Source organism: Psychrobacter sp. 16-MNA-CIBAN-0192 (genome assembly GCF_040309565.1).
Lineage (GTDB): Bacteria > Pseudomonadota > Gammaproteobacteria > Pseudomonadales > Moraxellaceae > Psychrobacter.
In genome coordinates this window covers 173,014-230,684 of the sequence record NZ_JBEOOX010000001.1, presented here as the reverse complement: position 1 = coordinate 230,684, position 57,671 = coordinate 173,014, and the positions used below count along the sequence as shown (strand labels likewise).

Genomic DNA, 57,671 nt, shown 5'->3' with positions numbered 1-57,671 from the left:
TTAATCAGGTGCTAGAGCATTTACTGTTTTGGAAACAGGACGAGAACTTTCATGTCGAGCATCATTTTCGCCATGTGGCATTGCCGCAGCCTGCGCGCGTGCGCGAGCTGCTGATGTATATCTCAAAGGAGCACAGCAGGTTACTTGATCGGGCAATGCCATTGTGGGAATGTCACGTTATTGAAGGCATTTGCCCAGAATTTGAAGGCAGTCCGGAACGCTTTGCCTTATATTTTAAAATTCATCATTCTTTAGTGGACGGCATTGCTGCCATGCGCCTGATTCAAAGGTCGCTATCACAGTCGCCCACTGAGCCGATGACGCTGCCAGTATGGTCACTGATGGCACGTCACCGCAATCAGGTCGATGCTATATTACCTGCTGGGCGCTCAATTCTGTCGATTATTAAAGAGCAGCTATTAACTATTAAGCCAGTATGTTCTGAACTGATTGATAATTTTAAAAATCGCCATGATGAAGATTATGTCAGCCCCTTTGATGCGCCTATGAGTGTGCTCAATCAACGCATTTCAGCCTCACGGCGCATTGCCGCGCAGTCCTATGAGATGCAACGCTTTCGAGATATTGCTGACAAACTGCATGTCACCATGAATGATGTAATTCTTGCTGTATGCGCTGGTGCGATTCGCCGTTATCTACAAAGTATTAATGCTTTACCCAAAAAGCCGCTAATTGCCTTTGTACCTATGTCGCTACGCAATGATGAATCAGCATCGGGCAATCAACTTTCATTTTTATTGGCAAATTTGGGTACCCATCTTGATGATCCTATACGCCGATTGCAGCTGATTCATGACAGTATGAATAAGGGTAAGCGCCGTTTTAGACGTATGAATCAAGCGCAAGTGCTCAACTATAGTGCCATTGCTTATGCGTGGGAGGGCATCAATATTTTAACCGGTCTGTTCCCAAAAAAGCAGGCATTTAACCTCATAATCTCGAATGTGCCTGGGGTTGATAAGCCACTCTACTGGAATGGCGCGCCGCTTAAAGCGTTATATCCTGCCTCTATCGTCGTTGATGGGCAAGCTATGAATATCACTTTGACCACCTATTTGGATAAGCTGGAATTTTGTATTACAGCATGTAGTAAGCTATTGCCGCATGTGCAAGATATGTTGGCATTGATTGAAGAAGAACTTGGCGCTTTAGAAACCATTAGTTTAGAAGCTATCAATAATGAAAAATAAGCAGGCTGACTTAAATAGTATTATAAAAACATCATGTTTCAACGCCCATAAAAAAAGCTGACTTCAATATGAAATCAGCTTTTTTATTGCTACTTATTGATGCTCAGTATATGGTTATCAACTGACTATAATACGATTTAGCGATAAGCTTAAAGCGCATCGCCCCAAGCAGGAACAACCACTTGCATTAATGGTTTGAGCATTTTTATATTACAAGCAAAGATAGACCCTGATTCCATAGAGTTATGCGCGCCCGTATGATCAACCACCACGCCACGCGCTTCAGTCACAATCAATTCACCAGCGGCAATATCCCACGGCTTAATGGACATCTCAAAATAACCATCAAAACGACCAGCAGCCACATAACATAAATCTAGCGCAGCGGAGCCTAAACGGCGAATCTGACCACCCGCTTCACTTACTTTTTGTAAACTTTCAAAATGCTCTTTGGCATACGATATGACTTCGCCATTGCGCTTACGCTCAAGCGGATGACCGGTAGTAAATAGACCACCATCAATGGTTTTACGCTCACTGACATTAATACGGCGCTGATTTAAACGCGCACCTTTACCACGGCTGGCTGAAAACATCTCATCACGGACAGGATCATAGACAACGCCATGTTGAGTCACGCCTTTATGCTGTACCGCAATAGATACGCAGAATTGCGGTACACCATGTACGAAATTTTTGGTGCCATCTAACGGATCAATAATCCAGCACCAATCGGCATCTTCGCCGCGACCTTCTTGCATACCAAACTCTTCACCCAAATACGAGTGCGTTGGATAGCTGGCTTTTAGCGTCTCAATGGTCAACTCTTCGCTAAAACGGTCAATACGCGTTACCAAACCATCAAGCCCTTTAGACTCAATATCCAGCTCAATTTTATGACGGTTTTGATGTGCGTATAAAATCTCTTTACCGACTTTTTCAGCAGCGCGCGCTGCGATAACGACCATGGGTTCCATATATAACCTATTTGCTTGATGAATGAATACGAATAACTGCGTACTGTGACTAAAAAACACTGCGCGACAATGGGTTAATTAATAATCTTAAAACCCGCCGTCATGGCAATCATGCACGCCATACCTGATGGTTGCTATCTGCTACTGCCCAAGTTGTCAAATAATTTACACCTACGGCAAGCAGGTGGCACACATGCGCTTTATTTCGCGGTGCTATTTTATCAATTTTTTAGCGCGTGTGGGTATTTATTATTAATTTTTAAAATTTATTAAAAAACTAAGCTATTGATTATCAATATATTAGCGCCTTAAAACGGTTATTTGTCAACGGCGCTGCTGGCTAAGACAGCAGTTGTTGCAATTGACGCGCGACCCCTGCCACATCCAAACCGCAGTCGCTTAGCTGTTCTGCTTGCGAGCCATGGGCGACAAAAGAGTCAGGAATACCAATATTACAAATTGCTGGACGATTTATTTTAAAAGCAGCCGATTCATTTAATAGGTACTCATTAACCGCACTACCCGCGCCGCCCATAAGCACATGCTCTTCTATGGTGGCAATATGAGTTATGCCTTGAGTAATTAAAAGGTCTATCAAGCTGGTATCAAGCGGCTTGACCCAACGCATATTAACAACATGAATTTGGCAATCTCGTTGCTGAATAAGAGTTTGCGCTGCTTGCTCAGCCGTTGCTACCATCGTACCAAATACCAGCAGCGCCAATTGAGCGGGCGCGTTATTAGCACCCAATACTGACTCTACCACCGCTTGTCCAATTCTATAATTCTGGGCAGGACGCTGAATAATCGCGCCCGTTCCTACGCCGCGTGGGTAACGTACGGCGGTGCTACCTTGATAGTCATAGCAAGTATTGAGCAGCTGATAACATTCATTTTCATCTTTTGGCGCTGCGATAAGCATATTGGGAATACAACGTAAAAACGCGTAATCAAATACTCCAGCATGGGTCGCGCCGTCTTCACCAACCAACCCTGCACGGTCAATGGCAAACATCACATCTAAATTTTGCAGCGCCACATCATGAATCAGCTGGTCATAACCGCGTTGTAAAAAAGTCGAGTAGATGGCAACAATTGGCTTTACACCTTGGGTTGCCATGCCAGCGGCAAGTGTCACCGCATGCTGCTCAGCAATAGCCACATCAAAGAAACGCTCGGGAAACTGGCGGGCAAAGTCAATCATGCCTGAGCCTTCTTCCATCGCTGGCGTAATGGCAAGCAACTTATCATCCTGTGCAGCTTTATCACATAAAAACTGCCCAAACACTTGCGAGTATTTTAAAGCCGGAGTAGCTTTTTGTTGGGTATTGATAGCTGTATTACTAGCCGCTCTACTGTCAGTAGCAGTGTCATCCGCAGGTAATTTGCTAATGGCATGATAGCCAACAGGATCTGCCTCTGCTGGCGCAAAACCTTTACCTTTGGTGGTATAAATATGTACCAATACTGGACCCTGAACGTCTTTCGCCCGTGCTAATACACGCAGCAGTTCAGGGATATTATGCCCATCAAAAGGACCAAAATAGGTAAAGCCAATGGCTTTAAATAAGTTGTCTTCTAGTCTCGGAACCGCACGTTGTTCAGTATGGCGCTTACGGCGATCAAAGCCTGCCATCATTGGTCGTGGGCATAAAACAGGCGTGCCTGTTTCTGAGATATCAACCTGATATCCCGACTCCCACAGCATAGCCAGATGCCGAGAGAAACCGCCAGTAGAACAAGAGATTGACATGTCATTATCATTTAAAACCACCAACAAATCAGCGTCTTGTTGTACCGCATCATTCATCGCCTCAAATGCCATACCACCCGTCATTGCGCCATCGCCAATTACGCAAGCAACCGTTTGCGCGCGACCTTGATAGCGCAGTGCTAAGCTCATGCCAAGCCCTGCCGAAATAGCCGTCGATGAATGACCAACGCCAAACGTATCATAGACTGACTCAGCCCGTTCAGGAAAGGCAGTCAGACCGTCTTTTGCGCGAATGGTACTTAGCTTATCGCGGCGACCAGTTAACACCTTATGCGCGTAAGCTTGATGACCCACATCCCAAACAATTTGGTCATTAGGCGCATCTAGCAGATGATGCAGGGCAATGGTTAACTCAATAACGCCTAAATTTGCACCAAAATGCCCGCCACTTTGACCCGCTGAATACAATAAAAACAGGCGCAGCTCATCGGCTAAGGTAATTAGCTGCTCGGGGCTGAGGGATTTTAAGTCGGCTGGGGTCTCAATAGCATCCAATAATGGCGTGACCGGGCGCGCACGCGGTATCACCGAGTACGTCTGCTGCAAACTAGATGCAGGCATAGCAGAATCGGTAGCTGATGACGATGGAGAATGAGACTGTGAGGAATGAGTTGACTGCTGCATATACCGTACAATACCTACCAATCTGCTGACAAGGTGACGCCTTATCATATCCTAATGCGCCACTATCCTTTTGATATGGCGTCATATAATAATCTATAACTTAAGCTAATTGACGTAAATGAGCAACTGCTGTGTATTATAGGGCTGACGATATGTTCCCCATACCCTCATATATTCTAAATATTATGCACTATTGTTGTGCTTCAATATCTGAGAATAGTGACGACACAGTAATGTAAGGACAAAGACTTGTCACTGTATCCGTTAAAATAGTGTGGCATAATAGCATTATTTTCTGACTATCGCTAAAATCATCGTGCAACATCTGTGCACTTTATGTGATTTACGCATCGATACGATAAAGGATAACCCTTTTAGAGCAACGGCTCTACTTGTACAGGGTACCCCTTGTATTCAAAAAGCATAACAGCATAGCTATTCTACTGATAAATAGCTATATTTATACCCTCTACCGCCACGAAACATGGTCTATGTAGGATCTTAATGTCATATCAATTTATTACCAGCGCCACACTGCCCACTCGTCACGGCGAGTTTGACATTCACATGTTTGAAAATGATGCCGGTCAAGAGCAAGTGATGCTTACCGTGGGCCTGCCCGTGGTTAACCCCTTATTAACGCAAAAAATAACCAGTATAGACACGAGCGAAAAAACAACTAATACTTCTGCCAGCAATTCAAATAATAATACCGCTGCTATCGCGCCACTGGTACGCATTCATTCAGAGTGCCTCACGGGCGATGCTTTCAGCTCGCTAAAATGCGACTGTGGACCTCAGCTTAATGCAGCGATGCAAGCCATTCAAGAAGCGGGCTGTGGGGCTATTTTATATTTGCGTCAAGAAGGTCGCGGTATTGGACTGACCAATAAAATTCGCGCTTATGCCTTACAAGACCAAGGGCATGATACGTTAGATGCCAATTTAATGTTAGGATTTCCAGCGGACGCGCGCACCTATGAGATGTGCGGGGCGATGCTTGCGCATGTTGGGGTCACTGAGGTGCGCCTGATTACCAATAATCCAGACAAGGTTGCTTATTTAACTGAAAGCGGCATAAAGGTGGTTGAGCGCGTACCGCTATTGGTCGGGGTTAATTCCGTCAATGCCAGTTATTTAGCGACCAAGCGCGATCGCATGGGGCATCTTTTTGATCAAGAGTTGTAATCACACCCAAAACTCTCAGCAATGTTATAACCGATATCTTTATGAGCACAGCCATTATGAAACCGACAACGATGAATGATAACAATCTAACAGATATTGCCAGTACGGACATGCCAGATACTTTAACGTTAACGGCAGAAACCACGCCAACGGAGCAAGATATCGCGCGCGTTCGGGCATTTTTGGTCGATTTGCAAGCACGTATTTGCCAAGCATTAGAAGGGCAAGAAGCGGATGGCGGTGGCACAGCAACATTCGTGCCTGATGACTGGGAACGTCCAGAAGGTGGCGGCGGTCGCTCATGTATTTTAGCTGACGGCACGGTTATTGAAAAAGCAGGTGTTATGTTTAGTCATATTCATGTCCATGACTTGCCTGCCTCAGCCACCGCGCGCCATCCTGATATCGCTGGACGTAGAGCTCAAGCAATGGGCGTATCGCTGGTCGTACATCCAAAAAATCCTCATGTGCCGACCAGCCACGCTAACGTCCGCTTGTTCGTGGCTGAAGCGGCTAATAAAGAGCCGATTTGGTGGTTTGGTGGCGGCTTTGACTTAACGCCTTTTTATCCGGTATTAGCCGATTGTAAACATTGGCATCAAATCTGTCATGATTTATGCGCGCCGTTTGGTGACAACATTTATCCGGATTTTAAACAGTGGTGTGATGAGTATTTTCATCTGCGTCATCGTAATGAGCAGCGCGGTATTGGCGGATTATTTTATGATGATGTCAATACTGAAAGTCGTGGCTGGGATTTTGACACCTGTTTTGAGTTGATGCAGGCAGTAGGTAATGGCTATCTTGACGCTATTTTGCCGATTTTTGAGCAGCGTAAAAAAACCCCTTATACGGACGAACAGCGCGAATTTCAGCTGTATCGCCGTGGGCGCTATGTGGAATATAATCTAGTTTATGACCGTGGTACCCTTTTTGGCTTACAAAGTAATGGACGTATCGAATCCATCTTGGTCAGCATGCCACCCCTTGCCAGCTGGCACTATCGCTTCGAGCCTGCTGCTGGAACTGCGGAATTTGAATTAACCGATTATTATTTAAAACCACAAGATTGGTTGACATTATAGTCTAGATTGGCATAATGATAGTCTAGGTGTTAAGCAATAAAAGCAAACATCTGTAAAACAATAAAGAAAGGTCAGCTATCAAGGCTGACCTTTCTTTATAATAGAAAAGTGAATTTAGCCTATTATTCTATTTATTAAGTAATAACCTATTTTATAATGATCATTGGTTTTGCGACCTTTATTCATAAAAAAGATAACTAATAGCCACTTAATTTTGGGCATATTGCTTACTTATATGCTCATTAATAGCCAATTATAAAGGAGTCTTCATATGGCACAGGTTCACACCAACAATTCATTAAAATCTCTTATCGGCATGACGCTAATGACTGCGGTACTTGGTCTAGCGGCGTGTACCCCGACCCATCCTGATGTGAAAGCCCGTCAAGATGTCATGAAAAACTATGGCGATGCAGCAAAAATTATGGGTGGCATGGTGAAAGAACCTGATACCTTTGATATTGATGTCTTTAAAGAACAAGCAGCGTTTTTAGACACTGAATCTAAAACACCTTGGAGCCACTTTGAAGATACCGAAGCGGTTGGTAATGCCAAGCCTGACGTATGGAGTAATAATCCAGGTTTTATTAGCGCCTCAGAAGACTTCCAAAAAGCAGCTGCTGACTTGAATACGGTCGCTCAAAACTCAACGACACTTGCAGAAGTCAAACCGGCATTTGGTGCGGTGGGCAAAAGCTGTAAGTCTTGCCATGACGATTATCAAGTTAAAAAAGATGACTAATATCAGCAATCGAAGCTGTGTTTGTTATTAAGTCATATATCAAGAAAGCTGAAACAGTTAAGTATTAGAAAAATAAAAAACCGCCATTTCTATATTGGAATGGCGGTTTTTTATTTTTCTAATTTTTAAGTGTCCATACTTCTAACTATCTTTTTGACTATATTTCTAGCTACAGCTAAACGCTAGCCCATCAGACCAGCTTGCACAATCTCAATCCAGTAGCCATCAACGTCTTTAATAAAAGCAATGTGCTTCATACTACCTTCTTCCGGACGCTTTTTAAAAGTCACATTATTCTTATCAAACCATGCTACCGCGGCAGCTAGATCTGGCACGCTAAAGCAAATATGACCAAAACCTTGTGGCTGCTCATTACCATCATGATAACTAAAGCCGTCTTGCGTCTCGGTGCCATAATTATGGGTCAGCTCTAAAATACCGCGCTGACGAAAGGCATAAATCGCCAAATCATCACCGGCAGGCAGATTTTCACGCTCTTCATCAGTGAGCTTGGCTAAAAAGTACAAGTCAAATTCCATCTCTGGGAATTTTTTCACCGCAAGCAGCGTCATTCCAAGAACACCAGTATAAAACTCAAGTGACTTAACCGGATCTTTTACCCGTAGCATGGTGTGGTTAAAAGTATAGCCAGTGGTGGCAACCGCAATCGGCTGCACGCCTGCTGCCTGAATACTGTTGTTAGGCTGATCAATATGCGTGGCATTAGAGATAGAGTCAGACATATAAAATTACTCCAGATATAAAAATAGTGACCGTAAATTAAGCGCAAACCTACGAAAAATAAGCTGCTATTAGGTCTCTAAAAAGCGTACTTTACCCGTATCAATATCATATTCAGCACCAACAATAAGTAGCTGCCCAGTATTGGTTAGATGCTCTAAAGCTTGTGAGCTGTGTTTTAACTGACTCACTGACATACGTACATTGGCGCGAATGGCACGGTCAATAAGCGCTTCGGCATCAACATCTTGCCCATTGGCAGTCGCCAGTTCATGCAAGTTATAAACGCTCGGACGAATACGGTCGACGATAGATTGCAAGTTGGGTGAATAATATTTTTCAGGGTCGATAAGCGTCTCGACGCACGCTGTTACCGCGCCGCAATGAGAATGTCCGAGCACCACTACCAATTGCGTATCGAATTTTTCTGCCGCGAACTCAATGGAGCCAATTTGCGAAGGTGCAACGATATTACCCGCCACGCGAATGACAAACAAATCACCCAAGCCTTGATCAAAGACAATCTCTACCGGTACGCGCGCGTCCGAACAACCCAAAATAATCGCCAGTGGATACTGGTCATTGGTCAGCTCAGGACGGCGCTTGGTCATAGGGTCTGGATTGGTCAAGCTGTCTACGTAGCGCTCATTGCCTTTTTTAAGCAGTTCCAGCGCTTCTTCGCCAGTTTTTGGACGAGTGTCAATCATGAGTTATCCTTGTTAATGAGGCACGATAATGAAGAGTATAAAGAATAAGGGCGTCATAAAATCTGAATTTTACGCCGTAATTGTAGCGTAAACACATTCCAAACGGATTAAAAAATTTGTTTAAATCCGGCAGTAATAAACCTATTAGCGTATGTTATGACATAAAAGTTGTGCGATAAAAGAGGTGATATCAACATCAGGAATATCATAGTATTGTCATTCCGATACCATAAACTGATACTACAATATTTTTGAGTGAGACAAAGTATTACCCTCGTAAACGCTAACGAACTTGCACTGATTGGCAGGGTGGATTTGTTATAATGCGAGGCATTGACGCATTAACATTATGTCTCATTGACTTAAAGACTACTTGCCTTTGACAACTTGCCTTTATTAAAACACATTTTTTATAAAATACCTGTCTTCAATAGTGATATTAAAATGCTATCAAGTGTTTGGTATTTTAGGAATTTATCCCATGATTAACTTGCCTGCCCCACTACATATGCCCTCCAAGACCTCAAACACAACCAGTACCCATACCGTGCCAGACGATGTGTTATTACAAATCACCCATCTTAAAAAAACGTACGATGACACGGAAGTCTTAAGTGATATCAATCTGAATATTAAACACGGTGAGTTTTTAACGTTATTGGGACCCTCAGGCTGTGGTAAAACCACGTTATTACGTTTAATCGCAGGCTTTGAGCAGCCAACAGCAGGCGCGATATATTTAGATGGCGTACAAATGGCAGGGCTGTCCGCCGATAAGCGTCTTGTAAATACCGTGTTTCAACAATATGCATTATTTCCGCATATGACGGTGGCGCAAAATGTCGCGTATGGTCTTAAGCTTAAAAAAGTCCCAAAAGACGAAATTCAAACTCGTGTGCGCGAGATGTTAGCAATGGTACAGATGGAAAACTTTGCCAACCGTCGCCCGCAAGATTTATCCGGCGGTCAGCAGCAACGAGTCGCCATTGCCCGTGCGGTAATTAATCGTCCCAAACTTTTATTACTCGATGAACCCTTATCAGCGCTTGATTATAAATTGCGTCTGCAAATGCAATCGGAACTGAAACGCTTACAACGCGAGCTTGGCATTACTTTTGTTTTCGTCACCCACGACCAAGAAGAAGCGCTGTCGATGTCCGACCGTATTGCGGTGATGAAAGATGGTAAGTTTCAGCAAATTGGTACACCAATTGAGATTTATGAAAATCCTGCAAATTTATTTACCGCCAAATTTATCGGTGAGACCAATCTGTTTAAAGCCGAAGTCAAAGGCATTTATCTCGACCAGCCCGACCGTGATGGCAAGGTGACCAACGGGCGCATTGAAGTTGCCGTCTGCGAAGCGCAAGAAACTCAGGTATCAGAAAAGCCAGCAATCTTACGTAATTTGCGCCGTCCGACATTTGATAAAGAGGTTCAAGTCGGCGATATTGTTAATTTATTATTACGCCCTGAAGATTTGCGCATTTATGATGTTAATGACTGCACGCGCACGGGTCTGATTGGACGCGTGATTGAGAGTAACTATAAAGGCAGCACCTTAGATTCTATTATCAAGCTGGACAACGGACATATTATTAAAGCGTCTGAGTTTTTTGATGAAGATGATCCCAGCTTTGATTATAAAATAAATGAGCCGGTAAAAGTCACTTGGGTTGATGGTTGGGAATGGGTATTGCCTAATGAAGAATCGCTAGCTATGCACAAGGATAGCTTCTAATGCCGGGCTTTAATTCAGGTAATAAAAGTCCTTTTCGCACGGCAACCTTATGGCTCATATGGGGTTGGCTACTGATTTTTGCTTTATTGCCGAATATTTTAGTGATAGCGGTCAGTTTTTTAACCCGTGATAGCAGCGCGTTTATCAGCTTACCCGTTAGTATCGACAGCTACGTGCGCATGATAGACCCATTATATTTTGATGTGTTTGTGCATTCATTATGGATGGCGGGCATTACTACGGTGATTTGTCTGCTGCTCGGCTATCCATTTGCTTGGCTAGTTTCCAAGGCCAAAGCGCGTTGGCAGCCGCTACTCATGATGCTATTAATCTTACCGTTTTGGACGAATTCTTTAGTGCGTACTTATGCGCTTAAATTACTATTTGCCAATAACGGCTTGATCAATAAAGCGCTACTGGCAGTCGGCATTATCGATACGCCGATTGATATTTTATATACGCAAGGCGCGGTGATTGCCGGACTCACTTATTTATTATTCCCGTTTATGGTGTTGCCGTTATATGCCGTCTTTACTGATTTACGCAATGATATGCTATTGGCATCGCAAGATTTGGGCGCAACAAAAACGCAGACTTTTTGGCATGTGATATTACCATTGACCACACCGGGGATTATCTCAGGTGTGCTGTTAGTCTTATTACCGGCAATGGGTATGTTTTACGTGGCAGATATTTTAGGCGGGTCACGCAATCTATTGGTCGGTAATATCATCAAAAACCAATTCTTAGATGCGCGTGATTGGCCTTTTGGTGCTGCTGCAAGCGTGTTACTAACGCTCGCAATGGCGGTATTGTTACTTGCCTATCGCGCCAGTAGCCGCCGGATTGGCAAAACCGATTTTAATGAGGTGGCATAATGTCTGACAGTCCATTAGACCGCGCATCGTTGCCTAAACAAAAGAATCAAAAACAGGCATTTAAAATGGCAAGTGCTGGCAGTCTCGCCGCTAAAAGCTATCTTGGTCTTATTTATACCTTGCTGTATTTGCCCATTATTGTCTTAGTCGTCATGTCCTTTAACAAGTCTAAAATCGGCTATAACTGGGGCGGCTTTAGCTTAAAGTGGTATGAATCGCTGTTTAATAACCAAGCCATGTTAGACGCTTTTTGGCATTCTATTGTGTTGGGTTTGGTTGCGGCGACGGTTTCGACCTTGATTGGCACGTTAACGGCATTGGCATTGCATCGCTATAATTTTCGCGGTAAAGGTTTATTAAACGGCTTATTATTTGTGCTGATGATGTCGCCTGAGATTGTGTTGGCAATATCGTTACTCGCGCTATTTTTACTTATTGGACTACAGTTGGGCTTTGTGTCGTTACTATTGGCGCACATTACCTTTTGCTTGCCGTTTGTGGTGATTACTGTGTTTGCACGCTTAAGCAGTTTGGATGAGCGCTTGATGGAAGCGGCTCGAGATTTGGGCGCGAGTGAATCTACGATGGTACGCACGGTACTGATTCCGGTTATCTTGCCTGCGGTCTTGGCAGGTTGGCTATTGGCGTTTACTTTATCCCTTGATGATGTGGTGGTTTCGACCTTTGTGACCGGTCCCAGCTATGAGATTTTGCCGCTACGCATTTATTCTATGGTACGCGTGGGCTTAAAACCTGAGGTCAATGCCATTGGTACTTTATTGCTTGCTGCCTCGTTAATATTGGTTATTATCTCGCAGCTGCTATTACGTCGACGCTAGTGCTTTATTGAGTCATTGCCAATCTTTGAGTGAAAATCAGCATAGAATTGCTTATAATGAATTTTATTCACCTCATATTCATGTTTATTGGCAATTTTATTAGCGCTATGGTTATCCTATGTTAGAGCTTCGTCATCTTAATACCTTAACCGCGTTACGGGCGCATGGCTCGCTCGCAGCCGCTGCTGATGAGCTGCACGTCACGGCTTCTGCGGTATCACATCAGCTTAAAGAGCTGGAAAACTACTACGATATCAGCTTGGTCAATCGGCGTACGCGTCCACTTACCTTTACCCCAGCTGGAAAGGCAGTATTGGCGCTTGCCGACAATATCCTGCCGCAAGTGAACCGTACCAAAGCCAATCTCAAACGCTTAGCGCACGGGCAAGCAGGACGATTACGCTTGGCATCTGAATGTCACAGTTGTTTTGATTGGTTGATGCCGATACTCAATCACTATCGTCGCGAGTGGTCAGATGTGGAGCTAGACTTTGCCACAGGTTTTGAGCCGGAACCACATCATCTATTGCTAGAAGGCGATATTGATTTATTGATTACTACCAGTAATTTGCCGATTGACGGGCTTAGCTATCAGCCGTTATTTGAGTATGAAAGTCGCTTGGTACTGTCACCGATGCACGATTTGGCTGAACGAGCTTTTATAACACCGGAAGATTTAATCGCCGAAACCCTTATTGCTTATCCCGTTGAAGCCAAGCGCCTTGATATCATCGCCAACTTTATGACGCCAGCACAGGTTACTTTTAAGCAAATCCGTACCACTGAGTTGACCGCTATGTTGATTCAATTGGTTGCTAGTGAGCGCGGTGTTGCTGCCCTGCCCGATTGGGTAGTAAGCGATTACGAGAAAAAAGGCTGGGTCGTATCCCGTCCGCTTGGTGATGGCGTGCATTGCCAGCTCTATGCCGCGATTCGCACCTCCAGTCAAGATACCGCCTATATGCAAGGCTTTGCCAGTTTATTAGAAGGCATTGTTAAGCCGTTGTAGTAACGGCTGGATTATTACTAACTTTAAAACCATTAATAATTATAAAATCAGCTTAAAAAAGTAAAACCCGAGCGCGGTTGCTAGCAAAGTTAAGCCAACATGCAGCCCAACCAAACCCAATCCTGCCAATAACTTACCGGCATTGATAAAGGTAAATACTTCCGCGCTAAAAGTACTAAAAGTAGTCAGCCCGCCCAAAAATCCGGTGATAACAAACAGCCGAATATTGGGCGAAAGACCTTGTCCCATACGCTCAAACCATACCAGTGCCAGCCCGATTAATAAACCGCCCAATACATTAGCACTAAGCGTACCCAGCGGTATCCAATGATGCAGCAAATTCAAACGCGCCAGCCAGCCACGCAAACACGCGCCAAATGCTGCTCCTAAACCAATGGCAAGCCACTGCATGATTTCATCCTTTTTCTAAAAACTGATAGTAATCAACGTGAATAAATGAGGAACAATAAAAGTGAGCTATTAAATCGCTGGTAATTCTGTCATCGGCCAACGCGGTACACAGCTCACTGCCAAATCATCTGACTGTCCAGCTTGCAAGCGCTCATAACCGGCATAAGCAATCATCGCCCCATTATCAGTACATAACTCGGGCGGTGCATAGTGGACGGTGGCATTTATTTTCGCTAATTCTGTCTCTAAAGTGTCGCGCAAATGTCGGTTGGCACTGACCCCGCCTGCAATGACCAAGCGACTCATATTTGCTTGCTTTAATGCTTTAATCGACTTTCTTACTAAAGTATCAACCATGGCATGCTGAAAACTAGCGGCAATATTTGCGCGCACTTGCGGATTACTCTCAGCGCCATTTCCTGAACCCCCTGAGCCATCGGTATCTTTAATCAAATTATGCACGGCGGTTTTCATACCACTAAAGGAGAAATCCAAACCACGATGTAACATTGGACGCGGTAACTGGTAGGCATTTGGATTACCCGATTCAGCCAATCTGGCAATATTAGGACCACCCGGATATTCTAAGCCCAGCATTTTTGCGGCTTTATCAAAACACTCGCCAGCAGCATCATCAATCGACTCGCCCAATATCTCGTACTGCCCGATACCTTTTGCCGCAATTAGTAAGGTATGACCACCGGATACTAATAGCGAGACGAAAGGAAACGCTGGTGGATTAGCACCCATTAATGGCGCGAGCAAATGCCCTTCCATATGGTGAATACCGATTGCCGGAATTCCTAATCCATAAGCCAAACTGCGCCCAAATAATGCACCGGTCATTAATGCACCAATCAAGCCAGGACCCTTGGTATAAGCAATGGCATCAATATCCTGTTTAGTAATGCCACATTGATCTAACAGCTCATGAAATAACGGTACCAATTTACGAATGTGATCGCGGCTGGCAAGCTCCGGCACGACCCCGCCATAGACGGCATGCAGTTCTATTTGTGAATACAGCACTTGCCCAAGCAGACCCTTATTGTCACTGTCTATCAGCTCACTATCAAAAATCGCTAAGCCTGTTTCATCACAAGACGTTTCTAAACCCAATACTTTCATGCACTCACCTTCATAAAAAAACCGCCATTGTAATCACAATGACGGTCATTTTAACAAATTTCAATCGTTAATATCTTAATGACTGCTATTAGCTAGCAGCGCCAACCATATAATCAACCGCAGCATGAACCTGCGCTGCGCTTACGCCATTAGCGGCTTGGGCTGGCATTTGGTTAAAGCCTTTCTCAGAATGCATATGTAAGGTATCCATACCTTTGGCTATACGCGGTGTCCATGCTTCTTTATCACCAAATTTTGGTGCGTTTAACAAGCCAGTTGCATGACAAGCGGCACATTGAGCGTTATAAAGTTCTTCACCGGCATTGGCTGCCAATTCTTCAGTCCCAGCCGCTTCTACGACAGCAACGTCTTCGACAGGCACTTCTTCTACTGCAGGCTGCTCAGCTTCTACAACCGGCACCTCTTCAACGACTACAGGTTCTTCGACAACTTCAACGGCTGGTACATCTTCTACTACAGGCTCTTCTGCGGTTTTATCACCACTACAAGCACTAAGTGCTAGCATGGCGCTTAGACCTAGTGCTGACCACGTTAATTTTCCTACTACGTTTAGCGATTTTTTATTGCTAAGCTGTTGATTGATTTCCATATTCATTCCTTTGCCGGTTGGGTTAAGTGAGCGTTTTTTGGGTGGTGCGTTTTTTATTCCCTGCTTACTGCGGTTGTTACCATTTGCGAATATAACTAGTTTTGACGTCGTCAATGCGCTGTTGTGCGTGACTTACTGTGAGTGTAACTGTGGTTCTAGCCGCGCCAACTTTATAGTCATCGCGGTCAGGAATAGCTTAGATAATAGGTATAATAATCATACTAATTTTAAGTGATATAGATTTCAAGATAGGTTTTTCACAGACAGCTTAAAGATAGGTATGCTAAGAAGAGTTTTTTGCCGTTTATCATTGAAGAGCAAATTATCGATAGCTATTCAATTAATAGCTATCAATAATTAGTACTTATCTTCAAAATTAATTAACTAGCAGCAGCAACCATATAATCAACGGCAGCATGAATTTGTTCTTCAGTCACACCGTTAGTGGCTTGCGCTGGCATCTGATTAAAGCCTTTTGCTGCATGCGTATATAACGTGTCTTTACCCTGAGCAATACGTGGTTTCCAAGCAGCAGCGTCGCCATATTTAGGCGCATTAAGCAAGCCTGTCGCATGACATGCCATACATTGAGCATTATAAAGCTGCTCGCCTGCATTATCAGTTGCCGCTACTGGTACAGCTGCTGCTGTTTCGGCAGGTGCTGCATCAGCGCTGTCAGGCGTGGCAGCAGCAGTTGCTGTCTCATCGGTAGCCGCAGCAGGTGCTGCTTGTTCAAAAACCATCTCTTCTGCTTTTGGGGCATTTTTGCGGGCAAGATCAGCGGCGGCATCCACACGATCGACTGCCATCACTTGGCCATGTGGAGCGACTTCTTTATCATCGCTACAAGCGCTGACACTGATGCCAAGTGTAACCGCAAACACTGTCCCTAAGACCATACGTAGCGACGTGTTTAATACCGATTTTTTCATCCCAATATCCTTTATAAAACTGACAAAAAAGCGTAAAGATGCCGACTGCTCTGACAAGGAAATTATCATAGCATAAACTGAAACCAAATCGTTATAGACAGTGAGGATTTTTTATCAGTTATTTGGTACTCATTTATTGCCTAGTTATCAATGATATATCGCCTATTTGGGCGCTGTAAGATGTCAGTAGAAGCTTATCAATTTGACATAAAACGGTGTAAAGATAAACCTAAATATACGTTTTATCTAACTTTTTACCTAATAAAGTGTACGGACGATATACATGAAAGGCTTTGACTTTACTGGCATTTTTTATTAGAATGACCACCCTTGTGCTATTGCGCAAGATTATCCTAGTTTGAGCTGATGTGTGCAATCTTGAGATATTGCCGCTATCAACTACTATACAGCCAAGCTAATGCCTTTATATCTCATCCTCATAAGGAGTCTTCATGCCTGCAGTTAAGGTTAAAGAAAACGAACCAGTTGACATCGCTATCCGTCGTTTCAAACGTGCGTGTGAAAAAGCAGGCGTTTTAGCTGACGTACGCAAACGTGAATTTTTTGAAAAACCAACGCAAGAGCGTAAGCGCAAAAAAGCGGCTGCTGTGAAGCGTTATAAGAAAAAACTACAACGCGAAACTATCCGTACCACGCGTATGTACTAATATTAAGGACGTAAGATAAGCGGTTATCTATTTGATTGCTATTATTCTTTTGTCACTTAAGCCAATGAGGGTATTGGTCAATAAATCCTCAGACTAACCAGTTATATAAGCGCCACTGCTATCTATTGATGCCAGTGGCGTTTTTTATGCTACACTTTTTATGGTGGCTTTTTTATTATGGAATTTTTAGCTCAGTTTTTTTAACCTAGTTTTTTAACTTAGTGTTTCAAGCCATTTTATTTAAGCCTAGCGCATTTAAGCCTATTGTGTTTAACCTTATGAGGAAGAGAAGCGATCATGAACCCACTCAAACAAAGCCTAGCTGATGATATTATCAAGTCAATGAAAGCTCATGATATCGAGCGCGTCAAGGTATTGCGCAATGTGCAAGCGGTCATTAAACAAATCGAGATTGATCGCCAAACGCAACTTGACGATAGTGATGTGTTAGATGTGCTGCAAAAACAACTTAAGCAGCGCCAAGAGTCATTAACGATTTTTACTGATAACAATCGTAATGACTTAGCGGAAAAAGAGCAGTTTGAAATTGATATTATCAATCAATTTATGCCAGCTCAGATGGATGATGCGGAAATTGCCGCATTGGTTAATGCTGAAATTACCGCACAAGGCGCAACTTCTATGCGTGATATGGGCGCGGTCATGGGCGTGTTAAAAACCAAAACCGCAGGACGTGCCGATCCAGCTATTATCTCAAAACTGGTCAAGTTAGCGCTGCAATAAAGGTTAATACGTTAGCTTTACGTCATGTGGATGAGTAGCATTACTGACGCTAATAATGATTAACCGCATCATATAACCGCATTGTATAACCGCTTAAGGCTGATAGTCTTTGGCGGTTTTTACGTTTTTGATTTCTTGAGCAATATTTGCTAATAAGGGTCGAGCGCTACTGCTTTGTTCAGCGATTGGCATATTTTTGGTCAATTGCTGGGCTTGGGTCAAGGATATGAGCGCGGCATCATAGCGTCCATTCCACAGCTGGTCTTGGCTGCGATAGCGTAGCGCGTTGATGGTAGCGATACGCGCAAGCGGTGCTGAGGCTGATGTTTTAGCAATTTTTTCATTGGCTAATTGCAAGCTTTGCCACGCGTAACGGTCACTTGGGTACTGCTGAGTTAAAGGTTTGAGAAGTATTTGAGCATCAGTCGGCTGATTATTATTGGTCAATGCTTCAGCCAAGTATAAGCGCAAGTCACGACGTTCAGGATAAAGGCGCTGCTGCGGCGTGAGCACATCGACCGCTTGTTGCCACTTATGTTGTTCGGTTAACACTTGGCTATAAGTGATCGATAATAGCGGCTCTAATGCTTGGCGTTCTTTATTTGGCAAGGCATTGAGTTGCGTCATCATAGTTGCCGCCTCATCAAAGCGTTGCTGCTGGGCGTACCAAAGTAATAAGGCAACTTTGGCAGCAGGATTATTTTTTGCAGCGGTGGTTAGTGCAGTTGGGGAAACACGATTTCCCGTCACTTGCACCCGCCAATAGAGCAAATCAAATAAGGCTTGGTGCCGCTGCTGCTGAGTAAGCGACAACACAGGATAACGCTGGGCACGGCTTTGGGCTTCACTTAAACGCTCATTACTTAAAGGATGCGATCGTACAAAGCTGGGTAAAAATCGATTGGCAACTTGATTGAGCTGACTTTGTTGATTCATCGTTGCAAAAAACCGTGGCATCGCACGTGGGTCATAGCCGGCTTGGTTCATAATCTGCATACCTACTCGGTCTGCCTCACGCTCATTACTCCTGCTAAATGCCATACTGCTATTCATCGCAGCGGTCTGACTACCCATCATAACCGCAGCTGCCGCATCGCCACCACTATCAATAGCGGACGCGGCAATGGCTGCCAGCATTCCGCCCATCTGAATCAATAATGCTTGCCGGCGCTCATCTGCTCCATGTTCATAATGGCGTTGACTGATATGCGCAACCTCATGTGCCACCACACTTGCCAGCTCATCCATACTGCTGGCAGCAAGGATAGTACCCGTATTAATACCAATCACCCCGCCCGGCGCGGCAAACGCATTGATGCTGGGATTATCCATAATCACCTCGCCAAGTGGCGCTTGCTGCCGTGCTTGCGCGTTAAGCCGCCACGTCATCTCTTTGACTGTCTCTTGAATCCATGGGTCGTGCTCCATTTTTGCTTGACCATTGATTTTTTGTAGTGACCACTCGCCCATACGTTTATTTTGATATTGATCGGCAAAACTGAGCCCTTGTCCTTGTAAACTTGGCAGCGCAAGCTCTGCAACTGGCGAATTTTGCCATGAGCTTGCCATCATACTATTAGATGAGCTGGGCGCATTCGTTGCCACCGTTGCCAAGGCTAACGCAGCATGGCTTGTTTGACTAAAGCCTACCGTCCCACTCATAATTGCCGCCATGACAATCCATCTGCTATAACGTCTTGCCTTATCGTTAAATAAAAAAGGGTTAGGCTGCACACCAGCAAACGATGTAAAAGGGGCACTTACGGATGTCATTATTGAATACTTATCGGTTAAGGCACGATTTAACGCAAAATAATTAATAGGGGTCACATGCCCATCCTTTATTAGTAGTCAAATATTAGTAGTCAAATCTCTGGAGGTTCACTCATCATTTTGGATGATACGAGCTTGCAGGTCAGTGGTCAATTTTAACCTGCCATGTACTACCAATATCTAAGTAATGCGTTATCTTTGGGCAACATTCCCTTTCTGAATATTTTTTTATTTATCCTACCTTACGCTTTGCTTTAAGCTTTTTCATATCTATAAGCCTGAACGCGCCTCATTAATTATTTCAATAACAGCGTTGATGACAGGACGTCCAATCGACTGTAATTGCTCAGCTGGGATTTGTTATAATAGACACTTGGCAATAAATATCATTAAAAGCTGCTATAGCGCTGCCACATTAAGCAACACTACATTCAAGATTTTAAGGGTTTTATTATGACTATCACCCAGCAAACCATGCCTACATTACACGCTCCGTATACTATTTATTTTTCGCAGATTCTGGCAGCGCCCATACAGGAAACGGCGGCGGCTTTATTACAGCAATTATCAGTTGAATATATTGCTAATATACAGCCTGCTAACAGACAGCTGACTCAAAAAGGCGCCGTAAATACTACGATGAACGGCGAGTCAGTAATCATTAAAAATATGGTCGATGGTCGTGGACTGGCGTGCCCTATGCCATTATTAAAAACGAAAGTGGCGCTGCGTGATGTTGGTGCAGGCGAATCGCTGTATGTGGTAGCAACTGACCCCAACTCACAAGCGGATATTGTGGCGTTTTGTCAGCAAACCCATAAAACTCAGCAAAGCGGTGCTCCTGCGCTAACATTAATACTTAATCAAGTCAGCACTAGCCAAGTGACCAATAGCGTGGCTGATAACCATCTAGATAGCGCTAAGCCCGATACAATCTTTCACTTCATCATTACCAAAACCGATACCAATTGAGTCGTGCTATCCTTTACAATTAAAGTAATCAGCACCTTAATGTGCCACATGTGACCACAATAACTATATTTAATTGATAAATTTTTTACTTATTCCATTTTAATCAAGGTCAAGAATATGGCTACTGACTCGATGAAAACAGTACAAAGCGACATCCCTGCACCTGAATCCAATCCAGCACGCGACGCGGCGCTCAAGGCAGCAGCTGAACGTCCACCTTATGATGCCACTGCCTTTGAAAATACCAGTACCCGCGATTTGGTACCGGCTATGCCTACGCATTTGTCAGCGCCTGGGGTCAATGTTGGTGCGTATATTAATACCGTACATCAAATCCCAATTTTAACCCCGCAGCAAGAACAAGAGCTTGCCCATCGTTATTATGATGAAGGCGATGTTGAAGCGGCACGTCTACTGGTCATGTCGCATTTGCGCTTTGTGATTCATATTGCCCGTAGCTATTCAGGTTACGGTTTACCGCAAGCAGACTTGATTCAAGAAGGCAACTTAGGTTTGATGAAAGCAGTCAAACGCTTTGACCCTAATAAGGGCGTGCGCTTGGTATCCTTTGCGGTGCATTGGATTAAAGCTGAAATTCATGAATTTGTCATTCGTAACTGGCGTATTGTCAAAGTGGCAACCACCAAAGCCCATCGTAAATTATTCTTTAATTTACGTAGCTTAAAAAAGACCAATAATCAGCTGACTTTAGAAGAAGCTGATGCCATTGCCCAAGATTTAAACGTCACGCGTAAGCAAGTGTTAGAGATGGAATCGCGCCTGACTTCTTATGATGCATCATTTGAAACTCAGTCGAGCGATGATGACGACGGACGTTATGCGCCGCAATTGTTCTTAGAAGATGGTATTGATCCTGCGGAAATGGTTGAAGAAGCGGATTGGGAAGAGAACAACTCCTCTGCCTTGATAGCCGCTATGGATACTTTGGATGAGCGTTCTCGCGATATCGTTGAACAGCGCTGGTTATCCGAGCAAAAATCTACCTTACACGAGCTTGCCGCTGTTTATTCAATATCAGCGGAACGCGTGCGCCAAATTGAGAAAAACGCGATGGATAAAATCCGTGAAGCAATGACCATTGATAGCGTGATTTTGCCAGACGATATTCAGTAAGGATTAATAATGGTCAACTGGATAGGAATTGCCGCGCTTAATCTGGCTATTGCAGTGGCGTTAGGGGCGTTTGGCGCGCACGGTATTAAGAATATGGTCGATGCGCAACAGTTGGAGTGGTGGCACACGGCTACGCTCTATCTGTTTATCCATGCCTTAGGGCTGTTGCTGGTCGGAGTGCTGATACGTCTTAACATTGCTGCTCACACAACGGCATGGTTATTACAAATTGGCGTTATTATCTTTGCAGGCAGCTTATTTGCGATGACCCTTGGCGCACCGCGTTGGTTTGGCGCGATTACCCCTATTGGCGGCGCGCTCATGATAGCAGGTTGGGTCTGGCTAGCGGTGACTGCTTTTCGCTCTACCAATGCCAGCTGATTAATAAAGGCGCTACATTAAGTAAGGATTAATGGTTATACTTTGATTCATAAAGAATAATCACATTAATTAGGTCACGGTTAATCTAGGGAATGATTAATTTAAGGAACAACGATTATGAGTACAATCAGTGTTAATGGACAAACCTTGCAAACTACCCATCAAACGGTACAACTGGTGGTCAACGAGCTAGGCTTAAGTAGCGGACGTTATGCCGTTGAAGTAAATGGTGAGCTGATTCCTAAAAGCGAGCTTGATAATTTACTTATTACTGATGGAATGGTAATCGAGGTGGTACAAGCGGTGGGTGGCGGTTAATCTTTAATGACTATTGTTGAGTTATGAGTATTTGCTATCTAGTGGTTCAATGATTAATCGCTATTACTTTAGTATCATTTAATATCTTATTAAAAATAATATTCTTAGGTGTTTAGCTAACAAAAGGACCGCAAGCGTATGATACGTTTGCGGTCTTTTTTATGCTTTTACTATTCATTTTATAACTGCTGCTTTGCTACTTAATTTCCCTCGATATGTTTAGGTATTCATTAATAGCTGGCTATGAGTTGAATGTTAGCTTTATTTATTATTAATGCTTATAAATTCATCCTAATAACCAGCTACTAAACTTAATTTCAATCATAAAACAATTGGCAATTAGGCGACTGGTTCTGCACCTTCCAGCTCTATATCGCCAAAGCGTGCTTCACGACCTGCCCCTTTAACCTTGTTCCGCTCTAGGCGCGTTTTATATTTGCGTACTTGTCTGTCGAGTTTGTCTGCCATCTCATTAATGGCTTTATACATGTCATCCTCAAGCGCTTGTACAAACATTTCTTGTCCTGAGACTCGTAAGATAGCTTCAGCTTTATGGGTCTTTTGACCACCATCGCTGGCACCACTATTATCAAGTGATAGGATTACTTGAATGCTTTGAATTTGATCAAAGTGACGTTCTATTTTGGTCAACTTATCATGGACAGCAGTATTCATGGCTTCAGTTACGGTGATATGGTGACCACGGATAGTAACATTCATATTATTGTCCTTATAGTTATCGCTGATAGTACAACCGGTAATTAAGAATCCTGTCCTCATTACCTTCCCGTATCAATAATTCTGCTTGATTTATCAGTCCGCTAATTTCGTATCTTGTCACCGTTTCAGGTGACTGTTTTAATAGTAATGTTAGATATTTTTATAGCTATGCTGATTGGCAGTGGTTATTGATATGTCTCTAATTTGTCATGAATCAGCGCAGCTGGCAAGAGCAAATCGTGTAGCGAAATGTATCTAAAGCTTTCGTTATTCACTCAAATCTATATACTCAGGAATTTTTATTTTTTATATAAGATTTTGATAGTAGCTGAGTTACAGTAGGTAAATACGGTTACTGGTATTTAGCATTACTTTGACGTTTTATGAATGCAAACTGAGCGAGAGATAGATAGACGCTAGTACTTTTGTTTACGCTGGGTTGAGGAGCTGATATTCATGGCTTCACGGTATTTAGCAACGGTACGCCGCGCGATATCAATACCTTCGGCTAGCAATTGCGCTTGAATACGACTATCAGACAGTGGCTTTTTAGGGTTCTCATCAGTGATAAGCTGCTTAATCATGGCGCTAATGGCGGTCGATGAGATATCGCCATCGCTACTGCTAACGTGCGATGAAAAGAAATGCTTTAGAGAAAATAGTCCTTGCGGGGTGAGCATGGTTTTGCTGGTGGTCAAGCGCGAGACAGTCGATTCATGCAGCTCTACTTCATCGGCTACTTCTTTTAAAATCAGAGGTTGCATGCTGGTTGCGCCATACTGCAAAAAGGCTTGCTGACGCCGTACAATGCTGGTGGCTACCTTAAGTAAATTTTGGTTGCGCTCTTCAATACTGCGAATAAATAATCGCGCATCCAGCAAATTATCCCGTAAGTATTGATTATCAGGGCTATTATCACCGCGTTTGACGAGGCTGGCGTATTCTTGATTGACACGCAGCTTTGGTAAGGTTTCTGGATTTAGCCTAACATGCCAGCCTTCGGTTTGAGCAGTATTGTTGACTACTTTATCTGCTTTACTACAATTAATAGGAATCACGATGATATCAGGAATATCATAGCTCGCTGGCGGCTGTGTATAATCGGGCTGATTGGTTTGAAAGGATAAGCCGGGCGCAGGATTAAGCGTACGCAGCAACTGTAGCGCTGGCGTTATGTTTTCCGGCAGTAATCCAGTGGCGTCTGTTAATGCTTTGATATTATTACTCACCAAGTGCTCGCTGGCAGATAATAAGGCAACTGCATGCGCTAAATGCTCGGTATCTATATCAAGCTTGCCGAGTTGAATGGCAAGACATTCACTCAGTGTGCGCGCGCCCACGCCTAGAGGATCACAGGACTGGATGACGCGCAGTACTGCCATTATTTCATCGCGCTCAACACGATTGTCCCATTGATAAAAACTCGCCACGGTTGTAAAGCTCTGCAATAACTCATCAATATCAAGCTGGATAAAGCCCATGTCATCCATGGCATCCATCAAATAATTGGCAATCAGCATATCGGTGTCGGATAAATGCTTAAAATTAAGCTGCCAGCGTACATGGTCTTGAATACAGGCGCTGGTGCTGCCTTGATAAGCATCTAATTCGTCAAAAGCTTTGCTTGTTTGCGTTGACGATGCATAGTTTCCGGTGTCAATATTATTAACATCTTGATAGTCATCATTAATATCACCAGTATCTAGCACACTATCGCTAATACCAGACTGCTGTAACTTATCAAAGCTATTGCTACATGTATCATCATTGCTATAACTATCATTATTATAGCTATCATCAGTATCGTTATTATTGGCGTAGCTATCGTCAGAATAGTCGTTATTAGAATAGCCGTCAGCATTATAGTCGGTATCGGCTGCTGACGAACTGCCCGTGTCGCTATTCCACGCATCAAGCGTCAAAGGCGAATCCGCTATAGTCGTGAAATCCTCGTCGTCATCTTCAACACGCTCAAGCAAAGGATTGCTATCCAATTTGAGTTGTACTTCTTGTGCCAGCTCAAGACTCGACAGCTGTAGCAATTTTATCGCTTGCTGCATTTGTGGCGTGAGCCGTTGTGAGGTATTTAGCGTGGCTACTAGCCCAAACGACATACTCATGACTGAGGGTGACACTCCATGATGGTGATAATAATTATTATAAATAAAGTGATTGTTCTGATTTCAACAAATGAGCTGACATATATCCGGACACGACGATAGCATTTTTTGCGGCATTGTTGCTATGATAATACGCATACTAACAAATACGATTGAGAAGATATATGAGTCATCAGTTAACTGTGGCAGCGGTACAAATGAACAGCCAGCAAAATGTTGATGCCAATATGGCAACGATAAAATCGGCGATAAGCGCGGCAAAAGAGCAAGGCGCGCAGCTGGTGGTATTGCCGGAGAACTGCTGTAGCATGGGGGAGCAACGCGCGACGGCTGAGCGATTTGATGAATTATCAGCTATGATTGGCGATGCCGCACGTACGCATGACTTGTATGTGCTTGCCGGCTCGCTACCGTGTTTGTATCGTCCTGATGGCGTGATTGTGCCTGATGGACGGATGCGCCAAGTCAGTCAGCTGTTTGCGCCAGATGGCACGCAGGCAGCGCGCTACGATAAGATTCATTTATTTACCGCGACAGTGGCGGATAAGCAAGGCAGCTATAATGAGGCGGCAACGTTTGAGCCGGGCACGCAGACGGTCGTGACGCCAATTGACGTCGATAATACAGTTTTTAACTTAGGGATGATGGTGTGCTTTGATTTGCGCTTTCCAGCATTGGCTCAGCGGTTGCGCCAAGCAGGTGCGGAGTTGCTTAGTGCGCCATCGGCATTTACCTATTTGACCGGACAGGCAAACTGGTCATTATTATTACAAGCGCGGGCGTTGGATAGTCAATGTATGGTGATTGGTGCAGCGCAAGGCGGTGAACATCATTATAAAACCGGCAGTCCGCGTCAAACGTGGGGACATGCAGCGATTACGCAATTTAATGGCTCAGTCGCTGATAGCTATGAGCATAGCAATCTTGAGGGTGAAGCCTTAGATAAAAGCTATACGTTGGTCATGGCAACATTAGATAAAAATGCACAAGAACAAGGGCGACAACATATGCCTATCTTTAATTGTCATCGCTTAGCATAACTTATTGCAACTTTACTACTCTAGCTTGTCTTTTTTTACCTGCGTCGCACGTGGATGGGCGCGGTCATATACTTGAGTCAGCTTCGCAAAATCAACATGGGTATAAATCTGCGTGGTGCTAACATCACTGTGTCCGAGCATTTCTTGTACTGCCCGTAAATCGCCACTGCCAGACAGTAAGTGCGAAGCAAAGCAATGGCGCAGTAAATGGGGATACATATTTTGGGCGATACCAGCACGCGTGGCGGCAACTTTTAGCCGTTGTTGCACCGCGCGCGTTGATAAGCGCGTACCGAGCTTTTCGCTAATAAACAAAGCATTATCAAGGTGCTCAACCCACAAGTGACGATGTGGCAAATAGCGCGTAATGGCAGTAGCGGCTTTTGTCCCAATAGGTACGATGCGGGTTTTATTGCCTTTACCAGTCACACGCACGCGCAACTCCGAGAGTTCCACATCGTTGACATCAAGCGCCACTAACTCGCCAACCCGCAGACCACTGCTATATAGTAGCTCAAACATTGCCTTATCGCGTAACCACAATCGTGCTTGCGCCGGCGTATCGGGCGTAGGTTGGTCAAGAAGTTGGGTTAATAAATCAATATCCGCAATCGATGGCAAGGGTCTAGGGCTGCGCTTTAGCTGATAACCAGTTGCAGGGTTAATACGAGCAAGCCCTTCCTCAATCAACCAACCATAAAAATGACGAATAGCGGATAGCTCTTGCTGCACACTGGCAAGTGCTAACTTGTCTTCGTCCAAACGTTGACTGATATGCTGCGCCAATTGCCGCTTATCACAGCGCGTCCATGTCAGCTGCCTACCGCGCAAAAATAATGCCAACTGCTGAACCCCAGCAAAATAGGCACTTAAAGTATGCGCTGAATGGTTACGCGTGGCTAAAGTATTTAACCAGCGTTCAACGGGTATTAATAATGAGGTTAACGCCTCATTTGATTCTATTTTTGGCATAATTTAGATAACTTATACGGCATCGCTGCTCTTGCTAGGTTTAATGCCCGCCTGCGCCATTAAGCCATCAGGGCTAAATACTCCCTCATAAACAAATGCCGTCGGTCCAGTCATCATCACTGAATAACCGGGCTGCCAGCGTATCATCATACTGCCGCCATAGAGTTGTGCGCGCACGTCCTCCCCTTCATCAAGCCAGCCTTCACGAATGCCAACCGCCACTGCTGCACATGCACCCGTACCGCAAGCTTGGGTTTCGCCAACGCCGCGCTCATAAACACGCAGACGAATATGACGGTTATTCATCACTTGCATAAAGCCAACATTGACCCGCGCTGGAAATGCCGGATGCGACTCAATTGCCTTGCCCAACTTCTCAACGTCGGCATTGACCACATCATCCACTTTAATAACCGCATGCGGATTACCCATATTGGCAACATATAATTGCACCGGCGTGCCATTAACGTCTAAATGATAGGCGTTTTGAATTTTGGTGGTGGCTTTTGGGGTAAAGGGAATCTCATTGGGTTCAAACTTTGGCTTACCCATATCTACTTCCACCCAACCATAACGGTCGGTGGTTAAAGAGATAATGCCACTTGCCGTTTCAACTCGCAGGCGCTGCTTAAAGGACAGTTTGCGCGCTTGCACAAAACGGGCAAAACAACGGGCGCCATTACCACATTGCTCAACTTCCGTACCATCAGTATTAAAAATACGATAACTAAAATCCACATCTGGACGCATCGGTGGCTCAACGATGAGCAACTGATCAAAGCCGATGCCTAAGTGACGATCGCCCAATAACTGTACCAAATCAGTCGTCAGCTCTAAGCGCTGGGTCACCAAATCGATGACCATAAAATCATTGCCCAGACCATGCATTTTGGTAAACTCTATTAGCATCTCTTTGTTTCCTATTCTATTATTATGTGCCTGATATAGTAGCATGCTGCCTATTACAATGATAATTATCACTACCAATTTAGCGCAGTAACGTTCAGCCTTTTTGCCATAAAAAACCCATTGTCGTGATAACAATGGGTCATTTTTATAGGATTAAATTAAGTAGGAATGATAATTAAGCATGCATAATTATTATCATGAATACTTTTTGAGTATTACTTCTCACTTTGCCACAAGCTTTCACCAGCGTATAAATCAGCAATGGTTTCGCGTTTGCCAATCAATTGATGACGACTGCCAGCGACCATCACTTCAGCAGCGCGTGGGCGCGAGTTATAGTTGCTACTCATCACAAAGCCATACGCGCCAGCACCTGTAATGGCTAACACATCACCAGTAGCTAATGATAATAAACGGTCTTTTGCTAAAAAATCACCCGTTTCACAAATCGCGCCAACAATATCCCATGCTTGTGTGCCTTCAGTATCTAAACCTTCGCTTGGTAATATTTCTGGAATCACCGCCATTTCTGCTTGATACAATGCTGGACGAATCAAATCATTCATCGCCGCATCAACGATAGCAAAGTTTTTGTGCTCAGTGGGTTTTAGTACATCGACACGGGTTAATAACACGCCTGCATTTGCAACCATACTACGACCCGGCTCAAAAAATACCGGTAAGCCAAGCTCAGTTAATTTTGGCAATAACGCTTCGGCAAAATCAGCAATCGTCACTGGCGTCTCATCAATATAGCGCACGCCCAAACCGCCACCCAAATCAACATGACGCAGCTCAATGCCTTTGTCACGTAAGCCATGAATCAGCTCAATCACCTTATCCAAAGCAGCAATAAAAGGTGCCACTTCAGTTAATTGTGAACCAATATGACAATCAATACCAACAATCTCAATATGTGACAGCTTGGCAGCATGCTCATACACTGCCAGCGCTTTATCATGGGCAATGCCAAACTTATTGTCTTTTAATCCGGTAGAAATATACGGATGCGTTTTAGCATCCACATCTGGATTAACCCGTAACGAGATAGGCGCGCGCTTGTCCAATTCTTTCGCGACCATATTGATGAGCGTCAGCTCGCTAATAGACTCAACGTTAAAGCAGCTGATACCTTGGCTTAGGGCAAAGGCAATATCATCACGCGTCTTGCCAACGCCTGAAAATACCACTTGGCTTGCCTGCCCGCCTGCTGCTAAGACGCGCTCAAGCTCGCCACGCGACACAATATCAAAGCCTGCACCTGCCTCTACTAATACGCCTAAGACGGCAATATTTGAGTTTGCCTTGACCGCATAGCAAATCCGATGCTCAACTGAGGCAAAGCTTTCATTATATTCGCGGTACACATCCAAAATCGCCTGCTGCGAGTATACATAACACGGCGTATCGTAGCGCTCGACCAGTTCACTGACGCTGACCCCTTCTACATATAACGCTTCGTCCTGATACTGCAAAGCCGATAAATGCGCGGTTAACGCTTTAGGGTTGATATACAAACCTTGTTCGGTTTTGGTGGTTACTGATTCAGAAATAACAGATTGGCTTACGTCTTGTTGCGGATTGGCATGATTCATAATGGCTTCTCTAATGTGTTCAGCGTTACAAAGTAAACAGGTGAAATGATAAAAGCTAGGAAATGAAAATAAGGATAAGTGCGTTGTGACAGTCTAAAAAGAATATGGTGCTAATAATCAATAATCGTTCGGGTCATCACTGACATAGTTGCCATCTGGCGCTTGCTCATACTCTGCATCATTCAGCCCGGCAAAAGCGGCATCTTGCGGATTACTGGTGCTGTCTAACGCTTCTGAGCTATTAGTGACCATTTGGCTATTGGTATCGACTAGGTATAAATCGCCTTTTTGTCCACATCCTGTGAGCGCTGTCATAAAGGCACCCGTTAACAATAGCGTGCCGATTGTTCTTGAGCTAATAATTCGCGGGTTAATAGTGGCAGTAGTAGTAACAACAGAGGCTGGCAACATAGCGCTTTCCTTAACTGAATTGAGGGAATCATAGCATTATTCCATAATTCTGTGCGCCTATTGCGCGCATTTAGCGATTAATTTCTTTATTCATTCAGTCATCAACTGTGTTGCTAATCTTGCACATAACATAGCAAATAATCTTGCAAATAACGTAGTCAATCACTCTGCTTACCATTTACCTTACTTGACTAATCCCAAATACAGCTTAATCTGACAAATTTTCTTACAATTTGTTTAGACAGCTAAAGTTTAGATTAAAAAACAGTTATGAAATTATCAGATATAAGAAACAGGCACCTTTATGCCTGATTTTATATAGGGTTTAATAAGAATCTGGCAAGCATTACCATAACATAGACTATCTTATTATGAGCCTATCTAGGATAGTGATGGACAACTGTTAAATAAAAATAGCATCACAATTACTAAAATGAGCTGAATAGTCTCATTATGTCTGCTAGTATTATTATCTATTGCAATAAGCACAGGGAATAGTGGCAACGACAGTCACCCGTGATTGCTGATAATACTAGCGTTTTGATAAGGTTTTTGGCGTTTTTTTAGCACATTATTTAGCTAGAGTTTAGTGTTTGTTCAAATCCATCTAATCCGCTATGATTCATTACTTAACCAACCCATCTAAGGATAGAGCATGAGTGACAGCGTCAGCAATACCACTTTTAGTGACCGCAACTCGGATACGTCTACATTAATCAATCCTACTTTGGTTTTAAACTGTGGCTCGTCCTCCATCAAATACGCCCTTATTAGCGAAGATGAATCAACGCGTATCACAGGGCTTGCCGAAAATCTGGGGCTGGATACCGCGCGTATCAAACACACTACTTTAAATGGTGAAAAACTTGAGATTGCGATTCCCGGTGGTCGTCATGAGTTGGCGCTGCAAAAAATCCTCGCGTTATTAGAACAATATCATTTTATCGCAGTAGGTCACCGCGTGGTACATGGCGGTCGTGAGTACTCGAAAGCGGTACGGGTTGATGCGCATGTATTAGAAGAAGTCAAACGCCTAAAAATCCTAGCACCTCTACATAATCCAGCTAATGCGTTGGGTATTGAAGCCGTACAAGCACTGTATCCCGATATCCCCCAAGTGGTGGTGTTCGATACGGCATTCCATCAAACCATGCCGCCGGTTGCCTATCGCTATCCGATTCCAAAAGCCTTATATGAAGACGAAAAAATCCGTCGCTACGGCTTTCATGGCACCAGTCATGCCTATGTGTCAGAGCGCGCCAGTGAATTGACGGATACTACAGGTCCACATGGCTGGCTCACCGCGCATTTGGGTAATGGCTGCTCAGCAACTGCCATTTATGATGGTAAAAGTATGGACACCAGCATGGGGCTTACGCCACTTGAGGGTCTAATGATGGGCACGCGCAGTGGCGATGTTGACCCCGGTTTGCATATTCACCTAAAGCGTCTGCTGGGTCTGAGCTTAGAAGAAATCAACGACATGCTCAATAACGACAGCGGTTTGCTGGGTATTTCTGGCTTATCCAACGATTTGCGTACCATTGAGCAAGCCGCGAATGAAGGTCATAAAGATGCGCAATTAGCTATTGAGATGTTCTGCTACCGCGCTGGGAAATACCTTGCTAGCTTAAGCTGTGCGCTACCTGAATTTACGGGAATAGTCTTTACCGGTGGTATCGGCGAGAACTCATCAACCACGCGCGCGCGTATTTTAGAGGTGATGCGTCACTTCGGTATTAAGTTTAATCAAGATAAAAACCAATCTCTATATGGCGGCGGCGAAGGCAGCTTCCATAATGAAGATAGCAGCATTGAGCTGTGGGTCATTCCAACTGATGAAGAATGCCAAATTGCCAAGGAAACGCGCCAAACGTTGGGATTATCATAGATACATTTGCGCCCTAATTTGTCATTTGAAAGCTGTGATTTATCAACTGCCCTCATGAAAAAACTGCCCTCATAAAAATAGGATATGCCATGCAAACCATTTTACTTGTTCCTATCAGTCGCGGTATTGGCGTGACTTCAGCGGCGCTCGGTTTGATTCACGCGCTGGATTATAATGGTGTTAAAGCGGCATTTATGAAGCCGTTTTTGCAAGATGATTCGCTTGATAAGCAAAGCAGTTTGGACAGCTCAAGTGCGCTGATTATGAGCGCGTTTGGTTTAACGCCGCCCAAATCCATCAGCCGTCAGCGCGTTGAGCGCATGATTGGCGATGACCATTTAGATGAATTGATGGAAGAGGTGGTGGGCAGTTATCAATCGATTGGTGACAATCAGGATGTCATTATTTGTGAAGGGCTGGTGCCGACGACTGAAGCGCCTTATGCCTCACAAGTCAATCGCGCCATTGCCCATGCCCTTGATGCCAATATTATATTTGTGAGTACGGTTGATATTAATAATCCAGCGCATTTAGCGGACAAATTGGACGTCAATGCGCGCTATTTTGGCGGGATGGGTGATGAGCGCGTATTGGGCTGTATTTTAATGCGCGTCCCAACTCAAGATATTACCGCAGAGCATCAGCTGGTTGCCCCTCGTGAAGCGTTATTTAGTTTAGATGATCAGTTTATTGAAGATGTGCGCCGTTTGTCGCCGCATTTTAATAGTGAGCAATTTCGCTTAATCGGGGCGGTTCCGTTTAGTGATTCACTATCCGTACCGCGAACGTGGGATATTGCCACCGAGCTTGACGCCACGTGGCTGCATGTGGGTGACGCCAAAACGCGCCGCATCACACATATTAGCCTGATTGCCCGTTCAGTGGCGCGTGTTGATCAAGTCTTTAAGCGGGGCACGCTTCTTGTTATACCAGGCGACCGGGATGACTTGCTCTTAGCAGCAGCGCTGGCGTGTATCAATGGCATTCCACTTGCCGGACTGGTATTAACTGGCGGTGTGGTACCCAATCCTACCGTCGCTGAGCTGTGGCAATCGGCGCTAAAAACGGGCATTCCTATCATGTGTGTCGAAGCACAAAGCTTTGAGACCGTGCAAAGTCTGATGCACATGAGCTCTGAGATTCCAAGCGATGATACTGAGCGCGCCAAAGACGTCACCCGTTATGTTGCGGCGCATTTAGATTTAAGTTGGATTAAATCCTATTTTAGCAATGAGCATAAAACGCGGTTGTCGCCAGCGGCGTTCCGTTATCAAGTGGTCAAAAAAGCACAACAGGCAAAAAAACGTATCGTACTGCCGGAAGGCTCTGAGCCAAGAACGGTAGAAGCAGCTTGTATTTGTCAAAGCCGAGGTATTGCCAATTGCGTACTGCTTGCCAGACGCGCTGACGTATTACAAGTTGCCAAAAATCGCGATTTGGTCTTGCCTGAAGGCTTAGAGATTATCGACCCTGATAGCTTAGATATGAATAAATATATCGCGGCAGTCGTTGAACGTCGTCAAGGTAAAACTACCGAAACAGTCGCGGCTGAACAGCTTAAAGATACGGTATTCCTAGGCACGATTATGTTGCAGCTGGGCGAAGTCGATGGACTGGTATCCGGCGCTATTCATACCACTGCCAACACGGTACGCCCAGCATTTCAGTTGATTAAAACCGCTCCGCAGTATTCCTTGGTATCCTCTATCTTCTTTATGCTGCTACCAGAACAAGTGGTGGTCTATGGGGATTGCGCCATTAATCCTGACCCAACAGCGGAAGAATTGGCAGAAATTGCCATTCAGTCGGCACAATCAGCAGCTGCATTCGGCATTGAACCCAAAGTTGCCATGATTAGCTACTCAACAGGCGCATCAGGTACGGGCGCGGATGTAGAAAAAGTCACCCGAGCCACCGAAATCGTCCGTGAGCGTGCGCCACATCTTGCCGTTGATGGTCCACTGCAATATGATGCCGCATCGGTCATGAGCGTTGGCAAACAAAAAGCGCCGGACTCGCCGGTTGCCGGACAAGCCAACGTTTTTATTTTTCCTGACCTCAATACGGGTAACACCACTTATAAAGCGGTACAACGTAGTGCCAATGTCATCAGCGTTGGACCCATGCTGCAAGGATTAAATAAGCCCGTCAACGACTTATCGCGTGGCGCATTGGTCGATGATATTATCTATACCATTGCCTTAACCGCCATTCAAGCCGAGAGCGATGCGATTTAAGATGGTGATTTAAAAGGTAAGCTGTTATCTAAAAATAGCTCAATAAAAAAGCCGATGCTTGTCATAAGGGTCGGCTTTTTCGTGCGTTATGTTTAAGTCTTTTTTACGGCTAGTATTAAATGATGAGCAGCTGATGACAAGCGCATCGCTGCCCTCTACAATAGTCAGTATATTTATGCTGTTATGGGTTATTAATTGATGTCTACCGCGCCTGCGATTCGTGCCTATCTTGGCGGCTCCTTTAACCCCGTGCATCAAGGTCATATCCAAATGGCGATGCACGTTTACAATGCGCTTGCCGATATGGCTGCGGAGCAAAATCGCGTGCTTGAAGTGTCATTATTGCCCAATGCGCGCTCGCCGTTTAAAGAAGACACTATCGATCCTGCTCAGCGCTTAGCCATGTTAACCCTTGCTATTCAAGATACGCCCTTACATATTGAACAGCTTGAGCTGTGGCAAACGCCGCCGGTTTATAGTATTGATAGCGTGCGTACTTTGCATGAGCGATATCCTAACGATAGCCTGATATTTATCATGGGCATGGACAGCGCACGCAGTTTGGATAAATGGAAAAATGGTCTACAATTGACCGACTATGTGCATTTATGGATTTTTAATCGCAATGACGATGCTAACTTTTCAGCTATAACGAATCATACACGCTATGCAAACCAACCTTTGTCTGAGCAAGATTTTGCACAGTTATCTTGTCAATTACCCTTAGTCTTGCAAGGACAAGTTACGCATAGACTCACCGATATTACTCAACCCTTAAATCAGCCTTTAAACCAATTATTACAATCAAGAACTGACTTGAAAAACCCAGCTAAAGGACGCATTTATATTGACCCGCGCCCTGTTGCGGCGATATCGAGTACCCGAGTACGTGAACAACTGACAATAAATATCACTTTACCCAATATGCCCCTTCATCCTTACAATCCGCCCAATTTATTAGCTAAATGGCTAAATCCTACGGTTTATCAATATATTATCGCCCATCAGCTATATTCTGCTGCCTAATTCCGTTAAAATCGCTCTATTGATGTCATTTTGCAAATTATTGCTTAACTGACCATTTATTATTTTATGTTTCAATGTTATTAATACGATTAAAGAGATCAAAATATATGTCTAACACCATGACGAACGAACGCTTAGAAGCTTGTCTGACCCTTGTTAAAACTGCCCTAGACGATATGAAAGCCAAAAATATCACCGTGCTGAATGTTGAGCATTTAACTGACGTGATGGAACGTATCGTCATCGCTGACGGTACCTCTAAACGCCATGTGCGCGCGATGGCAGACAGCGTTGGCGCTGAAGCGAAACTTGGCGGCTTTATGCCCCTCGGTCGCGAAGGCGGTAACGACTCTGACTGGACGCTCATCGACTTAGGCGCGGTCGTTGTCCATATGATGACTCCAGCAGCACGTGAGTTCTACGACTTAGAAGGTCTTTGGTCATCAGCTGAAAACTTAGCTGAGCTGGTTGCTGTACCACGTGAGAAAAAAGCCGGTCGCCGTAACTAATAGCAAAGATAAATAGCGTGGCTTATATAAAAAGACTGGATACATTATCTGGTCTTTTTTTATGTTTGATTTTTAACACCTTAATTCTAAGAAATAAACAGTACCTTTAAATAATCTGAAAACAGCCTATGATTGCGCTAAGATAATGTGAGCCATAAAACCCTATTGGCTTACTAAAATAATAACCGTCTAGGACGACTCATGAGCATAGATTGCAGCATACCCTTATCGCAAAAATCTAGTATTGAAACCAAAACCAAAACCGAAGCTGATATTAAGGCTCATATCAATGATTTTAATCAGCCACTGCCGTTGTATATTGCTAATTTAATCGATGTCCGCGCTGGTAAAGCGATGCCATTTACGCGTGAGCAGCTGAGTGCCATTGATAAAAGTCCCATTAAAGCGCCGGTCGCCGTTAACTTTATGGGTTTGACCACCGATGAGCAAGCCGATCGCAAACATCATGGCGGTCCCTTAAAAGCGGTGCATCAATTATCAACTGCGACATATGACAAGATTAATGCAGAGTTTGGTTTACAGGTACGTGTCGGCACGTTGGGTGAAAACTTGACTACTGAAGCAGTAAACGGTTTGCCAGAGATGACGGAAGCGACGGTTTGTATTGGCGATGTCTTTCAATACGGTAAAGATAAAGTTAATGGTAACGACAGCGTGCAATTACGTATCGTCCAACCGCGCAGGCCTTGCTATAAAATCAATGATCAAATTGGACAGTTCACTAAAGTACCTAATATCGCCTCATGGATAACCAAACAAGGCATTTCTGGCTGGTATTTTGAAGTGGTACGCGATGGCATGATTAGCGCGAACTTGCCTGTCTATCTCATCGAGCGCCCGTACCCATTTGCCAACCTTAAGACGCTATGGCAATTAGCAAATACCAAAGAGAAATTTGCCGCAGAAACTATCGAGCCGTGGCTGGCGATTGACTGCTTGGAAGAGAGCTGGAAAACGGTTCTTAAAAAGAAAATTAAAGAGGATTAACTCAGCATAATTGTCGCTATATTCGAATCTGTATCTGCTGATTTGAGCATTGCCATGACCAGTCTTATTCTAAGTCTGAGTTATTGACAGTATTCGTTATTAACAGCATCAATCTGTATAAAACGTAACTAAAAAGTAATGGTAAGCGCTAGGTATAATTCCATATTATGTGCCAGCTCAATCAGATTTATACCCTGCCTTAGCATGGTTCATGCAGCTTTTGCGTGAACTATGCTCATCAATCGCTCCTGCAAGCCATGATAAATAAAGGCTGTATCCGTGTTATCGTCGATTTAAGCGCGAGCATTCACGCTTTTACTTGCTGTCAGTGGTTTTATGACCATTGACAGCGGCAAACCAGTTGTCCCTTTATAGCTATTATCGGTTTGCCTTTAAATATGACTCTATTATGACCAATCATAACGCTTCAACGAAACACCTATCAGCAAGCAAGGCGTCTATTTTCACAATCTTATTCGCAGGCGCACTTGCCACAATTGTCTTTGACTTTTGGGGACCATCCTTATCTCCCATTCTAGGTTTTGCTGAGCTTTCAACCATTAAGCTGCCGACTACTATGATTGAGGTGCTGTTTGGCTCAGCGCCAACGGGCACGCCTGAGCTGATTCATTACATTACAGGCTTAATAATCTATCCGCTGGGCTGGTTTATGGTCGTACGTCCGCTGTGGAAAACCATCATGCCGTCGCTGCATTGGTCGCTCACGGCTGTGGCTTATGGCATCGTGCTGTGGGTATTCGCGCTCTATGTCGTCGCCCACCTGATTACTGGGTTGCCAGCGTTCCTTGGGTTTACGGAAGTAACTTGGATCGCGCTTATCGGTCACGTACTGTATGCCTTGGTCTTTGCATGGGGCGCAGAAACGCGTCGTTTCGGGTGAATATCGCCTTGCCAGCGCCCTTATCTCATTATCTCTACTGTTTTAAAGATATCTAAATAAGCATTATTTTTCTTAAATTCTACCCTGACAAACTGGGTTAAAAAACCTCAATCCATACATTATAAGAATATTCATGGCGGCCTGATATTGACGTATTATCTCGCATTTGCGCAGACGACTCGTTAATATCATGGATATCGCTGTTATTATGGGTATTATGAGCATCACTGACATCCTATCCAAAATCGGAAGCAAGAGTCGGCTTATTATCTGACCGCTTCTCCTTCTAATCCGAGCGCTTCATGACGAAAAACATTACCTCTGTGGCACTAGCCCTATGTATGACCTTGCCATTGGTTGGCTGCCTATCCAGCACCGCGCCGCGCTACGCAATCGACAAGCATACCTACCAAGCCCAAGGTAAAAATGAGCGCATTCATTTTATTGTGCTGCATTACACCGTTGGTAATAATGAGCGCTCTAGCAAAACTTTAACCACGGGCAATGTCAGCGCCCACTATCTGATTCTCAATAATGACGATGATAAAATCTATAATCTAGTACCAGATCATGAACGGGCGTGGCACGCGGGCGCAGGCGGCTTTGCGGGTAGAACGGTATTAAATGATACCTCGATTGGCATTGAGATTGTCAATGATGGGATTGCCCCGCAGTATCGCGATGCGCTCAAAAACGGTGCGCTCGACTACCATCCTGCTGAGCACTATGTCGAATTTAATGAAATTCAAATTAAAAAAGTCGCCCAACTGGTGCAGGATTTAGCCAAAAAATATCATATCGCCTCAACTAATATCATCGGGCACTCTGATATGGCACCCTCGCGTAAAATTGACCCCGGTGCTAAGTTCCCTTGGCAACGACTGTATAATGAATATGGCATTGGGGCATGGTATGACGAATTTGATAAACAGTTCTTTATGAATCAAGATGAATTTGCAGCGGCAACGATACCGGATATTAAGCAAGCGTTTCGCGATTACGGTTATCAAATCAATGATAGTAATGAATGGGATAAAGCCAGTCGCAATGTCATTTATGCCTTTCAATTGCACTTCCGACCGCAGCAGCCAACGGGCGTGATGGATTTGGAAACCTATGCTATTTTAAAGGCGCTCAATAAGAAGTATGGTGGTTAAGATAGACCTTATTTAGCAATACAAAATCTAGGAGACATAAGCCATGAGTCACTCACAACCAAATGAACAAGACGAACTTCAAAAGTATTTAGAAGAAAAAGCAAAACAAGACCACGAGCAAAAAGTGGAAGAAGAATCTAGAACGCTTTCTGCATATGATGCTTGTGTGCTAAAAGAAAGTTCTAAGATTCATGAGTTGATCGCTGAGGCTCAAAAAGAGGGTCAAAAGTAATTCTGTACAATAAAAAATGCTAAATATGAAATAATAAAAAGGACTTAACATGAGTGCAGGCTTAATCAAACATCTAAGAAAGAAGACTGATGAAGATAGCAATACCAGAATATTGATGTCGCAATGGGAATTTGATGAAAAGCTCGTCGGTAAGTCACTTGAAAACGTGGGTAGCTATTATCCTCACTTTAGTAGCCACAACGAATCTCACTCTCAGCAAATACTCGTCAACATCGAGCGTCTGTTAGGTAGCAATATTGAAAAGCTGACAGCGACAGATACATGGTTACTTTTGGAAGCGGCGTACTGGCATGATATCGGTATGCTGTTCAATGCTGATGAGGTTCAAGATGTAGTTAAGAATGAGAAATTTAAAGATTACGTTGAAGAGCTTGCTAACAACAATATTCAAGACTTACATGAGTTTGCGAAGGTTTGGCATAACGATGGTTGGGAAGCTGCCCTTGTTCATTATGATAACCCATATAAAGGTGTTGAAAAATATCGTCAGATGGTTGCCGAATGGTATCGGCGTGACCACCCAGCCAACTCCGAAAGAGTTGTATTAAAACCATTTGAAAAGCTAAATATTAACTCTCCACGTACTGAATTACTCCCAAATCGTATTTATCGCTATCTCGCTCAAATCTGTTTATCTCATGGCAAAAGTTTCAATTACGTCATGAAGGACTTACCTTTTCGCCAAACAGGTATGGGTACGGAAGATTGTCATCCTCGTTTTGTTGCATGCCTACTACGTTTAGGTGATTTATTTGATATCGATGACAACCGCTTTTGTCCTGTTATGGCTAGGCAAGTTGGTAATATGCCGTCGTTTAGTGAAACGCATAAACATAAGCATCAAGCTATTCGTGAGTTTCAGCTAGATAATGAGACTGTTAGTGTTACCGCTGTCTGTAGTACGGAAATGGCTTATATAGAATGTCGTAACTGGTTTGATTGGATCAAGGAAGAAATTCAAAATCAAATGTCACAATGGAAAAATATCGTGCCTAGTCGTGAGTTCGGTTTACTACCAACAATTAACAAGCTTGATGTAGAAATGGATGACTCAAAGGTATTACTAGATGGCAAGCCTATGAAGTTTGCGTTAGATGAAAAGAATATAATTGATTTATTGCAAGGTAATAACTTATATCATGGTGTAGAGGATGTTGTAAGAGAGCTTATACAAAATGCTATAGATGCTACGTTATTAAGAGTGTGGATAGATCCTAGAGATGATAAGATTAAGCGAAACACACTGAAAGAAGGTAACCCTTATGATGTTGATGTTCATAAAATACTTAGTAGCTATTCTATTATTGTGAGTTTAAAATTCATCGAAACCACAGAAAATTACGAGGATATTTGGAAGCTTTGTATAGAAGATTTTGGTATAGGTATTAGCCTAAAAGACCTCAAACATATGCAATATATGGGAGGTTCTGATAAGAACCTTGAGAAAAAGAAAATTATTAGTAATATGCCACAATGGATGAGGCCTTCTGGGGCTTTCGGTATAGGAATGCATAGCGTATTCCTCTTGAGTAGAAAAAACCCAGAGGAATATCAACATTTGAGGTTTTTAACTAAAAGTATAGTTAGTAATGAATCTATAGAGGTCAAACTCAATTCTCCTTTGAGCAAAGATAATGGCTATTGCTTTATTAGTCAGTTAGATCAAAACAGTCAATATATCCCCTATGGTACTCGAACAGAATTATTTCTAAAAACTGAACAAAAATTCTCTTCTAGTATGAGTAATAATACTAAAAACAAAGCCAATGCACTTTTGATAGGACTAAAAAACTCATTGTCCAACGTCTTTACTAGGGATAATCCAAAAATATTTTACGATAATATAGATTATAGCTTAGCAGAAAATATGCCAAATTGGTTGCCAGACCATACATACGAAATGGAAGATTTTTATAGACCTGACGAAAATATAGCATGGTTTGAGTATAAAAATTATAGCTTTGGTTTGCAGATATATATACCAGACACTATATGTAATAATAACTTTAGATACGATCATGCTTATTCTTTTAGAGGACAGGAGATACATGTTTATCGAGATAATATGCATCTCCTGAATGTTTTTGGACATGCTCAAGTCTATATCGACATTTATGGCGACGCTAAAGATTTTCTAAACATTTCTAGAAATGACTGGAAAAATTATGATTTGATAGAGCGATTAATAATTAAGATAAAAGCTATGATCGAAGATATGAGCTTTGTTAATAACAATATATGTAAACTAGTTTATGGATTCGAATATAACAAGGAACTAGGTCTAAATATACTTAGAAATGAAGTAAACGAAAATGAAGTAAAATACGAAGATATAGAAAAATTAAAATTTGACGACAGTATGTATTTAAAAGATATTCTTAAAGAAGATTCATTTTTGCTAGGTATTAATGAAGCATCAGTCAAGGTTATAGAAGCGTTAAATAGAGACAACATACTCCATGAAGTGAAGTTATTTAACTCAGTAAACACTGTATATTATAAAAGAACTATTGAATATTTTCTAAAAAATAAATTTGTAGTATATGAAATTAAGTTTTCTGGAAAGTTAGACAATTATCATAATAGCAACATATTACTTTTTCACAAACCAGGGTTAGTTAAAAGCAAAAAAATGGAAAATGCGTTATACATAGATGATTTTAGCGTTGCTATATTTTCTACTATTACTTTAAGTTCGCTCATCGAAGGTCAAGACCCAATATACTCCAATGAAGATTATAAATTTACTAAAAAAATAAAGGCATTTGATAAATTATCAGAAGAAGATACGATTTATATAAGGTCTAATTATAGTGACTATTACTTATTTTGTGATTTTAAAGACTTGGAAGTCTTAATACCTGACCACTACTCGTATAATCTAGATAGTTTTTACGGAGAAAGGGGAATAATATTCCCTTTTTATTTTGAATCAAACGAAATAATATCTCATGATCTCAAGTTACTATATAAATTTGTTAAAAATAAGGCTATAAACACTCATTTATATATATCTGATATTGAAATGAAATATAAAAGTCTAATAGCTTTAGTAAAAAAACTGACAAGAGAATGTCCTAAATGGAATAACTTTTTTATTAACAATAACTTCTAGCATAAAAAAGGTGAGCCTAAGCCCACCTTTTTTATTATCTAAAACTTCCTATTAACGAACCCAAGCACGAGCGTTACGGAACATACGCATCCACGCGCCGTCCTCATCCCACGCTTCTGGTTTCCAGCTGTGATTGTAGGCACGTAGCGTACGCTCAGGGTGCGGCATCATGATGGTGACGCGACCGTCCGTGCTACACAGACCCGTGACACCGCCGAGCGAACCGTTTGGATTGAGCGGATAAGTCTCAGTAGATTGACCTTGGCTATCGACAAAGCGCATGGCAAGTTGACCGTGTTTTGCCATACCGTCGATCTCAGTAGTATTCAACGTGGCATAGCCTTCACCATGCGCGATAGCAATTGGCAAGATACTGTCTTGCATACCTTTGAACAGGATAGACTTGGTACGCTCAACTTTGACGTTGACCGTGCGCGCTTCAAAGCGAGCCGACTTATTAGCGATAAAGCGTGGGAAGTTTTCCGCGCCTGGGATGAGATCTTTTAGCTGCGCCATCATCTGACAACCGTTACAGACACCGAGTGAGAAGGTATCAGGACGGGCAAAGAAGCGTACAAACTGCATGCGCAATTCGTCATGGAACAAGATAGAGTTTGCCCAACCAGAGCCTGCGCCCAGTACGTCACCATAACTAAAGCCACCACAAGCGACCAGACCATCGAAGTCACGTAGATTGATGCGACCGCTGAGTAAATCACTCATATGGACGTCGACCGCTTCAAAGCCAGCTTGGGTAAAGCCTGCTGCCATTTCTGTCTGACCATTCACGCCTTGCTCACGCAAGATGGCGACTCTTGGTTTGCTTTCGCGGCTATTTAGATACGGCTCTTCAACCTTTTGATTGAGGTCAAAGTTTGGTGCAGCGATAAGACCTTGATGGCTGGCATCGCTAATCAAGTCATATTCTTGCTGCACGCAAGCAGGATTGTCACGGCGGCGCGCGATTTGATAGCTGACCTGACTCCACTCTTGTTGCAACTCGCTACGGCTAAAGATTAAAGTATCATCACCGTTTAGCGTTGGCGTTTGGATAAGTAAGCTATCTTCTTCAATGCTTTGACCAACGAGGCTGAGCATATCGCTGACATTAAATTCTTCTGCCATTTGCATTAAAGCGGCGACGTTTTCTGGTAAGACTTGAATGACTGCGCCTAGCTCTTCACTGAACAGCTGACCGAGCAAGTTATCATCAGTCAATGACAATTTAATACCTTGACGGCTGGTGAATTGCATCTCTGCGATGGTTGCAAGCAAACCACCATCACCGATATCGTGATAGGCACTGATGACGTTTTGTGCGTTGCCAGCTTGGATAAAGTTAAAGAAATCGACCAAATCGCTAGGCTGTGCCAAATCTGGACAGTCATTACCCAATTGGCTCAATGTTTGCGCGAGGATTGAACCGCCTAAACGCAATTGTCCTTTAGACAAGTCAATACGGTAGAAAGCACTATCACCATTAATCAATTCAGGCGTTAGCGTTTTTGCCACATCAACCACAGGGGCAAAAGCGGTAATGACCAAGCTCATTGGTGAAACGACTGATTTATCTTGGCTACCGTTTTCAGCATTGTCGTCTGTCCAGTTGGCACGCATCGATAGCGAATCTTTACCGACTGGAATAGCTATACCAAGCGCTGGACATAGCTCTTCACCAACAGTATAGACAGCATCAAACAGTGCAGCATCTTCGGCATCATCGCCACACGCAGCCATCCAGTTTGCCGACATAGTAATGTCTGATAACTGAGTAATACGTGCGCCAGCGATATTAGTGATTGCTTCACCAACTGCCAATCGTGCAGAAGCTTTTGGACTGATTAGCGCGACAGGCGTACGTTCTCCAACACTCATTGCTTCACCGCTCATGGGCTGACCATCTAGTGCAATCAGACCTGAAGCAGTCACGGCGCAATCTGACACTGGCACTTGGTAGCGACCAACAAACTGATCGCGCACTACCATACCAGTGATAGAGCGGTCACCAATACTAATCAAGAATGATTTGCTAGCGACGGTTGGATGACGTAGCACGTCTTTAATTGATTCGGCTAGATTGACGTCGTCTAGCTCTAATGCTGGTAAGCTAGTCTCTGTGCGATTAAAGCTACGCTTCATCTGCGGTGTGCCACCGAGCAAGACTTGCATCGGCATATCGACTGGCTGTTCTGGTAGCAATTCGTCATTAACGACTAGCTGACGAATATCCGTTGCTGTACCCAAAATCGCATACGGGCAGCGCTCACGAGCACATATGGCATCGAACTGCGCTTCACTCTCAGGACGAATTGCCAACACATAACGCTCTTGTGCTTCGTTTGACCAAATCGCCATTGGCGACATGCCAGCTTCTAGCGACGGAATTTTACGTAGATTTAATACCGCGCCCATTTCGTGGTCATTGACCAATTCTGGCATCGCATTCGATAGACCACCTGCGCCAACGTCATGTAGCGACACGATTGGGTTGCCATCTCTGCCATTATTACTGGCATCAACATCATTACCCGCCAGTGCCCAGCAGCGATCCATCACTTCTTGACAGCGACGTTCCATCTCAGCGTTATCACGCTGTACAGAAGCAAAGTCTAAGCCTTCATCAAGTGAACCACTATCGACCGAAGATGCTGCACCGCCACCTAGACCGATTTGCATCGCAGGACCACCAAGGACGATTAATAAATCGCCTTGTTGAATGCTATTTTTTTCAATGAGGTTGCGTTTGATATTGCCGTAACCACCGGCAAGCATGATTGGCTTATGATAGCCGCGCATTTGGCTGCCATCTTTTGCCGCTGAAGTATCGAGTTGGAAACTACGGAAATAACCGCATAAATTTGGACGACCAAATTCGTTAGAGAAATTAGCTGAACCGAGTGGTGCTTCCGTCATAATCTCAAGGCTGGTTGCCATACGATCAGGCGTACCATAATCCTGCGTACTGACCTGACCTGACTGCTCCCATTTCTCCGCAAGCTCTGGAATATGCAAATGTGATACGTGGAAACCTGTTAGACCTGCTTTTGGCTTACCACCACGACCGGTTGCGCCTTCATCACGAATCTCACCGCCCGCACCTGTTGCAGCACCCGCATAAGGGGCAATTGCCGTTGGATGGTTATGAGTTTCGACTTTCATTAAGATGTCGATTTCTTCTTGATGGAAACCGTAAGGGTGCGCAGAGTTTACATCCTGTGCATCAGTAGGCACTGGATAAAAGCGCCAGCCTTCAGAACCAGCCATTACTGCGGCGTTGTCTTTATAAGCTGACAAAATGCCTTGTGGATTGGCTTTATAGGTATTCTTAATCATTTGGAAAAGTGATTTTGGCTGCACTGCGCCATCAACCGTCCATTCAGCGTTGAAAATCTTATGACGGCAATGCTCAGAGTTGGCTTGCGCAAACATCATTAGCTCAACATCGGTTGGATTGCGCTTTAGCTCATTGACATAAGCATTCATTAAATAATCGATATCTTCGCTCGATAGCGCAAAGCCAAATTCTGTATTTGCCGACTCAAGCGCTGACTGACCTTCGCCAATCACATCAATATGGTTTAATGATGCTGGTTGCTCATCGTCAAACAATTTATTCACATCATTTAAATCATAGACCAAACTTTGAGTCATACGGTCAAACAATAATTGCTCAGCCACTTTTGGTAAGTACTTATCGGCAGTATTATCACCAAGCGTTAGCGTATAAACAATCACACGCTCAACACGATTGATAGTAATTTCACAGTTATTAAAAATATCGGTCGCTTTACTTGCCCATGGCGAAATCGTACCAAAACGTGGACCAACGATGACTTGCAGCTGATTTGACTCGGGTGTCGCAAGCGTTATAGATGGGTCGACAGCAAATAAGTCGAGCGCTTTTTTATGCTCATCACCTTTGAGTTCTCGTGATAATACATACACTTGCTGGGTATGAATTTGGCTGACATTTAGCTCGGTTTTTTGCTGAAACTGACTGATGAGTTGCTGCGTCTGAAAATCGGTAAGAAACGGTTGTCCGGCGATGGTCATCATAAAGGCTTGTTCCATAGGATATAGGCAATAACAGGCATCTTTGCCATGCTAAGTAAATGGTCTGCGTATTATAACAAGAAGACCTCTAATAATCAGGTATAAACCGCGATAAATTCATCGATTGTCCATTGGCTGCTTGCTAACTATGAACGCCTGTTTCATCAAATAATCCTTGAACAGCAGCATTCCATATACAATTTGCCTGAGCTTATACAAGAGTGCTGTCCGTTTTACCTAACCCTCGTAAACCTTACAAACGCTCACATCCCATTACGGGCAACCTATATAACTGAACGCCCAACTTTCGTTATTCTAGCTCCAGTCCAAACGTGATACCCAAAAAACTGATTAAACATACCAAGACTGAGCATACCAAACAGTAACGATGTGATTTACTTGATGTTGTTTACTTAAGAAGCCATCATCAAATCAGTCAGAAAGTATTATTGGAATTTTTTATTCTTATTTTCTTCCTCCCTATAATCAAATTTCTTCCTCACTATAAATAAATAATTAAGGATAAGCCTTATGAGTAGACAAGACCATATCGACAAAATCCAAGAAGTGGTAAAAGACATAAAATTTGCCATGATGAGTACCACCAATAAAAAGGGCGATATTCATGCGTGGCCAATGACCACCAGTGAGACCAGTATTGGTGCCAAAGAGATTTGGTTTATCGGTGATAAAACCTCAGATGTGGTTAAAGACATTCAAGACGATGCAAGAATTGGTCTGACTTATGCTTCTCAAGATGCTAAAAACTATGTCTCTATCAGTGGTAATGCCGAATTGGTTACCGACCAAGATAAACTTGATGAGCTATGGTCGCCTGTTTATAATGCCTTTTTTGCCCATGGTAAAGAAGATGAAAACTTGCAACTGATTAAAGTGGTGCCACATGGCGCAGAATGCTGGATTAGTGGCAATTCACTGGTCAATATGTTTAAGATGGCAACTGCTGCCGTACAAGATGGTAAAACGGCTGAAGACCTAGGCGAGACGTTCTCTGTATCGTTATAATCCGTATCGTTATAGATAGCCTATTTACAGTTGGTGCTTTATAAACCGCGTCTTTAAGACATTAATCGTTATAAGTCTGCTAATAATAATAGAAACAATAATAATAAAAAGTAACTGCAGACGTGATAACGATAGATTGTAATAAAGCCGGTTATAATAAAATTCACCATAAAAAATGCCAGTCGCATCATGTGACTGGCATTTTTTTACGCGAGGTTTTAGCGATATCTTATCGATATTCGGGAAACTTTATCTTTAATTTAATATGGCAAGCTAGCCGCTTTGTTTAAGATACGGCCATGCCGCTTTTAGATAAATAAACATCGACCACAAAGTAAGAATCACGGCGGCTACCATTAACATATAACCAAGCCCTTCTAACGACTCCCAATTTAACAGTAATACCGTGATGGCAATCATCTGAAACGCTGTCTTTAATTTGCCAACATAAGAGACCGCAACGCTAGTACGATTGCCCAGCTCCGCCATCCATTCGCGCAGTGCTGATACCGCAATCTCACGCGAGATAATCACAATCGCCGCTATCGCCATAATAATATTTGGATGCCATTGCACTAAGATAATCAGTGCTGCAGCCACCATCAGCTTATCGGCAACAGGATCTAAAAAGCGTCCAAAAGCGGACATCATATTGAGCTTACGGGCAAAATAACCATCGAGCCAATCTGTAATCGCAGCAATAACAAACACGCCTGTAAGCAACAAATGGCGTAGCAAACTGTCGCTAAATTCACTCATCCCAACCCGTGCGATGACGTTATCGGGAATAGCAGGCATATTAATACCCATTGCAGGCGGCCAATAGGCAATCGCCACAAACAGCGGAATCATCAAGATACGCGCGATGGTTAGATTGTTCGGTAAGTTAAAAATGCTTCTATTATCTGGTACAGGCGGTGTGTGCAGGTGTATGCGCTCGGTCATGGCTAACCCAGTTTAATGTCGACGTAAGTATGGCGACTAGCTTAGCATTTTTCAGCCCTGACGTCATGCCAAGTCTGCCACTTCCTTATTATTACTGCCCTCTTAAGCAATTCACCATGCTAATATAAAGATAAACGTAATGTCATGTAACTTAGCTAGCTTGCTCATACCATTATCAGCTATGATAGACATTGATAAATACAGATGTACACTGGTTTTAATAGAGGCTGTTATTGATATAGTCTGAAATTGTCGTTAAGCACACTTTTCAAATGTCAATTACTTAGATGCTTCTTAACTAGATGGCTTATAAACAGGTTATGATTATCTAATATAAGTTTATTGATAAATAGTAATAATAATTATCATTTGCCCTTGAATTAGCTTTACTAATCCTTATGTATATAAGTAAGAAGAGTAAGTAATTGATAAGAATCTTTAAATAAAAATAATATTTTGATTAAAACGATATAGAATAAAAATAAGCATTACTTTTTAGCGATACATGCGCTTTCCTCGGCCCACAGTCTCCTCCTCTGTGGGCTCTTTTTTTGTCTTAAATTTAGCTGAGCCATAATAATTATTCATAACATAATAACTACCTATAAATAGACGAATATAAAGAGATGAATATAAAGAGATGAATATAAAAATGCCCCTTATCTGAATATCAGATAAGGGGCATTTTTATGTCTGAAATAGACCACTTATGCAGCCGCTTTATTCGCAGTCTGCTTAATGCGCATATCGCCCGTTTCAACAAAACGTTGATGCCATGATAACGCTTCATCCAAGATATGCGGCGTTTGCATACCGGCATTATCCGAGGCGCGATCAAAATAATCTTGCAGCATGGGGCGATAGTCAGGATGGGCGCAGTTATCAATAATCGCTTGCGCACGCTGACGAGGCGATAGACCACGCAAATCTGCCAAGCCTTGCTCAGTGACGATAACCATCACGTCATGCTCAGTATGGTCATGGTGCGAGACCATTGGAGTGATACAAGAGATTGCGCCATCTTTTGCCACCGATGGCGATACAAAGAATGAGGTATAAGCGTTACGCGCAAAGTCACCCGAACCGCCCAAGCCATTCATCATATTGGTGCCCATGACGTGGGTTGAGTTGACGTTACCATACAAATCACACTCAATCATGGCATTGATAGCCAAGACGCCTAAGCGACGTGCCACTTCCGGATGGTTGGTAATCTCTTGTGGGCGCAACACGATACGCGCACGCAGCTCTTCGATATTGGCATTAAAACGCGCTAACGCCTCTGGGCTTAATGACAGTGCAGTTGCCGACGCCATAGTCATTTTGCCAGACATAATCAAATCTAACATCCCGTCTTGTAAGACTTCAGTATAGCCTGTTAAATTCTCAAATGGGCTGTTTTGCAAGCCTGCCAATACTGCGTTGGCAACGTTACCCACACCGGATTGAATCGGTAATAAGTTGGCTGGCATGCGACCTTTTTTCACTTCATCGTGGAAGAAGTCAATAATATGGCTGGCAATTTTATTTGAGCATTCATCAGGGTCGGCAAATTTGCTATTGCGATCGGCAGAATCGGTCAATACGACCGCGACCACTTTATCCAAATCACAATGCAAATACGGCGTGCCAATACGTCCGCCCGGGGTCACAAGTGGAATCGGTGTGCGGTTGGGCGGCATACCAATGTCGTTATAGACATCATGCATACCCTCTAACATCAAGCTTTGCTGCGCATTTACTTCTAGAATGATTTTATCCGCATTGGCTAACCATGCATTGTTGGTACCAATGGAGGTTGATGGAATCAGGCGACCATCGGGCAAAATACCGGCAACTTCAACCACCGCCATATGCATATCGCCATAAAAACCAATGGTGCTCTGCTGCGCCACATGCGATAAATGCATATCAAAATAATGCGCTTTACCAGCGTTGATTTGTTTGCGCAGCGCGGGCTCTGATTGATACGGCGTGCGCCATTTGATGCCGTTGGCTTCTGCCAATACGCCATCACATTCGGTTGCGGTAGAGGCACCGGTTAATAAACCAATTTGGAAGTCTTCACCGCGAGCATGAGCTGCTTGCATATGTTTGGCAAGCGCCGCTGGGATGGCTTTTGGGTAACCAGCACCGGTAAAGCCACTCATACCAACATTCATATCATGAGTGATAAAGCTTGCTGCTTCATCTGCCGACATGATTTTTTTGCTGAGACCGTCGTGCAGAATACGCCCTTCATGGTTTAGTGCTGTCATACCGCTTCTCCTAATAACGTCCATATTAATATCAACCCTCATGATCATGAGGAACATTGAGACCCAACTGACTGCGTAATGACGGTTTTACAATTTCGCTTGTAGCTTGTCGTTTGCAGATTGTCGTGTCTGAGTTTTGCGCCATTCTGTAGTGAATAATCTTAAACCCCAGTCTTAGACCTAGGATTATTCACGCAATGACCATTATAACGATACTATTTGTCTCAACAACTGTTTTTTTTGATATTAAGCAGACATAGGTAATATTTTAATAAGCCGCTAGGATGTTTTTGCAGGTGCAAGTAAGGTGGGTCAAGCATGTTGTGACTATTGAGCTGTTTATAAAATATATTGTTAATTATTGTTTTCTGGATTTTCTTAGGCGCTGTTTTAGGGAGCGTTTTAGGAATCAGTTTTGCCATGATTTTTGATAAATGGGGGAGATAATGGAGTCAAATTCCGCTTATATTTTGCCTATATTTCAGAGATGATTAGCAACTGATACAAGATTATTTGGACAGTCCGCTATACTGGTTGCAACGAATGTCAACCATAACAAGAGAGAAGAATAATGGCGAATATGGTGTTAATAATAATTTTGGTCGTGCTGCTGGCTATCTATGCACTGATGTTTTGGTATTGGATACGCACGTCATTGATTATGCTGCGCCAATCGGTGCTGCTTGGGATACTGGGCTTTTTATTCTCCCCACTTGCCCAGCTTATTTATTACTTTTCCAATAAAAACAAGCTCAGCATGGATGATAAAAAAGAATTTAATCGTTATTGGCTGGTTATCGTTCTGACAATAGTAGTGAGTATTATTGGCGCGATGGTGACGACCTATTTGCCCATTCAGTAGCAAAGTAGAATATGTTTATTTAACGCAAAAAAACGCCATTTACTAACTACTAGTAACTGGCGTTTTTTTAATTAACAATGATGTTTAAAGCTATTGTTTTATAATATAGTTGGAGGAATTTAAAAAGAACTCAGTACTTTTAATATAAAATGTTAAAGCCAGCTACTAACAAGCTTGACGCTCTGCTTTAACCACCTCAATCAATTTATTAATCACCGAGCTGTCTGCTAAAGTCGATAAGTCGCCAAGACCAACATATTGCCCCGCTGCTAAATTACGTAAGATACGGCGCATTATTTTACCGGAGCGCGTTTTGGGTAAGACATCAACGATATAAATGGCATCTAGGCTGGCAATCGGACCAATCTCAGTACGCACATGGCGATTTAATTCTACTTTTAATTCATCACTGACAACCTCGCCCGCTTTAAGGATAATAAAGGCACAAATGCCTTCACCGCGAATGGGATGCGGCATACCGACTACGGCAGCTTCTACCGTTGCTGGATACGAGTCTATCGCACTTTCAATTTCAGCAGTACCCAGTCTGTGCCCTGAGACATTTAACACATCATCAACACGCCCCGTAATCCAGTAGTGACCGTCTTCATCACGCTGCGCGCCATCGCCAGTAAAATAATAACCCGGATATTCAGTAAAGTAAGTCTGCAAAAACCGCTCATGGTCATTATAAATACTGCGCATTTGCCCCGGCCAGCTACTCTTAATTGCCAAATTACCTTCCGCAGGTCCTTCAAGCGCCACGCCATCGGTATCTACTATCTCAGGGATGATACCGTACAAAGGATTCATCGCCGCACCCGGCTTCATATCAACCGTACCGGGAATCGGTGCTAATAAAATCCCGCCCGTTTCAGTTTGCCACCACGTATCAACAATCGGGCAACGGCTACTACCAACGACCTCATAATACCACTCCCATGCTTCAGGGTTAATCGGTTCGCCAACCGTGCCAAGTAGGCGTAAGCTTGAGCGATTAGACTCACGCACAAAAGCATCGCCCTCTTTCATCATGGCACGAATGGCAGTGGGCGCGGTGTATAAAATACTGACGTCATGCTTATCAACAATATGCCCAACGCGCGCCCAAGTTGGATAGTCTGGCACGCCTTCAAACATGACGGTTGTGGTGCCATTGGCAAGCGGCGCATAAGTCGTATAGGTATGCCCAGTGACCCAGCCGACGTCCGCAGTACACCAAAATACATCGTCGTCTTTGACATCGAAGACATCACGGAACGTCGATAAGGCATAAGTGATATAACCGCCAGTAGTATGCAGCACGCCTTTTGGCTTACCTGTTGAGCCGGAGGTATACAGTAAGAACAGCGGATCTTCTGCTTTCATAACTTCCGGCTCACAGTGCTCACTTTCACTCTCAACCAAAGTATGATACCAAATATCACGCTCATCACGCATAGCGACAGGATTGCCCGTACGATGAACCACGATGACATTGGTAACGTTGTCCGTCCCTTCCATATCAAGGGCGCGATCAACGTTGGCTTTGAGTGGCGTACACTTACTACCGCGCAAACCTTCATCAGCGGTAATCACCAATTTGGACTGACTGTCGACAATACGATTGCCCAAACTTTCTGCTGAAAAACCACCAAACACCACCGAATGTACCGCACCAATACGCGCACACGCCAGCATTCCGACTATCGCCTCTGGAATCATCGGCATATACAGCGACACGCGATCGCCTTTTTTAATGCCCAGTTTGCGCATGGCATTACCTAGGCGGCAAACTTCGCTATGCAGCTCTTTAAAGGAGATGATTTTATGCAATGAAGGATGATCGCCTTCCCAAATAATCGCGGGCTTATAAGGGTTGGTTGCCAAATGTCTATCGAGACAATTAACCGAAATATTCAGCTCACCATCTTCAAACCACTTAATTTGAAAATCGTCCAAGTCATAATTTACGTTGCTAATGATGCTAGGCTTTTTTATCCAATCAATCAGCTCAGCACGAGATGCCCAAAAAGCATCGGTAGCTTCTGGAGTTGCGATGGAACGCTGATAGGTTTTTTTATAATGCTCGGCGGTGGTGTTGGCGGTAGTCACGAAGTCAGGGTTAACGGGGTATATTTTTTGGGTCATTATCTTATCCTTTTTTTAATTATTATTACCTAAACCTATTAGGTTAATAACCGCTGGCAGGCAGAGGCTGTAACCGCTACGAGGAATGCGGTGTCATTGTCCATAATGAGTGACGACCTCGTTCTAGTTTGACAAATAAGCCCTTGTGATGCAAGACATCAACCACTAATGACAACAATTTCACCTATCTTATATTTTATGGTCATTGACACGGGCGATAGTTGGTACTAGTAATAGTTTTACGTCGGGCTGCTATTTAATCCTTGTAACCCGCCCTCAAATATGGACAATAGCTCCTCTAAATAGCAGATTGCTCAAGCTATTTTTCTGATGATTTATCATAATTTTTACGATGCAGCCATGCTATGCAACGTCACGCTTTTTGGAAATAACCGCAATGGATACCCAACGCAGTACACCCTTCTCTAGCCAACCTGCTAGTCCGTCTTCTAGCCCGACTTTCAGCAAGTCTGCGAGTCAGTCTGCTAACCATTATGACGTCATTGTTATTGGTGCGGGTGCATCAGGGCTATATTGTGCGCTCACTGCGGGTCGCCGAGGTCGGCGCGTATTGGTGCTCGATCATGCTAATAAAGCCGGCAAAAAAATCCTTATGTCGGGCGGTGGGCGCTGTAATTTTACCAATTATTTTGTGGAGCCTGAGCACTTTATCAGTGCCAATCCCCACTTTTGCAAATCTGCGCTTAGCCGTTATCCCAGCTGGGAATTTATTGGCATGGTTGAGGCGCATAACATTGCTTATCATGAGCGCGAGCATGGGCAACTGTTTTGCGATGATTCCGCGCAAGATATTCTAACCATGTTACTGGATGAATGTGCTGCCGTTGGGGTACAAATACGCCTCAATACTGAAATAAAGCAAGTGCAAGCTGTCAACGATGATAGTAACAATAGTGATAACGATAATGGCGATAACAATAATGGCAAAAATAATAAAGCACGCTTTAAGCTCGTAACGGCTAAAAAACTAGGTAAAAAAGACGTCGCAAGTGCAGCAAATACTTCAAAAACCAACTATAGCTGTACATCGTTAGTCGTTGCTACTGGTGGCTTATCCATTCCTACGATGGGCGCAAGTGGGCTTGGCTACGAGCTGGCGCAGCAGTTTGGGCATAGCTTAATTGCCACTGACCCAAGCTTAGTGCCGTTTACCTTTACCGATAAAACTGGCGAGCTCATTCGCACCCTCGCTGGTATCAGCCTGCCGGTGATTGCCAGTAATGCGCGTACCTCCTTTAAGCTGCCGCTACTCTTTACCCACCGCGGTTTGTCGGGTCCTGCTATGTTGCAGTTGTCCAATTATTGGCAGACGGGCGAGCACATCAGCATTAATCTATTGCCTGACATTAATGTCAGCGATTTACTACTGGCGCACAAACAGTCCCATCCTAAGCAATTGATTCGTACGGTATTGGCGGACAATACCGATAACGCCTTACCTAAGAAATTACTTACGGCGCTACAAACAACGCTATGGGAAGATATTAAAGATACCGAACTGGCAAATATCAAAGACGAGCGCTTAACTGAGCTGGGCGCAACACTGAACGGCTGGCAATTAAAACCATCGGGCACGGAAGGCTACCGCACTGCCGAGGCGACGCGCGGCGGTATTAAAGCCAATGAAGTGTCCTCAAAAACCATGCAAAGCAATTATCAAGACGGGCTGTATTTTATTGGTGAATTGTTAGATGTTACCGGATGGCTAGGCGGTTATAACTTCCAATGGGCGTGGGCAAGTGGCTTCGTTTGTGGCGAGGTGGTGTAGCGGATTAAAAGTAAATAGGATGGTTGTTTAAACGCGTAATCATTTAACTATCTAGTTATTAAAAATATTAAGCGCATTATTAACTATGAACTAACCATTAATAAACTTATGCAAATTCACCATTACCTATAACCATAAGTTAATATATAATTCTTATTATATAAAAAATATTATGATAAGGAGTGAATCGTGCGCGCTATTCAACAGGTTCATGGTAATAAACGCAGCTATTGGGTAGGCGATGGCTTTCGAGTGCAAACCTTAGTCAATCATTTACGCCCAAAAGATGACTTTAATTATAGTCATACCGACCCTTTTTTATTGCTAGATTATGGTGAGCCGACCAATTTTTCCCCTAATCCTGACTATGATACGCAGCCACGCGGCATCGGTCAGCATCCGCATAAGGGTTTTGAGACTGTGACTATCGCCTACGCCGGTGAAATCAGCCATAAAGACTCGACTGGGAGTAGCGGTATCATTCGTGAAGGCGATGTGCAGTGGATGACCGCAGGGCGCGGCATTACTCATGAGGAGTTTCATTCGCCAGCATTTGGCAAGCAAGGCGGGATGTTTAGCATGGCGCAAATGTGGATCAATCTGCCGCAGCAGCATAAGCTTACAGACGCGCATTATCAGACGCTCAAGCGGGCAACACTACCAACGTCTGCGCTGTTTGCGGATGACAATAGTCATAACGATAGTAAGAATGATAACGTCAGTAAGCAAATCCCCATAGGTCAGGCGACGATTATTGCAGGCGATTTAAACGGAATAAATGGCACCGCAAGAACATTTACGCCCATTAATGTTTGGGATATTGAACTATATACGGCGGGCACGACGACCCTGAACCTACCTGCCAGTCATAATCTAATGATATTGGTACAAAGCGGGTCGCTACTGATTAATGATACCGAAGTGACGGCTGGACAACTGGTGCAGTTTGAAGCGCCCAATGCCGTGCAAAATAAAGAACCTCTTACAAAAGATGCCGCTAAAGAAACAATTACCGACACCATTATCCTGACCTATCCTGAACCCTCGAATTTATCAGACACAAATACTATTAAACTATTATTATTAAGCGGTGAACCGATTGGCGCACATGGTCCCTTCGTCATGACAACACAAGAAGAACTCGATCAAATTTTTTACGATTATCAAAACGGCAATTTTGGCTAAAAACTTTGGTTAAGTGATTGTTTAAAGTTATCATTTAAAATATTCGGCTCAAGTGATTAATGAAAACTAGCAAATTAATCGGCATAAAAAAGCCACCTCATCAATAATAAGGTGGCTTTTTTTACGTTATTACTAAATATAACGTCAGCACTTTAATGCTCTATATCAAGCATTTATTCTGCTGAATCCATAAACGGATAGTCGGTATAACCTACTGTACCGCCGCCATAAAAGCTTGCTGGTTGCTGCTTATTAAAGGGCATGCCTTGACGAATACGCTCCGCCAAATCTGGCGTGGCAATATAATCACGCCCAAATGCCACCGCATCAATATAGCCGTCACGGATATTTTTCTCCGCTTTGTCTGCGGTATAACCACCTGCGACGATGATTAAATTATCAAAAGCATCACGGACACGCTGACGGAAATCATTGCTATAAGGTGTACCGCCTGCCCAATCTGGCTCTGATAAATGCAGATACATAATCCCGCGTTTATTTATCTGCTCAATGAGCCAAATATTTTCGTCCTCATTGTAGCCCGCTTCGACATTATTAAAAGTACCAAGCGGTGATAGGCGAATGCCAACATGATCGTTATCCCACGCTGCAATACAAGCATCAATCACGTTAAGCGTCAGGCGCGCGCGATTTTCCTTGCTGCCGCCATATTCATCGGTGCGCTTATTGGTATGTTCAACCCAAAACTGGTGCAGCAAATAACCATGTGCCCCATGAATCTCAATACCATCAAAACCGGCAGCGCGCGCGTTTTTGGTCGCATGCGCAAAATCAGCAACGACTTGCGCAATCTCATCAAGGGTTGCTGGGCGCGGCATGGTTGCATCAACACGAATGGCTTGATTATCACTATCACGCAACGAGGTGCGAATACCAACGTCAATATCCGATGCCGAAATCGGCTCTTTGCCATCTGGCTGCACGCTTTTATGCGCGACTAGTCCCGTGTGC

General features: G+C 43.6%; 48 protein-coding genes (2 of these 48 only partly in view). 28 read left to right on the top strand and 20 right to left on the bottom strand.

Translation table 11 applies throughout. The features are described from left to right. Positions 1-1,211, top strand: partial view of a WS/DGAT/MGAT family O-acyltransferase gene (locus AAEY78_RS00995; protein WP_352336531.1) — the 3' portion only. 181 nt of this gene lie to the left of the window's left edge; the window shows 1,211 of its 1,392 coding nt (coding positions 182-1,392); its start codon lies beyond the left edge, outside the window; the stop codon is at positions 1,209-1,211. A gap of 149 nt (positions 1,212-1,360) precedes the next feature. Here the strand turns inward: AAEY78_RS00995 and AAEY78_RS00990 are convergent, their stop codons facing one another. Continuing rightward, positions 1,361-2,188 carry an inositol monophosphatase family protein gene (locus tag AAEY78_RS00990; protein WP_182406085.1) on the bottom strand — a complete coding sequence of 276 codons (828 nt, stop codon included), beginning with the start codon at positions 2,186-2,188 and terminating at the stop codon, positions 1,361-1,363. A 340-nt stretch (positions 2,189-2,528) separates the two neighbouring features. Then, a complete protein-coding gene (gene dxs, locus AAEY78_RS00985; protein WP_352336529.1) occupies positions 2,529-4,586 on the bottom strand; it encodes a 1-deoxy-D-xylulose-5-phosphate synthase in 2,058 nt (685 codons plus the stop codon). 504 nt (positions 4,587-5,090) lie between these two features. Here dxs and ribA point away from each other — a divergent pair. The 3 genes from ribA (at position 5,091) to AAEY78_RS00970 (ending at position 7,601) form a co-directional block, all read left to right on the top strand. Further along, positions 5,091-5,774: a GTP cyclohydrolase II gene (gene ribA / locus AAEY78_RS00980; protein ID WP_352336527.1), complete on the top strand. Its 684-nt coding sequence runs from the start codon at positions 5,091-5,093 to the stop codon at positions 5,772-5,774. Between the two features lie 110 nt (positions 5,775-5,884). Further along, positions 5,885-6,859 carry an oxygen-dependent coproporphyrinogen oxidase gene (gene hemF / locus AAEY78_RS00975; RefSeq protein WP_352336819.1) on the top strand — a complete coding sequence of 325 codons (975 nt, stop codon included), beginning with the start codon at positions 5,885-5,887 and terminating at the stop codon, positions 6,857-6,859. A gap of 271 nt (positions 6,860-7,130) precedes the next feature. Next, complete coding sequence (locus tag AAEY78_RS00970) at positions 7,131-7,601, top strand: c-type cytochrome (protein ID WP_352336526.1); 471 nt, start codon at positions 7,131-7,133, stop codon at positions 7,599-7,601. Between the two features lie 182 nt (positions 7,602-7,783). On the opposite strand, the gene gloA is transcribed toward AAEY78_RS00970, so the two are convergent. Then, the gene (gloA, locus tag AAEY78_RS00965; protein WP_352336525.1) at positions 7,784-8,344 is read right to left on the bottom strand and encodes a lactoylglutathione lyase; all 561 of its coding nucleotides are present in this window, start codon (positions 8,342-8,344) and stop codon (positions 7,784-7,786) included. Positions 8,345-8,413: 69 nt separating this feature from the next. After that, positions 8,414-9,049 carry a carbonic anhydrase gene (locus AAEY78_RS00960; protein ID WP_352336524.1) on the bottom strand — a complete coding sequence of 212 codons (636 nt, stop codon included), beginning with the start codon at positions 9,047-9,049 and terminating at the stop codon, positions 8,414-8,416. Between the two features lie 508 nt (positions 9,050-9,557). On the opposite strand from AAEY78_RS00960, the gene potA reads away from it, so the two are divergent. The 4 genes from potA (at position 9,558) to AAEY78_RS00940 (ending at position 13,516) form a co-directional block, all read left to right on the top strand. Beyond that, positions 9,558-10,790 carry a spermidine/putrescine ABC transporter ATP-binding protein PotA gene (gene potA, locus AAEY78_RS00955; protein WP_352336818.1) on the top strand — a complete coding sequence of 411 codons (1,233 nt, stop codon included), beginning with the start codon at positions 9,558-9,560 and terminating at the stop codon, positions 10,788-10,790. Next, on the top strand, positions 10,790-11,668 hold the full coding sequence (potB, locus tag AAEY78_RS00950; protein ID WP_352336522.1) for a spermidine/putrescine ABC transporter permease PotB: 879 nt from the start codon (positions 10,790-10,792) through the stop codon (positions 11,666-11,668). Before potA ends, potB begins: the two co-directional genes overlap by 1 nt. Beyond that, complete coding sequence (gene potC / locus AAEY78_RS00945; RefSeq protein WP_502943594.1) at positions 11,668-12,507, top strand: spermidine/putrescine ABC transporter permease PotC; 840 nt, start codon at positions 11,668-11,670, stop codon at positions 12,505-12,507. Before potB ends, potC begins: the two co-directional genes overlap by 1 nt. A 118-nt stretch (positions 12,508-12,625) precedes the next feature. Then, complete coding sequence (locus AAEY78_RS00940; protein ID WP_352336521.1) at positions 12,626-13,516, top strand: LysR family transcriptional regulator; 891 nt, start codon at positions 12,626-12,628, stop codon at positions 13,514-13,516. 39 nt (positions 13,517-13,555) lie between these two features. On the opposite strand, the gene AAEY78_RS00935 is transcribed toward AAEY78_RS00940, so the two are convergent. From AAEY78_RS00935 to AAEY78_RS00920, 4 genes are all read right to left on the bottom strand, one after another. Then, positions 13,556-13,927: a CrcB family protein gene (locus tag AAEY78_RS00935; RefSeq protein ID WP_352336519.1), complete on the bottom strand. Its 372-nt coding sequence runs from the start codon at positions 13,925-13,927 to the stop codon at positions 13,556-13,558. 69 nt (positions 13,928-13,996) lie between these two features. Continuing rightward, the gene (tsaD, locus tag AAEY78_RS00930) at positions 13,997-15,055 is read right to left on the bottom strand and encodes a tRNA (adenosine(37)-N6)-threonylcarbamoyltransferase complex transferase subunit TsaD (protein WP_352336518.1); all 1,059 of its coding nucleotides are present in this window, start codon (positions 15,053-15,055) and stop codon (positions 13,997-13,999) included. A gap of 88 nt (positions 15,056-15,143) precedes the next feature. Beyond that, a complete protein-coding gene (locus AAEY78_RS00925; RefSeq protein ID WP_352336517.1) occupies positions 15,144-15,665 on the bottom strand; it encodes a c-type cytochrome in 522 nt (173 codons plus the stop codon). Between the two features lie 380 nt (positions 15,666-16,045). Further along, positions 16,046-16,597, bottom strand: a complete 552-nt coding sequence (locus AAEY78_RS00920) for a c-type cytochrome (RefSeq protein WP_352336516.1) — start codon at positions 16,595-16,597, stop codon at positions 16,046-16,048. Positions 16,598-17,049: 452 nt separating this feature from the next. On the opposite strand from AAEY78_RS00920, the gene rpsU reads away from it, so the two are divergent. Together rpsU and AAEY78_RS00910 are read left to right on the top strand one after the other, a co-directional pair. After that, positions 17,050-17,265 carry a 30S ribosomal protein S21 gene (gene rpsU, locus AAEY78_RS00915; RefSeq protein ID WP_182406073.1) on the top strand — a complete coding sequence of 72 codons (216 nt, stop codon included), beginning with the start codon at positions 17,050-17,052 and terminating at the stop codon, positions 17,263-17,265. 297 nt (positions 17,266-17,562) lie between these two features. Continuing rightward, positions 17,563-18,009 carry a GatB/YqeY domain-containing protein gene (locus tag AAEY78_RS00910; protein WP_352336515.1) on the top strand — a complete coding sequence of 149 codons (447 nt, stop codon included), beginning with the start codon at positions 17,563-17,565 and terminating at the stop codon, positions 18,007-18,009. Between the two features lie 93 nt (positions 18,010-18,102). Here the strand turns inward: AAEY78_RS00910 and AAEY78_RS00905 are convergent, their stop codons facing one another. Next, positions 18,103-19,839, bottom strand: coding sequence for a M48 family metalloprotease (locus AAEY78_RS00905; protein WP_352336513.1), 1,737 nt, complete (start codon positions 19,837-19,839; stop codon positions 18,103-18,105). A 396-nt stretch (positions 19,840-20,235) separates the two neighbouring features. Between AAEY78_RS00905 and AAEY78_RS00900 the strand changes: the two genes are divergently transcribed. The 4 genes from AAEY78_RS00900 to thiS all read left to right on the top strand — a co-directional run bounded on the left by AAEY78_RS00900 (position 20,236) and on the right by thiS (position 22,587). Continuing rightward, positions 20,236-20,754: a sulfurtransferase TusA family protein gene (locus AAEY78_RS00900; RefSeq protein WP_352336511.1), complete on the top strand. Its 519-nt coding sequence runs from the start codon at positions 20,236-20,238 to the stop codon at positions 20,752-20,754. 270 nt (positions 20,755-21,024) lie between these two features. Continuing rightward, positions 21,025-21,888 (top strand): RNA polymerase sigma factor RpoH, encoded by an 864-nt coding sequence (gene rpoH / locus AAEY78_RS00895; RefSeq protein WP_352336815.1) that lies wholly within the window; start codon positions 21,025-21,027, stop codon positions 21,886-21,888. A 9-nt stretch (positions 21,889-21,897) separates the two neighbouring features. Further along, entirely contained in the window at positions 21,898-22,269 is a 372-nt protein-coding gene (locus AAEY78_RS00890) for a DUF423 domain-containing protein (RefSeq protein WP_352336510.1), read from the top strand. Positions 22,270-22,386: 117 nt separating this feature from the next. After that, entirely contained in the window at positions 22,387-22,587 is a 201-nt protein-coding gene (thiS, locus tag AAEY78_RS00885) for a sulfur carrier protein ThiS (protein ID WP_352336508.1), read from the top strand. A gap of 339 nt (positions 22,588-22,926) precedes the next feature. Here the strand turns inward: thiS and hpf are convergent, their stop codons facing one another. Beyond that, the gene (hpf, locus tag AAEY78_RS00880) at positions 22,927-23,307 is read right to left on the bottom strand and encodes a ribosome hibernation-promoting factor, HPF/YfiA family (protein ID WP_352336506.1); all 381 of its coding nucleotides are present in this window, start codon (positions 23,305-23,307) and stop codon (positions 22,927-22,929) included. Between the two features lie 416 nt (positions 23,308-23,723). Then, positions 23,724-25,427 carry an RNA polymerase factor sigma-54 gene (gene rpoN / locus AAEY78_RS00875; protein WP_352336505.1) on the bottom strand — a complete coding sequence of 568 codons (1,704 nt, stop codon included), beginning with the start codon at positions 25,425-25,427 and terminating at the stop codon, positions 23,724-23,726. Positions 25,428-25,591: 164 nt separating this feature from the next. Here rpoN and AAEY78_RS00870 point away from each other — a divergent pair, with 164 nt between their 5' ends. Continuing rightward, positions 25,592-26,467 carry a nitrilase-related carbon-nitrogen hydrolase gene (locus tag AAEY78_RS00870; RefSeq protein WP_352336504.1) on the top strand — a complete coding sequence of 292 codons (876 nt, stop codon included), beginning with the start codon at positions 25,592-25,594 and terminating at the stop codon, positions 26,465-26,467. A 15-nt stretch (positions 26,468-26,482) separates the two neighbouring features. Here AAEY78_RS00870 and AAEY78_RS00865 read toward each other — a convergent pair whose 3' ends face one another. The 4 genes from AAEY78_RS00865 to lptM form a co-directional block, all read right to left on the bottom strand. Next, positions 26,483-27,439 carry a tyrosine recombinase XerC gene (locus AAEY78_RS00865; RefSeq protein ID WP_352336502.1) on the bottom strand — a complete coding sequence of 319 codons (957 nt, stop codon included), beginning with the start codon at positions 27,437-27,439 and terminating at the stop codon, positions 26,483-26,485. 12 nt (positions 27,440-27,451) lie between these two features. Continuing rightward, positions 27,452-28,348, bottom strand: a complete 897-nt coding sequence (dapF, locus tag AAEY78_RS00860; protein ID WP_352336501.1) for a diaminopimelate epimerase — start codon at positions 28,346-28,348, stop codon at positions 27,452-27,454. Between the two features lie 215 nt (positions 28,349-28,563). Further along, the gene (gene lysA, locus AAEY78_RS00855; protein ID WP_502943593.1) at positions 28,564-29,943 is read right to left on the bottom strand and encodes a diaminopimelate decarboxylase; all 1,380 of its coding nucleotides are present in this window, start codon (positions 29,941-29,943) and stop codon (positions 28,564-28,566) included. A gap of 117 nt (positions 29,944-30,060) precedes the next feature. Next, a complete protein-coding gene (lptM, locus tag AAEY78_RS00850; RefSeq protein ID WP_352336500.1) occupies positions 30,061-30,354 on the bottom strand; it encodes an LPS translocon maturation chaperone LptM in 294 nt (97 codons plus the stop codon). A 655-nt stretch (positions 30,355-31,009) separates the two neighbouring features. Between lptM and AAEY78_RS00845 the strand changes: the two genes are divergently transcribed. The 9 genes from AAEY78_RS00845 to AAEY78_RS00805 all read left to right on the top strand — a co-directional run bounded on the left by AAEY78_RS00845 (position 31,010) and on the right by AAEY78_RS00805 (position 42,451). Continuing rightward, positions 31,010-32,245: an acetate/propionate family kinase gene (locus AAEY78_RS00845; protein ID WP_352336499.1), complete on the top strand. Its 1,236-nt coding sequence runs from the start codon at positions 31,010-31,012 to the stop codon at positions 32,243-32,245. A gap of 89 nt (positions 32,246-32,334) precedes the next feature. Further along, positions 32,335-34,482, top strand: a complete 2,148-nt coding sequence (pta, locus tag AAEY78_RS00840) for a phosphate acetyltransferase (RefSeq protein WP_352336497.1) — start codon at positions 32,335-32,337, stop codon at positions 34,480-34,482. A 198-nt stretch (positions 34,483-34,680) separates the two neighbouring features. Beyond that, on the top strand, positions 34,681-35,508 hold the full coding sequence (locus tag AAEY78_RS00835; RefSeq protein ID WP_352336495.1) for a nicotinate-nicotinamide nucleotide adenylyltransferase: 828 nt from the start codon (positions 34,681-34,683) through the stop codon (positions 35,506-35,508). A 107-nt stretch (positions 35,509-35,615) separates the two neighbouring features. Continuing rightward, positions 35,616-36,017 (top strand): ribosome silencing factor, encoded by a 402-nt coding sequence (gene rsfS / locus AAEY78_RS00830; RefSeq protein ID WP_062534730.1) that lies wholly within the window; start codon positions 35,616-35,618, stop codon positions 36,015-36,017. Between the two features lie 354 nt (positions 36,018-36,371). Continuing rightward, a complete protein-coding gene (locus AAEY78_RS00825; RefSeq protein ID WP_352336811.1) occupies positions 36,372-37,025 on the top strand; it encodes an MOSC domain-containing protein in 654 nt (217 codons plus the stop codon). Positions 37,026-37,434: 409 nt separating this feature from the next. After that, positions 37,435-37,926: a hypothetical protein gene (locus AAEY78_RS00820; protein WP_352336493.1), complete on the top strand. Its 492-nt coding sequence runs from the start codon at positions 37,435-37,437 to the stop codon at positions 37,924-37,926. Between the two features lie 302 nt (positions 37,927-38,228). Next, positions 38,229-39,083 carry an N-acetylmuramoyl-L-alanine amidase gene (locus AAEY78_RS00815; protein ID WP_352336491.1) on the top strand — a complete coding sequence of 285 codons (855 nt, stop codon included), beginning with the start codon at positions 38,229-38,231 and terminating at the stop codon, positions 39,081-39,083. A gap of 43 nt (positions 39,084-39,126) precedes the next feature. After that, complete coding sequence (locus AAEY78_RS00810) at positions 39,127-39,315, top strand: hypothetical protein (RefSeq protein WP_352336489.1); 189 nt, start codon at positions 39,127-39,129, stop codon at positions 39,313-39,315. A gap of 49 nt (positions 39,316-39,364) precedes the next feature. Then, positions 39,365-42,451: an HD domain-containing protein gene (locus tag AAEY78_RS00805; RefSeq protein WP_352336487.1), complete on the top strand. Its 3,087-nt coding sequence runs from the start codon at positions 39,365-39,367 to the stop codon at positions 42,449-42,451. A 51-nt stretch (positions 42,452-42,502) separates the two neighbouring features. Here the strand turns inward: AAEY78_RS00805 and purL are convergent, their stop codons facing one another. After that, positions 42,503-46,507 carry a phosphoribosylformylglycinamidine synthase gene (purL, locus tag AAEY78_RS00800; RefSeq protein WP_352336485.1) on the bottom strand — a complete coding sequence of 1,335 codons (4,005 nt, stop codon included), beginning with the start codon at positions 46,505-46,507 and terminating at the stop codon, positions 42,503-42,505. A 528-nt stretch (positions 46,508-47,035) separates the two neighbouring features. On the opposite strand from purL, the gene AAEY78_RS00795 reads away from it, so the two are divergent. Further along, entirely contained in the window at positions 47,036-47,530 is a 495-nt protein-coding gene (locus AAEY78_RS00795; protein WP_352336483.1) for a pyridoxamine 5'-phosphate oxidase family protein, read from the top strand. Positions 47,531-47,803: 273 nt separating this feature from the next. On the opposite strand, the gene pgsA is transcribed toward AAEY78_RS00795, so the two are convergent. Further along, complete coding sequence (gene pgsA / locus AAEY78_RS00790) at positions 47,804-48,475, bottom strand: CDP-diacylglycerol--glycerol-3-phosphate 3-phosphatidyltransferase (RefSeq protein ID WP_352336482.1); 672 nt, start codon at positions 48,473-48,475, stop codon at positions 47,804-47,806. A gap of 707 nt (positions 48,476-49,182) precedes the next feature. Beyond that, positions 49,183-50,733: a succinyl-CoA:acetate CoA-transferase ScpC gene (gene scpC, locus AAEY78_RS00785; protein WP_352336481.1), complete on the bottom strand. Its 1,551-nt coding sequence runs from the start codon at positions 50,731-50,733 to the stop codon at positions 49,183-49,185. 571 nt (positions 50,734-51,304) lie between these two features. Between scpC and AAEY78_RS00780 the strand changes: the two genes are divergently transcribed. Next, positions 51,305-51,595, top strand: a complete 291-nt coding sequence (locus AAEY78_RS00780) for a hypothetical protein (RefSeq protein WP_352336480.1) — start codon at positions 51,305-51,307, stop codon at positions 51,593-51,595. Positions 51,596-51,760: 165 nt separating this feature from the next. Here AAEY78_RS00780 and acs read toward each other — a convergent pair whose 3' ends face one another. Further along, complete coding sequence (gene acs / locus AAEY78_RS00775) at positions 51,761-53,725, bottom strand: acetate--CoA ligase (protein ID WP_352336478.1); 1,965 nt, start codon at positions 53,723-53,725, stop codon at positions 51,761-51,763. 397 nt (positions 53,726-54,122) lie between these two features. Here acs and AAEY78_RS00770 point away from each other — a divergent pair, with 397 nt between their 5' ends. Continuing rightward, positions 54,123-55,514 (top strand): BaiN/RdsA family NAD(P)/FAD-dependent oxidoreductase, encoded by a 1,392-nt coding sequence (locus tag AAEY78_RS00770; protein WP_352336476.1) that lies wholly within the window; start codon positions 54,123-54,125, stop codon positions 55,512-55,514. 189 nt (positions 55,515-55,703) lie between these two features. Continuing rightward, positions 55,704-56,699 carry a pirin family protein gene (locus AAEY78_RS00765; protein ID WP_352336474.1) on the top strand — a complete coding sequence of 332 codons (996 nt, stop codon included), beginning with the start codon at positions 55,704-55,706 and terminating at the stop codon, positions 56,697-56,699. Between the two features lie 173 nt (positions 56,700-56,872). Here AAEY78_RS00765 and AAEY78_RS00760 read toward each other — a convergent pair whose 3' ends face one another. Further along, a protein-coding gene (locus tag AAEY78_RS00760; protein ID WP_352336472.1) for an alkene reductase crosses the window boundary here: on the bottom strand, positions 56,873-57,671 show its 3' portion. It continues 308 nt past the right edge of the window; only the last 799 of its 1,107 coding nucleotides appear in the window; its start codon lies beyond the right edge, outside the window; its stop codon occupies positions 56,873-56,875.

Excerpts from the sequence above, each read along its gene's own strand:
- purL (WP_352336485.1), bottom strand. The coding sequence starts at position 46,507 with ATGATGACCATCGCCGGACAACCGTTTCTTACCGATTTTCAGACGCAG.
- potC (WP_502943594.1), top strand. The coding sequence starts at position 11,668 with ATGTCTGACAGTCCATTAGACCGCGCATCGTTGCCTAAACAAAAGAAT.
- hpf (WP_352336506.1), bottom strand. The coding sequence starts at position 23,307 with ATGAATGTTACTATCCGTGGTCACCATATCACCGTAACTGAAGCCATG.
- AAEY78_RS00825 (WP_352336811.1), top strand. The coding sequence starts at position 36,372 with ATGCCATTTACGCGTGAGCAGCTGAGTGCCATTGATAAAAGTCCCATT.
- AAEY78_RS00900 (WP_352336511.1), top strand. The coding sequence starts at position 20,236 with ATGACTATCACCCAGCAAACCATGCCTACATTACACGCTCCGTATACT.
- AAEY78_RS00960 (WP_352336524.1), bottom strand. The coding sequence starts at position 9,049 with ATGATTGACACTCGTCCAAAAACTGGCGAAGAAGCGCTGGAACTGCTT.
- AAEY78_RS00815 (WP_352336491.1), top strand. The coding sequence starts at position 38,229 with ATGACGAAAAACATTACCTCTGTGGCACTAGCCCTATGTATGACCTTG.
- thiS (WP_352336508.1), top strand. The coding sequence starts at position 22,387 with ATGAGTACAATCAGTGTTAATGGACAAACCTTGCAAACTACCCATCAA.
- AAEY78_RS00770 (WP_352336476.1), top strand. The coding sequence starts at position 54,123 with ATGGATACCCAACGCAGTACACCCTTCTCTAGCCAACCTGCTAGTCCG.
- AAEY78_RS00835 (WP_352336495.1), top strand. The coding sequence starts at position 34,681 with ATGTCTACCGCGCCTGCGATTCGTGCCTATCTTGGCGGCTCCTTTAAC.
- AAEY78_RS00890 (WP_352336510.1), top strand. The coding sequence starts at position 21,898 with ATGGTCAACTGGATAGGAATTGCCGCGCTTAATCTGGCTATTGCAGTG.
- AAEY78_RS00920 (WP_352336516.1), bottom strand. The coding sequence starts at position 16,597 with ATGAAAAAATCGGTATTAAACACGTCGCTACGTATGGTCTTAGGGACA.
- AAEY78_RS00940 (WP_352336521.1), top strand. The coding sequence starts at position 12,626 with ATGTTAGAGCTTCGTCATCTTAATACCTTAACCGCGTTACGGGCGCAT.
- AAEY78_RS00865 (WP_352336502.1), bottom strand. The coding sequence starts at position 27,439 with ATGCCAAAAATAGAATCAAATGAGGCGTTAACCTCATTATTAATACCC.
- potA (WP_352336818.1), top strand. The coding sequence starts at position 9,558 with ATGCCCTCCAAGACCTCAAACACAACCAGTACCCATACCGTGCCAGAC.
- dapF (WP_352336501.1), bottom strand. The coding sequence starts at position 28,348 with ATGCTAATAGAGTTTACCAAAATGCATGGTCTGGGCAATGATTTTATG.
- lysA (WP_502943593.1), bottom strand. The coding sequence starts at position 29,943 with ATGAATCATGCCAATCCGCAACAAGACGTAAGCCAATCTGTTATTTCT.
- ribA (WP_352336527.1), top strand. The coding sequence starts at position 5,091 with ATGTCATATCAATTTATTACCAGCGCCACACTGCCCACTCGTCACGGC.
- AAEY78_RS00820 (WP_352336493.1), top strand. The coding sequence starts at position 37,435 with ATGACCAATCATAACGCTTCAACGAAACACCTATCAGCAAGCAAGGCG.
- AAEY78_RS00810 (WP_352336489.1), top strand. The coding sequence starts at position 39,127 with ATGAGTCACTCACAACCAAATGAACAAGACGAACTTCAAAAGTATTTA.
- AAEY78_RS00870 (WP_352336504.1), top strand. The coding sequence starts at position 25,592 with ATGAGTCATCAGTTAACTGTGGCAGCGGTACAAATGAACAGCCAGCAA.
- AAEY78_RS00845 (WP_352336499.1), top strand. The coding sequence starts at position 31,010 with ATGAGTGACAGCGTCAGCAATACCACTTTTAGTGACCGCAACTCGGAT.
- AAEY78_RS00910 (WP_352336515.1), top strand. The coding sequence starts at position 17,563 with ATGAACCCACTCAAACAAAGCCTAGCTGATGATATTATCAAGTCAATG.
- AAEY78_RS00935 (WP_352336519.1), bottom strand. The coding sequence starts at position 13,927 with ATGCAGTGGCTTGCCATTGGTTTAGGAGCAGCATTTGGCGCGTGTTTG.
- gloA (WP_352336525.1), bottom strand. The coding sequence starts at position 8,344 with ATGTCTGACTCTATCTCTAATGCCACGCATATTGATCAGCCTAACAAC.
- lptM (WP_352336500.1), bottom strand. The coding sequence starts at position 30,354 with ATGTTGCCAGCCTCTGTTGTTACTACTACTGCCACTATTAACCCGCGA.
- AAEY78_RS00805 (WP_352336487.1), top strand. The coding sequence starts at position 39,365 with ATGAGTGCAGGCTTAATCAAACATCTAAGAAAGAAGACTGATGAAGAT.
- acs (WP_352336478.1), bottom strand. The coding sequence starts at position 53,725 with ATGACCCAAAAAATATACCCCGTTAACCCTGACTTCGTGACTACCGCC.
- tsaD (WP_352336518.1), bottom strand. The coding sequence starts at position 15,055 with ATGAAAGTATTGGGTTTAGAAACGTCTTGTGATGAAACAGGCTTAGCG.
- AAEY78_RS00795 (WP_352336483.1), top strand. The coding sequence starts at position 47,036 with ATGAGTAGACAAGACCATATCGACAAAATCCAAGAAGTGGTAAAAGAC.
- scpC (WP_352336481.1), bottom strand. The coding sequence starts at position 50,733 with ATGACAGCACTAAACCATGAAGGGCGTATTCTGCACGACGGTCTCAGC.
- rpoH (WP_352336815.1), top strand. The coding sequence starts at position 21,025 with ATGCCTACGCATTTGTCAGCGCCTGGGGTCAATGTTGGTGCGTATATT.
- potB (WP_352336522.1), top strand. The coding sequence starts at position 10,790 with ATGCCGGGCTTTAATTCAGGTAATAAAAGTCCTTTTCGCACGGCAACC.
- dxs (WP_352336529.1), bottom strand. The coding sequence starts at position 4,586 with ATGCAGCAGTCAACTCATTCCTCACAGTCTCATTCTCCATCGTCATCA.
- rpsU (WP_182406073.1), top strand. The coding sequence starts at position 17,050 with ATGCCTGCAGTTAAGGTTAAAGAAAACGAACCAGTTGACATCGCTATC.
- hemF (WP_352336819.1), top strand. The coding sequence starts at position 5,885 with ATGCCAGATACTTTAACGTTAACGGCAGAAACCACGCCAACGGAGCAA.
- AAEY78_RS00990 (WP_182406085.1), bottom strand. The coding sequence starts at position 2,188 with ATGGAACCCATGGTCGTTATCGCAGCGCGCGCTGCTGAAAAAGTCGGT.
- rpoN (WP_352336505.1), bottom strand. The coding sequence starts at position 25,427 with ATGAGTATGTCGTTTGGGCTAGTAGCCACGCTAAATACCTCACAACGG.
- AAEY78_RS00780 (WP_352336480.1), top strand. The coding sequence starts at position 51,305 with ATGGCGAATATGGTGTTAATAATAATTTTGGTCGTGCTGCTGGCTATC.
- AAEY78_RS00925 (WP_352336517.1), bottom strand. The coding sequence starts at position 15,665 with ATGGAAATCAATCAACAGCTTAGCAATAAAAAATCGCTAAACGTAGTA.
- pgsA (WP_352336482.1), bottom strand. The coding sequence starts at position 48,475 with ATGACCGAGCGCATACACCTGCACACACCGCCTGTACCAGATAATAGA.
- rsfS (WP_062534730.1), top strand. The coding sequence starts at position 35,616 with ATGTCTAACACCATGACGAACGAACGCTTAGAAGCTTGTCTGACCCTT.
- pta (WP_352336497.1), top strand. The coding sequence starts at position 32,335 with ATGCAAACCATTTTACTTGTTCCTATCAGTCGCGGTATTGGCGTGACT.
- AAEY78_RS00970 (WP_352336526.1), top strand. The coding sequence starts at position 7,131 with ATGGCACAGGTTCACACCAACAATTCATTAAAATCTCTTATCGGCATG.